Source organism: Streptomyces sp. NPDC048507, assembly GCF_043199995.1.
Taxonomy (GTDB): domain Bacteria; phylum Actinomycetota; class Actinomycetes; order Streptomycetales; family Streptomycetaceae; genus Streptomyces.
In genome coordinates, this window is record NZ_JBICWZ010000029.1 from 1 (window position 1) to 49,992 (window position 49,992).

At 72.3% G+C, this 49,992-nt stretch carries 56 protein-coding genes; 21 read left to right on the forward strand and 35 right to left on the reverse strand.

Translation table 11 applies throughout. From position 1 onward, the window contains the following. Positions 1 to 161: 161 nt before the first annotated feature. From ACGFXC_RS36095 to ACGFXC_RS36105, 3 genes are all read right to left on the reverse strand, one after another. On the reverse strand, positions 162 to 299 hold the full coding sequence (locus ACGFXC_RS36095) for a hypothetical protein (protein ID WP_393719161.1): 138 nt from the start codon (positions 297 to 299) through the stop codon (positions 162 to 164). A gap of 99 nt (positions 300 to 398) precedes the next feature. Beyond that, positions 399 to 761: a hypothetical protein gene (locus ACGFXC_RS36100; RefSeq protein WP_393719162.1), complete on the reverse strand. Its 363-nt coding sequence runs from the start codon at positions 759 to 761 to the stop codon at positions 399 to 401. Positions 762 to 1,151: 390 nt separating this feature from the next. Further along, positions 1,152 to 1,493, reverse strand: coding sequence for an STAS domain-containing protein (locus ACGFXC_RS36105; RefSeq protein ID WP_393719163.1), 342 nt, complete (start codon positions 1,491 to 1,493; stop codon positions 1,152 to 1,154). A 573-nt stretch (positions 1,494 to 2,066) separates the two neighbouring features. Here ACGFXC_RS36105 and ACGFXC_RS36110 point away from each other — a divergent pair. Next, positions 2,067 to 2,237 carry a hypothetical protein gene (locus ACGFXC_RS36110; RefSeq protein ID WP_393719164.1) on the forward strand — a complete coding sequence of 57 codons (171 nt, stop codon included), beginning with the start codon at positions 2,067 to 2,069 and terminating at the stop codon, positions 2,235 to 2,237. A gap of 122 nt (positions 2,238 to 2,359) precedes the next feature. Here the strand turns inward: ACGFXC_RS36110 and ACGFXC_RS36115 are convergent, their stop codons facing one another. Further along, on the reverse strand, positions 2,360 to 2,680 hold the full coding sequence (locus ACGFXC_RS36115; protein WP_393719165.1) for an STAS domain-containing protein: 321 nt from the start codon (positions 2,678 to 2,680) through the stop codon (positions 2,360 to 2,362). 436 nt (positions 2,681 to 3,116) lie between these two features. Here ACGFXC_RS36115 and ACGFXC_RS36120 point away from each other — a divergent pair, with 436 nt between their 5' ends. Both ACGFXC_RS36120 and ACGFXC_RS36125 read left to right on the forward strand, forming a co-directional pair. Continuing rightward, entirely contained in the window at positions 3,117 to 3,518 is a 402-nt protein-coding gene (locus ACGFXC_RS36120; protein ID WP_393719166.1) for an STAS domain-containing protein, read from the forward strand. A gap of 722 nt (positions 3,519 to 4,240) precedes the next feature. Next, the gene (locus ACGFXC_RS36125; RefSeq protein ID WP_393719167.1) at positions 4,241 to 4,756 is read left to right on the forward strand and encodes an NPCBM/NEW2 domain-containing protein; all 516 of its coding nucleotides are present in this window, start codon (positions 4,241 to 4,243) and stop codon (positions 4,754 to 4,756) included. Between the two features lie 409 nt (positions 4,757 to 5,165). On the opposite strand, the gene ACGFXC_RS36130 is transcribed toward ACGFXC_RS36125, so the two are convergent. Next, on the reverse strand, positions 5,166 to 5,960 hold the full coding sequence (locus tag ACGFXC_RS36130; RefSeq protein ID WP_393719168.1) for a dienelactone hydrolase family protein: 795 nt from the start codon (positions 5,958 to 5,960) through the stop codon (positions 5,166 to 5,168). A gap of 262 nt (positions 5,961 to 6,222) precedes the next feature. Here ACGFXC_RS36130 and ACGFXC_RS36135 point away from each other — a divergent pair, with 262 nt between their 5' ends. Both ACGFXC_RS36135 and ACGFXC_RS36140 read left to right on the forward strand, forming a co-directional pair. Continuing rightward, on the forward strand, positions 6,223 to 6,438 hold the full coding sequence (locus ACGFXC_RS36135) for a hypothetical protein (RefSeq protein ID WP_393719169.1): 216 nt from the start codon (positions 6,223 to 6,225) through the stop codon (positions 6,436 to 6,438). Positions 6,439 to 8,392: 1,954 nt separating this feature from the next. Further along, a complete protein-coding gene (locus tag ACGFXC_RS36140; protein WP_393719170.1) occupies positions 8,393 to 9,661 on the forward strand; it encodes an APC family permease in 1,269 nt (422 codons plus the stop codon). 12 nt (positions 9,662 to 9,673) lie between these two features. On the opposite strand, the gene ACGFXC_RS36145 is transcribed toward ACGFXC_RS36140, so the two are convergent. From ACGFXC_RS36145 to ACGFXC_RS36180, 8 genes are all read right to left on the reverse strand, one after another. Next, positions 9,674 to 9,967 carry a PadR family transcriptional regulator gene (locus tag ACGFXC_RS36145; RefSeq protein WP_393719171.1) on the reverse strand — a complete coding sequence of 98 codons (294 nt, stop codon included), beginning with the start codon at positions 9,965 to 9,967 and terminating at the stop codon, positions 9,674 to 9,676. A gap of 114 nt (positions 9,968 to 10,081) precedes the next feature. Beyond that, positions 10,082 to 10,375 carry a Tn3 family transposase gene (locus tag ACGFXC_RS36150; protein ID WP_393719172.1) on the reverse strand — a complete coding sequence of 98 codons (294 nt, stop codon included), beginning with the start codon at positions 10,373 to 10,375 and terminating at the stop codon, positions 10,082 to 10,084. 313 nt (positions 10,376 to 10,688) lie between these two features. Further along, positions 10,689 to 11,153, reverse strand: a complete 465-nt coding sequence (locus tag ACGFXC_RS36155) for a hypothetical protein (protein WP_393719173.1) — start codon at positions 11,151 to 11,153, stop codon at positions 10,689 to 10,691. 645 nt (positions 11,154 to 11,798) lie between these two features. Further along, positions 11,799 to 12,056, reverse strand: a complete 258-nt coding sequence (locus tag ACGFXC_RS36160) for a hypothetical protein (RefSeq protein ID WP_393719174.1) — start codon at positions 12,054 to 12,056, stop codon at positions 11,799 to 11,801. 1,621 nt (positions 12,057 to 13,677) lie between these two features. Next, positions 13,678 to 14,127 carry an SRPBCC family protein gene (locus ACGFXC_RS36165; RefSeq protein WP_393719175.1) on the reverse strand — a complete coding sequence of 150 codons (450 nt, stop codon included), beginning with the start codon at positions 14,125 to 14,127 and terminating at the stop codon, positions 13,678 to 13,680. A 408-nt stretch (positions 14,128 to 14,535) separates the two neighbouring features. Then, positions 14,536 to 15,606, reverse strand: a complete 1,071-nt coding sequence (locus ACGFXC_RS36170) for an aromatic acid exporter family protein (RefSeq protein ID WP_393719176.1) — start codon at positions 15,604 to 15,606, stop codon at positions 14,536 to 14,538. Between the two features lie 322 nt (positions 15,607 to 15,928). After that, positions 15,929 to 16,819, reverse strand: coding sequence for an SDR family oxidoreductase (locus ACGFXC_RS36175; RefSeq protein ID WP_393719177.1), 891 nt, complete (start codon positions 16,817 to 16,819; stop codon positions 15,929 to 15,931). A gap of 103 nt (positions 16,820 to 16,922) precedes the next feature. Beyond that, positions 16,923 to 17,333, reverse strand: a complete 411-nt coding sequence (locus tag ACGFXC_RS36180; RefSeq protein ID WP_393719178.1) for a hypothetical protein — start codon at positions 17,331 to 17,333, stop codon at positions 16,923 to 16,925. 949 nt (positions 17,334 to 18,282) lie between these two features. Here ACGFXC_RS36180 and ACGFXC_RS36185 point away from each other — a divergent pair. Further along, a complete protein-coding gene (locus tag ACGFXC_RS36185) occupies positions 18,283 to 18,756 on the forward strand; it encodes a hemerythrin domain-containing protein (protein ID WP_393719179.1) in 474 nt (157 codons plus the stop codon). Between the two features lie 55 nt (positions 18,757 to 18,811). Here ACGFXC_RS36185 and ACGFXC_RS36190 read toward each other — a convergent pair whose 3' ends face one another. Genes ACGFXC_RS36190 through ACGFXC_RS36200 form a run of 3 tightly spaced genes read right to left on the reverse strand, consistent with a single transcriptional unit; the run spans position 18,812 to position 20,755 of the window. Beyond that, positions 18,812 to 19,837: an iron-containing redox enzyme family protein gene (locus ACGFXC_RS36190; RefSeq protein WP_393719180.1), complete on the reverse strand. Its 1,026-nt coding sequence runs from the start codon at positions 19,835 to 19,837 to the stop codon at positions 18,812 to 18,814. Continuing rightward, the gene (locus ACGFXC_RS36195; protein WP_393719181.1) at positions 19,834 to 20,187 is read right to left on the reverse strand and encodes a CDGSH iron-sulfur domain-containing protein; all 354 of its coding nucleotides are present in this window, start codon (positions 20,185 to 20,187) and stop codon (positions 19,834 to 19,836) included. The genes ACGFXC_RS36190 and ACGFXC_RS36195 overlap by 4 nt, the downstream gene beginning before the upstream one ends. Next, positions 20,072 to 20,755: a HemK2/MTQ2 family protein methyltransferase gene (locus tag ACGFXC_RS36200; RefSeq protein WP_393719182.1), complete on the reverse strand. Its 684-nt coding sequence runs from the start codon at positions 20,753 to 20,755 to the stop codon at positions 20,072 to 20,074. Before ACGFXC_RS36200 ends, ACGFXC_RS36195 begins: the two co-directional genes overlap by 116 nt. 260 nt (positions 20,756 to 21,015) lie before the next feature. On the opposite strand from ACGFXC_RS36200, the gene ACGFXC_RS36205 reads away from it, so the two are divergent. Further along, complete coding sequence (locus ACGFXC_RS36205; protein WP_393719183.1) at positions 21,016 to 22,197, forward strand: YbdK family carboxylate-amine ligase; 1,182 nt, start codon at positions 21,016 to 21,018, stop codon at positions 22,195 to 22,197. Between the two features lie 473 nt (positions 22,198 to 22,670). Here the strand turns inward: ACGFXC_RS36205 and ACGFXC_RS36210 are convergent, their stop codons facing one another. The 8 genes from ACGFXC_RS36210 to ACGFXC_RS36245 form a co-directional block, all read right to left on the reverse strand. Beyond that, a complete protein-coding gene (locus ACGFXC_RS36210; RefSeq protein WP_393719184.1) occupies positions 22,671 to 23,855 on the reverse strand; it encodes a zinc-dependent alcohol dehydrogenase in 1,185 nt (394 codons plus the stop codon). Between the two features lie 369 nt (positions 23,856 to 24,224). Continuing rightward, positions 24,225 to 24,581 (reverse strand): STAS domain-containing protein, encoded by a 357-nt coding sequence (locus tag ACGFXC_RS36215; RefSeq protein ID WP_393719185.1) that lies wholly within the window; start codon positions 24,579 to 24,581, stop codon positions 24,225 to 24,227. 155 nt (positions 24,582 to 24,736) lie between these two features. Continuing rightward, complete coding sequence (locus ACGFXC_RS36220; RefSeq protein ID WP_393719186.1) at positions 24,737 to 26,326, reverse strand: phytoene desaturase family protein; 1,590 nt, start codon at positions 26,324 to 26,326, stop codon at positions 24,737 to 24,739. Continuing rightward, positions 26,319 to 26,777 (reverse strand): SRPBCC family protein, encoded by a 459-nt coding sequence (locus ACGFXC_RS36225; protein ID WP_393719187.1) that lies wholly within the window; start codon positions 26,775 to 26,777, stop codon positions 26,319 to 26,321. The genes ACGFXC_RS36220 and ACGFXC_RS36225 overlap by 8 nt, the downstream gene beginning before the upstream one ends. A 251-nt stretch (positions 26,778 to 27,028) precedes the next feature. Then, complete coding sequence (locus ACGFXC_RS36230; RefSeq protein WP_393719188.1) at positions 27,029 to 27,271, reverse strand: DUF6479 family protein; 243 nt, start codon at positions 27,269 to 27,271, stop codon at positions 27,029 to 27,031. A gap of 135 nt (positions 27,272 to 27,406) precedes the next feature. Continuing rightward, on the reverse strand, positions 27,407 to 27,736 hold the full coding sequence (locus tag ACGFXC_RS36235; protein ID WP_393719189.1) for a plasmid stabilization protein: 330 nt from the start codon (positions 27,734 to 27,736) through the stop codon (positions 27,407 to 27,409). Between the two features lie 121 nt (positions 27,737 to 27,857). After that, positions 27,858 to 28,649, reverse strand: a complete 792-nt coding sequence (locus ACGFXC_RS36240) for an SDR family oxidoreductase (protein ID WP_393719190.1) — start codon at positions 28,647 to 28,649, stop codon at positions 27,858 to 27,860. Between the two features lie 138 nt (positions 28,650 to 28,787). Next, a complete protein-coding gene (locus ACGFXC_RS36245) occupies positions 28,788 to 29,417 on the reverse strand; it encodes a flavodoxin family protein (protein WP_393719191.1) in 630 nt (209 codons plus the stop codon). A gap of 731 nt (positions 29,418 to 30,148) precedes the next feature. Between ACGFXC_RS36245 and ACGFXC_RS36250 the strand changes: the two genes are divergently transcribed. The 6 genes from ACGFXC_RS36250 to ACGFXC_RS36275 all read left to right on the forward strand — a co-directional run bounded on the left by ACGFXC_RS36250 (position 30,149) and on the right by ACGFXC_RS36275 (position 36,265). After that, positions 30,149 to 30,394 (forward strand): hypothetical protein, encoded by a 246-nt coding sequence (locus ACGFXC_RS36250; protein WP_393719192.1) that lies wholly within the window; start codon positions 30,149 to 30,151, stop codon positions 30,392 to 30,394. 74 nt (positions 30,395 to 30,468) lie between these two features. Then, entirely contained in the window at positions 30,469 to 31,008 is a 540-nt protein-coding gene (locus ACGFXC_RS36255) for a DoxX family protein (protein WP_393719193.1), read from the forward strand. A gap of 1,631 nt (positions 31,009 to 32,639) precedes the next feature. Next, positions 32,640 to 34,226, forward strand: a complete 1,587-nt coding sequence (locus ACGFXC_RS36260; RefSeq protein WP_393719194.1) for a PP2C family protein-serine/threonine phosphatase — start codon at positions 32,640 to 32,642, stop codon at positions 34,224 to 34,226. Then, entirely contained in the window at positions 34,223 to 35,329 is a 1,107-nt protein-coding gene (locus ACGFXC_RS36265) for a B12-binding domain-containing protein (RefSeq protein ID WP_393719195.1), read from the forward strand. The genes ACGFXC_RS36260 and ACGFXC_RS36265 overlap by 4 nt, the downstream gene beginning before the upstream one ends. A gap of 14 nt (positions 35,330 to 35,343) precedes the next feature. After that, positions 35,344 to 35,754 carry an STAS domain-containing protein gene (locus ACGFXC_RS36270; protein ID WP_393719196.1) on the forward strand — a complete coding sequence of 137 codons (411 nt, stop codon included), beginning with the start codon at positions 35,344 to 35,346 and terminating at the stop codon, positions 35,752 to 35,754. Positions 35,755 to 35,806: 52 nt separating this feature from the next. After that, complete coding sequence (locus ACGFXC_RS36275) at positions 35,807 to 36,265, forward strand: MarR family winged helix-turn-helix transcriptional regulator (protein WP_393719197.1); 459 nt, start codon at positions 35,807 to 35,809, stop codon at positions 36,263 to 36,265. 325 nt (positions 36,266 to 36,590) lie between these two features. Here ACGFXC_RS36275 and ACGFXC_RS36280 read toward each other — a convergent pair whose 3' ends face one another. Beyond that, positions 36,591 to 37,241 carry a MerR family transcriptional regulator gene (locus ACGFXC_RS36280; protein ID WP_393719215.1) on the reverse strand — a complete coding sequence of 217 codons (651 nt, stop codon included), beginning with the start codon at positions 37,239 to 37,241 and terminating at the stop codon, positions 36,591 to 36,593. Between the two features lie 272 nt (positions 37,242 to 37,513). Here ACGFXC_RS36280 and ACGFXC_RS36285 point away from each other — a divergent pair, with 272 nt between their 5' ends. Beyond that, a complete protein-coding gene (locus ACGFXC_RS36285; protein WP_393719198.1) occupies positions 37,514 to 38,044 on the forward strand; it encodes a GNAT family N-acetyltransferase in 531 nt (176 codons plus the stop codon). A gap of 298 nt (positions 38,045 to 38,342) precedes the next feature. Here the strand turns inward: ACGFXC_RS36285 and ACGFXC_RS36290 are convergent, their stop codons facing one another. Beyond that, positions 38,343 to 38,795: a hypothetical protein gene (locus ACGFXC_RS36290; RefSeq protein WP_393719199.1), complete on the reverse strand. Its 453-nt coding sequence runs from the start codon at positions 38,793 to 38,795 to the stop codon at positions 38,343 to 38,345. A 321-nt stretch (positions 38,796 to 39,116) separates the two neighbouring features. Between ACGFXC_RS36290 and ACGFXC_RS36295 the strand changes: the two genes are divergently transcribed. Then, positions 39,117 to 39,278, forward strand: a complete 162-nt coding sequence (locus tag ACGFXC_RS36295) for a hydrophobic protein (protein WP_393719200.1) — start codon at positions 39,117 to 39,119, stop codon at positions 39,276 to 39,278. Between the two features lie 182 nt (positions 39,279 to 39,460). On the opposite strand, the gene ACGFXC_RS36300 is transcribed toward ACGFXC_RS36295, so the two are convergent. From ACGFXC_RS36300 to ACGFXC_RS36310, 3 genes are read right to left on the reverse strand one after another with little or no spacing between them, the layout of a single operon-like run. Beyond that, complete coding sequence (locus ACGFXC_RS36300) at positions 39,461 to 39,790, reverse strand: hypothetical protein (RefSeq protein ID WP_393719201.1); 330 nt, start codon at positions 39,788 to 39,790, stop codon at positions 39,461 to 39,463. Further along, positions 39,787 to 40,404: an Asp23/Gls24 family envelope stress response protein gene (locus ACGFXC_RS36305; protein WP_393719202.1), complete on the reverse strand. Its 618-nt coding sequence runs from the start codon at positions 40,402 to 40,404 to the stop codon at positions 39,787 to 39,789. The genes ACGFXC_RS36300 and ACGFXC_RS36305 overlap by 4 nt, the downstream gene beginning before the upstream one ends. Further along, a complete protein-coding gene (locus ACGFXC_RS36310; RefSeq protein WP_393719203.1) occupies positions 40,401 to 40,979 on the reverse strand; it encodes an RNA polymerase sigma factor in 579 nt (192 codons plus the stop codon). Before ACGFXC_RS36310 ends, ACGFXC_RS36305 begins: the two co-directional genes overlap by 4 nt. A gap of 267 nt (positions 40,980 to 41,246) precedes the next feature. Here ACGFXC_RS36310 and ACGFXC_RS36315 point away from each other — a divergent pair, with 267 nt between their 5' ends. The 6 genes from ACGFXC_RS36315 to ACGFXC_RS36340 all read left to right on the forward strand — a co-directional run bounded on the left by ACGFXC_RS36315 (position 41,247) and on the right by ACGFXC_RS36340 (position 45,205). Next, positions 41,247 to 41,753: an Asp23/Gls24 family envelope stress response protein gene (locus tag ACGFXC_RS36315; RefSeq protein ID WP_393719204.1), complete on the forward strand. Its 507-nt coding sequence runs from the start codon at positions 41,247 to 41,249 to the stop codon at positions 41,751 to 41,753. A gap of 75 nt (positions 41,754 to 41,828) precedes the next feature. Further along, a complete protein-coding gene (locus tag ACGFXC_RS36320) occupies positions 41,829 to 42,023 on the forward strand; it encodes a hypothetical protein (protein ID WP_393719205.1) in 195 nt (64 codons plus the stop codon). Beyond that, positions 42,020 to 43,015 (forward strand): DUF6286 domain-containing protein, encoded by a 996-nt coding sequence (locus ACGFXC_RS36325; protein ID WP_393719206.1) that lies wholly within the window; start codon positions 42,020 to 42,022, stop codon positions 43,013 to 43,015. Before ACGFXC_RS36320 ends, ACGFXC_RS36325 begins: the two co-directional genes overlap by 4 nt. Then, on the forward strand, positions 43,012 to 43,599 hold the full coding sequence (locus ACGFXC_RS36330; protein ID WP_393719207.1) for a hypothetical protein: 588 nt from the start codon (positions 43,012 to 43,014) through the stop codon (positions 43,597 to 43,599). Before ACGFXC_RS36325 ends, ACGFXC_RS36330 begins: the two co-directional genes overlap by 4 nt. Continuing rightward, positions 43,589 to 44,521, forward strand: a complete 933-nt coding sequence (locus tag ACGFXC_RS36335; RefSeq protein WP_393719208.1) for a YihY/virulence factor BrkB family protein — start codon at positions 43,589 to 43,591, stop codon at positions 44,519 to 44,521. Before ACGFXC_RS36330 ends, ACGFXC_RS36335 begins: the two co-directional genes overlap by 11 nt. Positions 44,522 to 44,938: 417 nt before the next feature. Next, positions 44,939 to 45,205 (forward strand): GlsB/YeaQ/YmgE family stress response membrane protein, encoded by a 267-nt coding sequence (locus tag ACGFXC_RS36340; protein WP_393719209.1) that lies wholly within the window; start codon positions 44,939 to 44,941, stop codon positions 45,203 to 45,205. Between the two features lie 490 nt (positions 45,206 to 45,695). Here the strand turns inward: ACGFXC_RS36340 and ACGFXC_RS36345 are convergent, their stop codons facing one another. The 6 genes from ACGFXC_RS36345 to ACGFXC_RS36370 all read right to left on the reverse strand — a co-directional run bounded on the left by ACGFXC_RS36345 (position 45,696) and on the right by ACGFXC_RS36370 (position 49,626). Beyond that, the gene (locus ACGFXC_RS36345; protein ID WP_393719210.1) at positions 45,696 to 46,922 is read right to left on the reverse strand and encodes a cytochrome P450; all 1,227 of its coding nucleotides are present in this window, start codon (positions 46,920 to 46,922) and stop codon (positions 45,696 to 45,698) included. Positions 46,923 to 47,257: 335 nt separating this feature from the next. After that, positions 47,258 to 47,587 (reverse strand): hypothetical protein, encoded by a 330-nt coding sequence (locus ACGFXC_RS36350; RefSeq protein WP_393719211.1) that lies wholly within the window; start codon positions 47,585 to 47,587, stop codon positions 47,258 to 47,260. Between the two features lie 275 nt (positions 47,588 to 47,862). Beyond that, positions 47,863 to 48,366, reverse strand: coding sequence for a nucleoside deaminase (locus ACGFXC_RS36355; RefSeq protein ID WP_393719212.1), 504 nt, complete (start codon positions 48,364 to 48,366; stop codon positions 47,863 to 47,865). Next, positions 48,363 to 48,653 carry a hypothetical protein gene (locus ACGFXC_RS36360; RefSeq protein WP_393719213.1) on the reverse strand — a complete coding sequence of 97 codons (291 nt, stop codon included), beginning with the start codon at positions 48,651 to 48,653 and terminating at the stop codon, positions 48,363 to 48,365. The genes ACGFXC_RS36355 and ACGFXC_RS36360 overlap by 4 nt, the downstream gene beginning before the upstream one ends. Further along, positions 48,632 to 49,201 carry a cytosine permease gene (locus ACGFXC_RS36365; RefSeq protein ID WP_393719216.1) on the reverse strand — a complete coding sequence of 190 codons (570 nt, stop codon included), beginning with the start codon at positions 49,199 to 49,201 and terminating at the stop codon, positions 48,632 to 48,634. Before ACGFXC_RS36365 ends, ACGFXC_RS36360 begins: the two co-directional genes overlap by 22 nt. Then, entirely contained in the window at positions 49,117 to 49,626 is a 510-nt protein-coding gene (locus ACGFXC_RS36370; protein ID WP_393719214.1) for a cytosine permease, read from the reverse strand. The genes ACGFXC_RS36365 and ACGFXC_RS36370 overlap by 85 nt, the downstream gene beginning before the upstream one ends. Between the last annotated feature and the right edge of the window lie 366 nt (positions 49,627 to 49,992).

Below are 49,992 nucleotides of genomic sequence, written 5' to 3' on the forward strand. Positions count from 1 at the left end.
CTTCGCTGACGCTGTAGTAGTGCACGCCCACCACCCTACTGCCGCGCCGTCCTGACCAGGCCTGCGCCGATCCGCAGGTAGGGGGGACGGCCCGAGGGGTCGGCCTGCCCGCCGCGACAAAGACTCCCACCGGCCTGCGCACCGAAGCCGCCCGCCCCCCTCTAGGACCCGGTGCGCGAGCGGTAGACCCGCACCGTGCGCCCCCCTGCGGCAACCCGGCCGTCGTGCAGGATCATCGTGCGGGTGCCGCCGTGGCGGTAGCGCAGATCCGCGATGGCGACCAGGCGCCCGCCGCTCACCACCTGGTCCCCGACCCGCAGTTCTGTGGGCGGAACGTCGAGCGGAACCCGCCCCGGCGGGGTGACCACCCCGCCGCCGTCCGCGTCACGGTCGGCCGGCTACGGACGGGCCGGAGCGCAGTCGACTGCCCGGGCGATCCACTGGAACCCGGCGTCATCCGCCAGGCGCACGACCAGCGGGGAGGGGTTGAGACCGACGACGTCGCCGCGCGCCCGGCGGCCGGTGTCGAACAGGGTCTGCCCGATACCGAAGCGGGAGCCCGTCACCGGTGCCGGGGACCGGTCCTGCGCGAGCGCGCCGCGGCGGGTCTGGAGCAGTACCCGCCCGCCCGCGGTGGTGGGGGTGAAGAGCAGGGCACGGTGCCCGTCGAACTTCTGCTCGTAGGCCACCCCGGCGGCGAGGACGTGGGCGGGCGGGATGCTCTCGGCGGCCTGCGCGAGCATCGGCTCCACCAGCACCACGTCGCCCCGCCTCTGCTGCCGGCTTTCGCTGTTGGCAGGGCCCGGCCGGGTTGGTGGCTTTCCGGGCACCGGCCGGGCCGTCTGCGTGGAAGTACCGGCACCTCGCCGTATCGGCATCCCGCACGCACCGTCCCACGCCCCCGGCCAGCCGGCCCCGCACCGGCACCGCCCGGGTGACACCCTTCACCCCACCAGCCCCCCGCGCCTCCCGCCCGGGCGTCAACCCTCAGCCGGGCCGAGCGTGACCAACCGGGAGCCGCCGCGTTGACCCCCCTGCCGCGCCGGGCGTCCATCCGCAGTCGCGCGGCGCTCCCGAGGGTGGACGCCCTGCCCGGACCGACACCCTCGGGAACAGCCCCCACCCCGCGGGGTGACCGGCACCCGAAGCCGTCACCCCGCCGGGGCGTCCCGGACCTCGAACAGGCCTTGCGCGCCGGTCATCTCCAAGAGCCGCGCCAGCTGGCCGGGCAGCGGGCCCCGCAACACCACCCGGCGCGAGCTGTTCACGTGGAGGAGCTGGCTCAGGAACGACGAATCCGCGAACTCCACCCCGGACACATCGATCACCACCAGCGAGCCGGACAGGCACTCCGCGCTCGCGGCCGCCTCCGGCAGCAGGCCCGCCGAGTCCATGTCGAACTCCCCCACGCACACGATCACGCACACGCCGTCCTCACCGGACACCACCGTCACCCGCGGCTCCATCGCCAGCACCCCGCCCTTCCTGCCCACGGACCCCACTGGTCCATACCTCTGGCCTCATCCTGCGCCATCCATACCCCTCCCACACACGGCTGGGTGCTCTACGGCGATTCCCCAGGCCCTGTACCAGGGCAGGAGAGCACCGGGCCGACCAGCCGGGAAGGCGGGGGCAGCGTGTGGGGCATCGCCCCAGCAGTCTCAGGGACCCCGCCCGCGCCGAGCTCCCCCGGGCGCCACGCTCCGCCGGCAGGCTGGTGCTGAAGCCGTCGCAGACTTCCTCCGCCCAAGGGGAGCAGCCCTGCGGGCCGCCCAGGCCGGAACGGCGCCAAGCTGGAGACCGGGGGCGTTGCAGGAGCGGGAGCCGCGGCCCCGCAGGGGCGCAGCAGGCCGGGCCCGGCAGGCGGCGGGCAGGCGCTGGGCGGGATCAGCCCGGGCGGGGGGAGAGACCGACGGCGTGCGGGCGCCGGCACGGTGCAGGCGCTCATCACTCGAATGGCGCAGCGTGGGACGGGGTGGGCGGGCGGCGGTCACCCGTTCGGGTCAGGCTGGGGGCGACGCCTCTGCCCGCGCATCCCGTGGTGTGCCGCTGCATCCGGAGGTTTGATGGTCGTGATCGTGCTGCTCCTGGTCGCGGCGCTGCCGCTGATGCCCTTCGGACTCGACCGGTGGGAACACTTCTTGTTCCCCCACGACGCCCCCCCTCCCCGCAACAGCGTGGCCGCCCCCTCCTCACCAGTACAGCCCCTGCACCCGGGCAGCGATGGCAGTCCCTGACCGCGAGTTCCAGCTCCCCCGCGCGGGCGGCGGCCTCGGACCTGCACGGCGGAGAGGGTTCAGACTCGGGCGGGCACCGGCGCCCCACCCCGCCAGCTGGCTCCGGCATGAGCCTGCGGCCGTCAGGCGCGGCGTGGGTCTTCGCGGACGTCGAAGAGGGCCAGTGCCCCGGTCATCTCCAGCACCTTGCGGAACTGAGCCGGAATCGGGCCCGCCAAGATCACCGGACGCTGCCTGCGTACCCTGAGCAGCTCGTTGAGGAACGAGGAGTCCCCGAAGGTCACCAGGCCCAGGTCCACGATGAGGACCTTCGCGTCCGCTGCGTCGCCCGCGCAGGCGCGTGCCAGGGTGCCCCCGGTGTCGATGTCGAACTCGCCCGAGCACACCACCACCGCCGTACCGTCCGGCTCCACACGCACCACCACCTGCGGCAGCTCCCCCATCACGCCTCCCACCCATCACACCGATCGGGCGGTCGCCTGATACCCCCGACCGTACGCCCCAGGCAACCCAGCCGGACAGCATCCCACCAGCCACCACCCCGGGCCCCGGAACCGGGCGAGAGCTGGCGAGACCGCCCGAGAGGGCCCGCTGCCCCGTGCGCCGTCCGCTGGCCTGCCGCAGTGCAGCACGGGCGGCAGGCCGTCGTCTCCTCTCGAAGGAGGTGCCGGAGCAAGGCTCTGCCGCGCGCGAGCACGCTCGACGAGGCGGGAGCCGGGTTCGCCTCTCCAGAACGAGCGGAGCCAACCGGTCACCGGCTCCGGCCGAATCAAGGCCCCCCGGGCCCCACCCTTCAGCGAGCCTCGCCCTGCACCGGAATGGGGCCCTCCAAGATGGGAACGTGCACCGCCGGATGACGGACGGCCTCGGGAGGATTCTGTGATCGCTGTCGACGTCCAGCCATACGGAAACTCCGCCTTGATCACGGCGAGCGGTGAACTCGACGGACACGGCGGTCACGTGCTGGACGAGGTCCTGGATGGCATCCCCCTGGATGTGCGGGACCTGCTCGTGGACCTGCGCGCCGTCCGCTTCATGAACGCCCAAGGACTCCTCGCCCTTCTTGAGGTCCACCGTCGCGCGGAGATCCTGGGCCTGCGCATGCTGGTCACCGGCTGGCAAACCCAGCCCCAGCGGTACCTCGCCGAGCTCGCCGGGATCCCTGGCTCCCCTGCCGCAGAGCGCTACGCGGCCCCCGGCTTCCGCCGACTGCTCCACGACAGGGCACAAGCCGCCTGTGGAGGCCACGATTTCGCGGACAGCTGGCAGCCCCTCGCCTAGACCCGGCGGGTTGGCCCCTGCGGGTCGGCAGCACGTGCTCGTCCGCCAGCTGCGCAGCCAGCCCGAGCTGCAGCTCCGGCCCGGGGACGGCTCCAGCCTGAACACGGGCTCCTGCGTAGGGGTGCCAGCCGAAGTACGGACTTCAGCGCGAGCACCGCCTCCAGGCACGGGCGCCGCGTGCTTTCGTACACAGGATCGAGGTCGGCTTGGAGAGAGGCTCGGCTGACTCCGGGTCGGCGGCCTGGCGGTGTACCTGGCTCAGGAGGTCGCGGTGGCGGTAGAGGAAGGTGCGGTCGACGTGGGAGGTCAGGTGCTGGCTCGTCGACGACGCGTGGGACAGCAAGCGGGAGAGCACGGGGTGATCGCCTGAAAGCACCAGTGGGCACCTGGTGGCAGATGGTCCGATGCCGTTGAATACCGCTGCACACCGCGTGAACATGCCAGACGTAGGCGAATGACGGCGATACAGCCGAGATGCGGGGGAAGCAGTGAGTGCAGCCGTACCACCTGAGCCGGTAGGACCTCCTCCGCCCGTGGGGCCGCCACCGGGACACGGTCCCCTTCCTGCTCCAGCGGGGCGGGAAGGCATCCCTGTCTCTCCCACGCCGCCAAGGAGGTTAGGGGAGCTGGCAGCCCTGGTGTCGGCGATCACCGCCGTGTTCGGTCTCATACTCGGGTTTCTCGGCCTTCCCACTTTCGTGGACTCACCGACGGCCAGAACCGTGACCCAGACGGTCACGGCGACAGCCACCGTCACCGTCACCGCCTCCCCGGACCGCGCCGGGCCCGCTCCGTCCCTGGGGCCCACCGGCAGTGGAGCGTCGTCACCTCCCGCATCCGGTACCGGACCGTTCTCGCTCGTTCGTGATCTGCTTCCCGTCGAGGTGGACGGCGACTACGCAAAAGGGGGGCAGAAGGTCGACACCCGCTCTTACCCCACTGCGCTGAGCGGACTGTGCGGCAAGCACACCTGGCAGCTGGACCGCCAGTACACGACACTGACCACTCGTGTCGGCGTCAGCGACGACACCCCTTCGGGGCACACGATCACCCTGTACATCGACGTGGAGGGCGCCCGCAAGAAGGAGCTGACCATGAGCCCCGGGGACTCGGTGGAAACCGTGACCCTGGACGTGAGCGGCGCCTACCGCATCAGCCTGGGAATCGACGGCTGCACCTACGGGGATCAACTGGGCCGCGGAGTGTGGATCGATCCCGTCCTCGCCAAGGCACGGTAAAGGCCGAAGCGTGGTCGGCCCCTGCCAATCCGCGCACACCACGCCAACACGCCCGTCAGCAACCGACCGCCGCCCGCCCCACTCACCCACCGAACAAGGCGGAGGCGTTCGTTCTCGCACCCGAGCAATGGCAGCGTCGCGCCTCCGCCCGGCTCCTGCCGCGGCCTGCAGTATCGCAGGCCACCGGTTCCAGGAGCTGGGCGAAGCTGGCTGGAGGCTTCGCCATGCTCCAGCCCGGCGCGGCCCAGGCCGACCACCGCTTCCAGCTCGACGCCTCGTCACCGAGCAGCAGGAGACGCAACGACGCTGCAGGCCAGCGCCGAGGCCGCCGCAGACTTCCTTGGCCTGCGGGACGCAGCGCTGCGGGCGGCCCTGAGCTCGGATCCGCGCCGAGGCCCGGCGGTCGGAGTCAGCGCAGCTCGGCGGCGAACAGCTCTTCCACGCGCTGCCACGAGTCCTCGGCCGCCTCCTGGCTGTACGTGGCGGGGCCGGGGAAGAAGAATGCGTGCTGGGCGTCCGGATACACGTACACCTCGTGCCGCACACCGGTGGAGACCAGCGCCTCCTCGATTCGCTTGCGCTGGTCCGCGTCGATGACGTGGTCGAGTTCCGCGAAGAACATCCGTACCCGGGTACCGTGACCGGCAATGCGTGTGGTCGACTCCAGCAACGCCTCCGGACGGCTCAGCGCGGTGCCCGCCTCGGTGACCCAGCCCGGGAAGAAGACCGCCGCGGCGTCGAGGCCGAGACGGGTGGCCGCGAAGTACGCAATGTGTCCGCCCAGACTGAAACCCAGCATCCCGGTCTTGTCCGAACCGCCGGCATAGGTACGGGCGTAGGAGAGGGCCGCGCGCAGGTCAGCTTCAACCTCACCGCGCGTCAGCCCCTCGATCAGGGCGAAGCCGTGCTGCCGGTTGGCCTCGGTCTGAGCCATACCGGTGGACGTCTCGGGGCCGGCCCGGTGATAGAGGTTCGGAGCGATCGCCACGTATCCGAGCTCGGCTACCCGCCGGACGACGGCACGCACGTCGTCGGTCACGCCCCAGAGTTCGGCACCGACCAGGACGACCGGATAGTCTCCCGCCGCTGCCGGGCGGGCCAGGTAGACGCCCATGGAAGAACCGCCTCCCCCGCCTCCCGTGCTGCCGTCCCCCTCGACGTAAGCGTCGATGTCGACCTGCTCTGTGGTAATGACGTGCGCCATGTCCCAACTCCCCGTAGTTTGATCACCGTTACCGTCACGGCATCCAGGGCATAACCTTGCCATGGGCCGCGCGGAAGGGACGGGCGCGTCTCGCACTCCGGGCAGCCAAGGGCGCCGATGCAGCGGGCAGCGCCGCGAGACCTGCCGCGGTGCGGGGGGCGTTCGCGGGGTTGCAGCGTGCTGCCGCCGAGTGAAGAGCAGGACCGGGTGCCCGTCGACCGCACCGGCCCCCACCACCGCGACGTGATGGGGGCGGTCCGCCGTGCCGATCACCCTCATCACCAACGACGGCATCGTGACGCGCGAGGTGTGTGATCTGCGGGCCGAGGCCCTCAGACGGCCAGGGCTCCAGCCCCGGCGCGAGTACGAGCGCCAGCCCGGACGCAAGCTCCAGCTCGGCACGGACTCCAACCCGCACCCACGCGCGGACTCCGGCCCGGACGCGGGGCCCCAGCCCGGGCACGGGCCAGGAAGGTAAGGCCCGGCCGGCCCGGCGGCACCAGAGGCACAGCAGTAGCGGGTTCGGGGACTTGGGCCGTCACCCCGCTCCCCCGACCGCCGCCAGCTGGGGCGCGGGCACGGACCTGACCGCGCGCTGACTCCTCGTCACCGCGGGCGCAGCCGCAACCCGCACGACTCCCGCCCGCACGACTCCCGCCCGCACCGCCCGGGCCAACAGCCAGGCCGAGCGGGCCCAGCAGGACTGGGGAATGCACCCCGCACGGGCAACAGGCAGCGGACGGCGGGTGGCGGCCCTAGCCCGGCCGGAGGAACGCCAAGCAACTGCGGGCGCGGACCGGACTCGGTGCCGGGCTGGGCCGGGGCCCCTTCCGGAACACACCCAGCCCGCCGTGCGAACCCCCGCCCCGAGCACCCACACCAGCCCGGGCCCGAGTACGAGCTCCAGACCGGGCATCAACCCGCCGGGTTCCCGTGCCCGGGCTCGGGCTGGACTCCAGCCCGAGCCCGAGCATCAACCCGCTTACGAGCTCCAGCTCACGAGCACCAGCCCAGGCGCGGGCCCGGACGGTACGGCCCGGCCGGCCCGGCGGCACTAGAGGTCCAGCAGGAGCGGGCCCGGGGCACTGGCCCCCCGGCCGCCGCCAGCCCGGGCCCGACCACGCGCTGACCGCTCGTCACCGCGGCGCGGCCGCCTGCCTGGCTACCGGCGGCCCGGCCGTATTACGGCACCAGGTCCCGCCCGCTCGGCTCCCCGCAGCCGGCGCCCCGCGCCCTTGGCCAGCAGCGCCTGCCGCCGGTGCGCGGGGACCGCGGCTTCCGCCCGCGCCAGCTGCCGGGGCACGACGGCGGCCAAGATGGTGGAGCGGGAGCGGGGGCCGCCGCCGGACAGACACGGGTGCGGGAGGCGGGCGCGGCCGGGCGGAGGGCGGGCGCGTCAGGGCGTGCAGGGCGTGCAGGGCGTGCAGGGCGTGCAGGGCGTGCAGGGCGTGCAGGGCGTGCAGGGCGTGCAGGGCGTGCAGGGCGTGCAGGGCCGTGTTAGCACGCGGGCGGAAACGTCCGGCTGCCGGTCGCGGCCTGCCCTCCCACGCACACGGCGAGCGCCAAGGCCACGACGTCCTCGGCCATGCGCCGCCGCCTCAGGGGACTCCTCAGCGGCGGCGGCTGCCTGCCGGCGAAGGGCGGCGACCTCCTGGAGGTAATCCGCGCCGATCTCCCGCAGCTTCTCCTCCGTCTCCCACACCTTCCCTTGCACCCTCATACACATCCCCCGAACCCCAGGCCAAAGGTGAACACCCACCTTGGCGCCCCCCATCATCCCTCCCAGCCACGACCACAACCCAACCGGCCTGAAACCGCCACCGACCTTCCGGAACACACCCAGCCCGCTATGCGAGCCCCCACCCCCGAACACCGACCCCAGCCCGGGCACGAGTACGAGCTCCAGCCCGGACGCGAACACTCCCCCGGCCGCGGGCTCCAGCCCGGGCGCGAGTACGGGGTGTGACCGAGATACGAGCCAAAGGGGCAACGGGATGATCTTGAAGCCCTGAGCGCTAGGACGCACCTGCGGTGGCGGGCGGCGGGGTCGCGCTCTGCGACGTGCCGGGCGACCGAGTCGACGCCGGGGCGGGCGTACCGCTCCAGGGAGCGGACGGAAGCGTGGCGGGAGCGGGCCAGCAGCCTCGGCGTGGAGGTGCCGCCCTCGGCGTCGTGTGTCAGGGCGCTGTGCCGGAGCCGGTGGAGCGTCCAGCCGTCCAGGTCCTCGATGTCGTCGGGTGAGGCGAGGGGGTTGGCCAGGAGCCGGGTGTTCTCTTCGAAGATCTCGATGATCACGGTAGGGGCTCCGCCGCAGTAAATCCGGCATTTACCGCGACAGCGGCAGCGTGGTCGGCTGCCCGACACCCTGTTCCTATATCGTGCGCCGATATCGGGGGCCGTTAGCGGTTGTGGCCGTGGTTGAGGAGCGAGCGGTGGGTACGTCGGCGGCATCTGCCGAAGCGGGGGAACTGAAGCGGCACCTGGGCGTCTTCGACGCGGTGGTGATCGGACTCGGATCGATGATCGGCGCGGGCATCTTCGCCGCGCTCGCGCCGGCGGCCGGTGCGGCGGGGTCGGGGCTGATGCTGGGCCTGGCGCTGGCCGCGGTGGTGGCGTACTGCAACGCCACCTCCTCCGCCCGGCTGGCCGCGCGCTACCCGCAGTCCGGTGGCACCTATGTCTACGGGCGTGAGCGGCTCGGGGACTTCTGGGGCTACCTGGCCGGCTGGGGCTTCGTGGTCGGCAAGACCGCCTCCTGCGCGGCGATGGCCCTGACTGTCGGCTCGTACGTGTGGCCGGGCCAGGCGCACGCCGTGGCGGTCGCCGCGGTGGTGGCACTGACCGCGGTGAACTGCGTCGGTGTGCAGAAGTCCGCCTGGCTGACCCGTGGGATCGTCGCGGTCGTCCTGGCGGTGCTCGCGGCGGTGGTCACCGCCTGCCTGACCGGCGGCACGGCGCAGGCCGCGCGGCTGGACGTCGGGACGGACGCTACCTTCGGCGGCGTGCTCCAGGCGGCCGGGCTGCTGTTCTTCGCGTTTGCCGGGTACGCGCGCATCGCCACCCTGGGCGAGGAGGTCCGCGACCCGAAGCGGACCATCCCACGCGCCATTCCCCTCGCGCTGGGCATCACGCTAGTCGTCTACGCAGCCGTCGCCGTCGCCGTGCTCGTGGTGCTCGGGCCCGAGCGGCTCGCCCACAGTGCCGCCCCGCTGGCCGAGGCTGTACGCGCCGCCGGGGTTCCGAGCTTGGCGCCGGTGGTGCGGGTCGGGGCGGCCGTCGCCGCGACCGGGTCACTGCTGGCGCTGATCCTCGGGGTCTCGCGCACCACCTTGGCGATGGCCCGCGACCGGCACCTGCCCCACGCGCTGGCCGCCGTCCACCCCCGCTTCAAGGTGCCGCACCGCGCCGAACTCACGGTCGGCGCGGTCGTCGCGGTGCTGGCCGCCACCACGGACGTGCGCGGCGCGATCGGCTTCTCCTCCTTCGGGGTGCTGGCCTACTACGCCATCGCCAACGCCTCCGCCCGGACGCTTACCCCCGCCGAGGGCCGCCCCGCACAGATCGTGCCGGTCGTCGGCACCGCGGGCTGCCTGGTCCTGGCCTTCGCCCTGCCCGCGGCCTCTGTACTGGCCGGCGCCGCGGTGATCGCGGCCGGTGGCGCCGCCTACGGGCTGCGCAAAGCCCTCGCCTCCCGCGCCTGACGGGCCGTCCGGCTACGGGCGGGGCCGGTCGTCGGCGGGCAGGACCTCGCGGGCAAGCTCCGCCAGCGCCGCCTTCCCGGCCTCGGTGGCCCGGTATACGCGGCGGGTACGGCCGTCGACCACCCATTGCTCGGAGACGAGCAGTCCGTCCGACTCCAGCCGGTGCAGCGTCGGATACAGCGTGCCGGGACTGATCTGGTAGCCGTGGCCGGCCAGTTCCTGGGCCATCCACGCACCGTGGATCTCCTCCTCGGCCGCGTGGCGCAGGATGTGCAGCCGCACCGCGCCCCGCTGGAACTCCCTCACCGGCGTCCACCGCCTCCCTGACCGCCACCCAAGATGACGAATCCGATATCGGACCTCGATACTACGGGCGCCCGGTGACGGACCGCCCGCCACGGCCCGCGAGCAGGCGGCCGGTCAGGCGGCCTGGCCGGGGCCCGCGGCGGCCAGGTCCTGCTCGCGCAGCGGGGTGAAGTCGACGTCGAGCTTGGGGTCGTACGCGTCGGGCTGGATGCCGAATTCGTGCGTGGAGTACTCGCCGAACCGGTTGATGTGCTCGGTCAGGTACGGCGGGATGTGCGCCAGGTCCTCCGGGTCGATCTCCCATCCCTCCTCCAGCAGCTGGTGGACAATCTCGGCGATGTCCAGGGCGTTGTGGAAGATCACCGCGTTCGTGAGCAGGGCGTTGAGTGAGGGTTCCCGGCCCTGCATGATGTGCGGCACCGGGCTGGCCGGCGGTAATGCCTATCTCGTCAACGGCCTCGTGCGGCAGGGCCGCGGCCACAAAGCCGCCCGCTTCCTGATCTGCGAGCCCTGTTACGAACAGGGCAGACCGGAACGGGACACGGGCCGGAGCAGGCCCGCGCACCTGCGACGGAACCAGATCGCCCAGTGGTGGGGCCTCGCCGGCCGCGGCGCCGCGCTCCCGCCCCAGGCGTGTGGCGCCGGTGCGACGACCCCGCCACCTGGCCGGACGTCCGCTTTGCCCGCTGCGTCAGCAGGGACAGGTGCGTCGCCCGGTAGGTCAGGCCGCCCGCTGCGGTTCGAGGGTGCGGCTTCGGGTGATTGCGCGAATGGCGGTGCTCTGGGAGTAGGCGAGCAGGCCGACTGTGCTGGCCGCCATCACCAGGGCGAAGAGCAGGTGACCGACGGTGGAGGTGACGGCCAGGCCCAGGGCATTGAAGGCGAAGTGGCTGCCGACCCGAAGCACGATCAGCCCGAGGGCGATCTTGCGGGTGTCCTTGCCGTGCCACAGGGCCTTGGCGAGCTTGATGCGGCGGCGCATCAGCGTCAGGGAGATGCCGATGTTCACGGCCAGGAGGACCAGCAGCACGGGCCAGGCGCCGGGGAACGCCTTGAGGATGTCGAAGGCAGCCGCCAACACCCCCTCGAACGCGAAGAACCAGACCGGCAGCCGGTAATCGCCCGGAGCCAGCTCGGTGGCGTCGACGGTTTCACTGATGGTGCTCTTGGTGCCGAACAGCTTCATGTTTCCCCCGAGATCGTACGGTCGGACTCCACTGTGTCCCGGGGAGCCCGCTGCCCGGCAGGGGCTGCGATCACCGATGCGACATGACAGTTGTCATGCACACCCGTGTGCCCGCATCTCCAAAACCCGCGCGACCCCCTGCTCCCTCACCTCCGCCACGCCCCACATGCCGCCGCGATCGCAGGGAGGACACCAGGACGGCAGGCAACCCTGCCCCATCTCGTTTGGAGGACACCCGCAGTAAAAGACGAACGCGACGAAGCCAGCAACGCGGAGCAACCGGCCCCCGAACCGCAGACCACGCCCCTGGCAGACCAAGGAGCACCGGCCGACGAGGCCGGCATGCGACCCGGAGAGCCATCCCGGACAGGCGCCCACGGATACCCGCCCGCCGACCCAGCCCGGGTACAACACGCAAACGAGAAACCACCGCCCGACAGGGTCAACCATCCAACAGCCGACCACGCGTGACAGGGCCCGGCCAACCGGCCACAGACCAGGGCCGGGCCCCACGCGAGGAACACGTCTTCCTCACCGCTTCCCCCAGCACCCTCCCATACCGATTCGGTGGCCGCCGCACCGGATAACGCATGTGGGTGACCCCGGGGACAGCGCCGTGGACGCCGGAATGCCAGGGGCTCGTGGTCAGCGATGACGCGGCTTCCCGTCTGGGGCAGTACTGGCGTCGGCCTCGGGTGCGGTGCGGTCCGCGTCCACGCCGAGTCTGTGGGGGTGGACGCAGGCCGGAGCGCGGTCGGCGGTGTAGCGGTATCCGTCCGCCGGGTCGAAGGGACACTCACGCGAAGGCCGGTCGTAGACGACGAACGCGGCCCGCGGGAGCCGTCGGGCCGGGCAGGTCACGCACACCGGATGGTCGGGATCCGTCACGAACGGCGTCTGCATGACGGGACGGTAGCTGTACCGGCCGCAAGCGGGGAGACACATGGCGAAGCCCACCCGGTGGGGTGCCGACAAAGGCCAGGCGCGAGCCGACACCGACTCCAGCCCCAGCCCGCCTACGAGCAGCCCGGGCCCGGACATCCACCCGAGCCAGTGCGGATTCCAGCCCGGGCACGGCCGGAGCGGGGCCACCGGGACGGCCGGCGCGGGCGCCTGGGCCCTCACCCGCTCCCCCAACCGCCGCCAGCCCGGCACGGGCCCACGCCCGACCGCGCACTGGCCTCTCCTCACCGAGGCGCGGCCGCCCGCCCGTCTACGGCGGCCCGGCCATATTGCGGCACCGGCTCCCGGCGTGAGCCGGACTTGGTGTCGGCTCGTCGGAACGCGTTCCGGAACGCACCCAGGCCGCCCGTGCGAGCCCCCGCCCCCGAGCGCCGACGCCAGCCCGGGCCCGAGTACGAGCTCCAACCCGGGCACAACCCGCCGGGTTCCCGCGCCCGCGCTCGGGCCCGCGCCTGGGCTGGGGCCCGGGCATCAACCCGCTTACGAGCTCCAGCTCAACCACGAGCACCAGCCCGGGCGGGCCTCCCCAGCCCAGGCGCGGGCCCGGACCGTACGGCCCGACCCCGGTCCGGCGACACCAGAGGCACAGCAGGAACGGGCCCGGGGCACTGGACCCTCAGCCCGCTCCCCCGACCGCCGCCAGCTGGGGCGCGGGCGCGGACCCGACCGCGCGCTGACGCGCTCGTCACCGCGGCGCAGCCGCCTGCCCGGCTGCGGCGGCCCCGCTCCCGCCTGCCCCGCTCCCGCCCGGCTCCCGCCCGCATCGGCAACGCGATCCGGATCGTCGAGAACGAGAGTATTGCCTCGTGTACGACCGGCCTCTGGGCGAGCACGGAGTCAGGTGGGCGGACCTGGCAGATTGGTGGGCGAGTCGTCGGTCCGAGGCACCCACGACGCCTGATCACTCGCGTCGGGAGCTGCACGGCCGGCTGCGCCGATCGCTCTGCGGTAACGGTGCCGAGGAGCTGGTCTTCGACACCTACGTCAAGCTCGGATTCGACGTCCCCGCGCTGATCCCTCAGGTCTACCTGCGCTACGACCCGTACACCGTGGCGGAGCGGCACGGGCAGACTGCACTCGCACGCCAGTGGATGGATTTCCTACTGCTCATGAACCACTGGGCCCGCGCCGTGATCGAAGTCGACGGCATCCAGCACTACTCCCGCCACAAACCGCAAAAGCGGCGGCCGCCTGCCTCGCACCGAACCCGGGGTCCCAGCAGGCTCCCGCCCCGGCCCGCCAGATGCCCGGGCAGACGCCGGTTGGGCCCGCCTGGGCGGCGACCGAGCACGGATGGGACCTCCCCCGCCCGCCCGGCCGGGCCCGGCGGAACTCGGTGACGGGGCCCCGCCCACTCAGCCTGCGGTTCGCCGGCGGTGGCCGCCCGCGCCGGCGATCAGGGCAGCGCCCAGACCGAGCCAGGGCCGGCTACCTCCCCGGCAGGGTGTCACGGCCCCGGCGCCGTACGGCGAGGAGTGTCATCGGTTCGCCGCGCGCGGCGTCAAGAAGACCGTCCGGGCCCGAGCCGGCCGCCACCGCCTTCAGGCCGGTGGGGGCGGGGTCAGACGTCGCCGCGCCAGGCGCCGGTCTCGCGTCCGCGCTCCTCGATGTACTCCTTGAAACGCTTCAGGTCGCCTGTGATCTGCCGCTTGACGAAGCCGAGCTTGTCCCCGACGTTCTCCGCGAAGCCCTCGGGGTCGTAGTCGAGCTGGAGCATCACCTTCGACTTGTTGTCCGCCAGGTGGTGGAAGGTCACCACGCCTGCCTGCTTGACCTCGCCGCCGACGGTCGTCCAGGCGACGCGCTCGTCGGGAATCTGCTCGGTGATCTCCGCATCGAACTCCCGGTCCACCCCGCCGAACTTCGTCACCCAATGCGTGAGCGTGTCGCCGCGCTGCTCGATCCGCTCCACACCGTCCATGAAGTGGGGGAACGACTCGAACTGCGTCCACTGGTTGTAGGCGGTACGCACGGGGACGTCGACCTCGATGGACTCTTCGACCTTCGACACGGGCATGTCCTTCCTCTTCGCCGGCCGGGCGGCGGCCCGGCCGTACCGGGGAGACCTTCCCCTGACGGCGCCCCTGCCCTCACAGCCCGCATCCATGACCCCCGAACAGACGCACGAGGCAAACGCGCCCATCCCAGAAGGCCGGCAGCTGACAGCCGAAGAGGCGGGTCTGTACCCGCCCCCTCTCCGCGCCGGGCCGGGGCACGGAAGGCACCTGGATTCGTCCTGGTCGGCTCGTCAGAGCCGCCGTCGTGCACGTCGGTTCGTGCGCGGCCACCCGGGGCGTGAAGATGCCGTTGAGCTCTAGGGGCCGGCCGGGTGCGGGATCAGGCCGGGCTCGGGCACAGTTGGTCCGCCAGCCTGCGGCCTGCATGGCAGCCCGTCCTCGGCCCCAAGAAGGCAAGCGCGTCAGCTGGTGGGGCGCAGTTCTTCGAGGAGACGTCCGGCGTCGGTGAGCAGGGTGCCCTGGAGTGCGGCCACGTCCGAGTGGCTGCCGTCGGCTCTCCACGCGTGCGCGCGGATGCGGTCGAGTTCGGTGCGGGCCTGGTCGAGGATGTGGTTCAGCTGTTGCGGGTCGGTGCGGTCCAGTTGGCCGATGTGGTGCAACGCGGTCGCCGCTGTGCGCAGGAGTGCCGCGTATGCGGCGCGGAACGGGTCTGTCAGGGCGGAGAGTTCTCCGCTGGCGATGGCGTGGTCGAGGCTGCGGCCGGCGGAGCGGAGGTGGTCCTGGCAGCGTTGGGCGGTGTCGAGCGTCGCGCGGGCCCGGACGAGGGCGTTGGCGGAGTCTTCGATGCTGGGGCGGGGGTTGAGGCGGCTGTTCTCGATCTCGGTGTCGATCGCGTGCCGGATGCGGTCGGCTTCGGATGACAGGTGCCGCCACTCGCTGCGCAGGCGGTGTACCCGGTCGGCGTCGGGTTCGCCGGCTTCGAGCGCGTCGGCGAGTTCGCCCATGCGGCCCTCGATGCCGGTGAAGAGCTCCGTAACGGCCTCCTGGCGGTGCAGGGTGTGCCGGGCGGGGGCGAGGGCGAGGTGAGCGGCGATCCCGCAGGCGGCTCCCAGGGCGACGGATGCGGTGAGGTGGCCGATGTAGTCGATCTGCCCGAGCCCGGAGGAGTAGGCGAAGAAGCCGACGATGGCGACCTGGGTTCCGTGCGCCCCCAGCGGGCGGAACCGGCCCGCGGCCAGCGCCAGGAGGGTCAGCAGGCCGAAGACCCAGCCGTGGATGCCGGCCACGGCGGCCAGGGACGCCGCCAGCGCGGCCCCGACCGTCATCGCGGTCAGGTACTGCGCGCAGTCCCGCAGGGACCGGTAGACCGTCGCCTGGAGCGCCAGAAGGGCGGTGAAGGGGGCGAACGTGGACACGGTGTGAGGAAGCAGGTGGCGTGCGAGTACCCAGGCGACGGTCGCCGCCAGCACGCTCTTGACGCCGAGGACCAAATCGTCCCGCTCGCTGCCCGGGGAGCGCAGCCCGCGTCCCACAAACCGAAGGCCCTCCCCTCCCCTTGTCCTGATCGCCTGCCATACACGGCCCCCAACGGGCATATGCCACCTCCAGGCAGACACCTGCCCCCGCATGAAGGAGCCACGCGTACGAGTGCAGGCTGGGCTGTCTCGATGGCGGCGTATCCGGCAGCGGTGCTCACGCGCCCGTCGGGCGGGTCTGGTCCGGGACTTCGACTGCTCTGCCCCTTCGCTGCCGTCGAGGGGCAGCGTCCGCGAGATGCTTCCGTGCTCAGGATGGCCGCGACCAACTTTCTGGTGGCGGGTGCCTGGGTGGGGCGTGTCGGCCGGCGAGCGTGCCTCAGTGCGTGTCGCGGGCGTCTTGATCCGCGAGGCCCCCGGCGCCGAGCATGCCCGTGGCCTCGAACGGTGCCGTCCGGGCGATCCGCGGCAGCTCGGTGCGGGCGATGCGCGTCACGATCGGAGGGAGGAGTGCCCGTACCGGCTGGACGGCCCGTAGCCAGGCGGGCACGTAGACGGACGCCTGGCGGCGTTCGACGGCGGTGACCAGGCGCGCGGCCGCGTATGCGGCCGGGTAGACCTTGCGGGCGGGGCGGGGCATGTGGGCGCGCAATTCGCGCAGGACCGCGTGCTGGTCACTGTCGCGGGTCATGTCGGTGTCGATCCAGTTCAGGTAGGCGATGGCGACTGCGACTCCCTCGTGGGCGAGTTCGGCGCGCAGGGCATGGGCGAAGGACTCGGCGCCCGCTTTGGAGGCGCAGTAGGCGCTCATCAGCGGGGAGGTGCCCATCGCGGCCAGTGAGGTGACCTGGAGGTACGTGCCGCCGGTGGCGAGTAGGGCGGGAAGGAAGGCGCGGGCGGTCGTCGCGCTGCCGATGAGGTTGACCTCGATGACGCGTCGCCAGGTGGCGGGGTCGGATTGGGCGAAGGGGCCGCCCTCGGCGATGCCGGCGTTGGCCACGACGACGGATGCGGGCCCGAGCCGGGCGGCGACGTGCGTGGCCGCGGCCGCCATCGCGGCGTCGTCGGTGACGTCCGTACGGCACCAGGCGGCCTCGTGGCGCAGTGAGGCGGCGACCTCGGCGAGCTCCTGCGGTTCAAGTCCGAGCAGGGCCACGCGCGCGCCTCGTCGGTCGAGCTCTCGGGCCGTGGCGGCGCCGAGCCCTCGGGCGGCGCCCGTCACGACGGCGACGCGGCCGCTCAGCGGCGTACGGTCTGTCGCGCGTGACATAGGTCCTCCCGCTGGATCACCGCGCCCGTAGGACGCTCGGCGCGCGGACCGGCACACGTTGCGGCTACCCCTGAAATCCCCGAGAACACCACGAGGCACGTCCTCATTGGGCCCGCGAGGTGAGGTGGTGGTACTCCAGTTCCGACGGGGTGGTCGCGACGACGGTCATCTGTTCGGCGTCCACCGCTTCGGCCAGGGCGGTCTGAGCGTGCCTGTATGCGGATTTCACCCCGTCGTCGGTCGCGGCCGGGATCCAGCAGATGGACACGATCCGGTGGTGTCGTGTTCCGTCCGGGGTGGCGAACGGAAGATCGTAGAGGGCCAGACGCGGCTTGTCGGCGGGCAGCGCCCGCAGAAGCTCTTCATAGGTGAGATTCCCTTTCTCTCCAACGGCAAGGACATCGCTGTCTGTGCCTTCGGTGACGAGGTAGACCACTGCGTTGACCTCCCGTTTCCCCCTCAGGTCTCGGAACGCAGCGATGCAGCTTTCATCGACGGCAACATCGTGGTTCATGGCTCTCCTGTGGTCCGGCACACGGCTCTGGGGAACCCAACGACCGGCTCCCCTCAGGTGGCACGGCTACGCTGCGACGCACCCCGCTCCGCTTCCGCCGATACGTGTGCACGTCTCCGGCGGCTGGACGACGGCAGCCGTAGGGAGGCGCTGCCCGCCACCGAGCACCGCGTGGACCCCCAGCGATCCCGGCCCCGCCTGATCGCACCGGGCGTCTACGGCCCGGGCTCCGGACAACACCCGGTTCCAGGCCGGGGCCCTCCCACGCCGGGGCGGTCCCGGCCGTTGCGCGCGTCTCGAGGTCGGCACGAGGACCGGCGCCCTCGCGCTATGCCCGGGGGCCCGCGAGGCTGGCCTCCCCGCGGTGGATGTCGCATGGCCTGCCGGGCTGGCAGCACCTCTGAAAAGCAGCCTGGCTTCACCGCATCCCGTGGCGGGTCCTGTACGGCGGGTCCGCCGTGCGTACCGAGGGCCTGCGCTTCGACCTGTCCTGGCGAGCTCTCCCGACGTCCCCCTGTCCCGATGCCCGGTCCCCGCCCAAGGCGCTCGGTGCCTCCGGGACGCGGGCAGGAGGGCTCGCCGTTGTCGGGACGAGAGCTGTGAGCCGCCCCCACCGTAGGTGAGCACGGATCTGCGCGCTCCCGCCGCGGTCGTGCTCGCGACCCGAGCTGATGCTTCCGGGCCTGCGGCCTGGCCTTGCTCTGCGAGGCGTACCGACTTTTCGCGCGGTGGCGTCGATCCCGCGCGGGTTCGGCGTGCGGACGAGGGCCGGGAGCGGGAATCGGAGGCCCCCGCGGAGGGCGCGGGGCAGCAGTCACATAGCCCAGTGTTCCTGTTCTTTCGGTGGCATTTGCCGTCGACTTGCCGTCCGGGACCTGGCCGCGGGGGTAGCGACCCCAGCGGGGCGGCATGAGCTGCCTTCCTTTCAGACCGAGGCAAGGAAGTGGCTGTGGACGGAATCGTGCTGCTCAAGGAAGACCACAAGACGGTCGAGAAGCTGTTCAAGCAATTCGAGAAGGCCGGCGACACCGCGCATTCCGAGAAGCGGAAGATCGCCGACCAGGTGATCGACGAGCTCACCACCCACACCTGGATCGAGGAGAAGATCTTCTACCCGGCCGCGCGCGAGGCCGCCCCCGACACCAAGGACCACGTCCTCGAAAGCGTCGAGGAGCACCACGTCGTGCTGTGGATGCTCTCCGAGCTCAAGGACCTCGACCCGGCGGACGAGCGTTTCGATGCCAAGATGACCGTCCTCATCGAGAACGTGCGCCACCACGTCGAGGAGGAGGAGAAGGAGTGGTTCCCCGACGTCCGCAAGGCCATGGGACGCAACCGCCTCAACGAACTCGGCGAGGAGATGGCAGCTGCCAAGGCGACGGCACCGACCGATCCGCTGGCCGTCCCGAGCGCCGAGCAGTAGCAGGCGTGGCCTGGCCTGGAGCCGTCCGCCCGCGAGCCGACCGGTGCTGGCCGGCTCACACGTCGGGAAGCGGCGTCCGCAGGGCGCTGCGGCCAGCTGTCCAGGCCTTCGCGATGTGTGCGGCGAGCCGGTCCTCGAGGAGGACCGTGGCCGCGCAGCCGAAGGCGATGTCGGCCTCCAGGTCGGGCTCGTCGGCCAGGAGGCCGGCCACGACCTCGTGGCGTACGAGCTGCTCGTGGACGGCGTCGGCTTCCACGTGCTCGGCGTAGAAGTGCTCGGCGGCCGCTCCGGCTCCGCAGCGCCGCATGGCCTTGGCGAGGCGTCGGGATCCTGGGGACGAGGTGATCTCGACGCAGGCGAAATGGCCCACGAGGCAGCCGCGCAGGGATCGGTGGAGGCCGAAGAGGGACATGAGGTTGACGGTGGCCAGGAGCTCGGCGGGGGCCTGGTCGAGGTAGCGGCCGTAGGCGGGGTCGAGGCCGAGGTCCTCCATGAGGCGGGCGAAGAGCTCGGCGTGGATCCGTTCGGGCCGTCCGGCACCGAACTCGTCGTATTCGATGGCGACCATCGCCGCCTTGGCCCGCCCGGTCAGACGCGGCACGACCCATAGGTGGGGGTCGGCTTCCTTGAGGTGATAGAGGGAGCGCAGCGCGGCGTATTCGCGCAGCTGCCACAGCTCTCCGTCCTTCTCCAGGTGATGGCTGAGGCTGCCGGCGAGGTCGACGGGTTCGGCGAGGAGCGGTGCGAAGGCCATGTCGACGGATCGGGGGGTCTCGGCGAGGTCGGTGCGCAGGGCGTCGAGGAAGCGGGTCTCCAGCTGCTGGCGCAGGCGCAGCAGGTCGGGGTCCCATTCGCGGTCGTCGCTGACGCCGTCGAAGCCGCGGTAGTGGAGCTCGTACAGGAGGTGGAGGGCGAGGTGGAGGTCTTCGCCCCACGGGTCGGCCGTCGCTGCTGCCGGCAGCGGGTGAGACGGGGCCGTGCCGGTGCGCAGAGCTGTGACCAGGGCGTCGGAGAGGTCACCTCGTCCTTCGGGCAGCTGCGGGCTCCTGGCAGCCGTGGCGGTCTGGCGGGAGGGTGTCACGACGGGTTCCTGTCTTCGTGGGGTCGTGCAGCGCGTTCGCGGGGGCGGTGGCTGGTGTCGCACCACGGGTAGGTCCGGCTGCGCCTGCAGGTGCAGATCGCCGCCATGAAGCGGTCGCAGGACGCGGTCGTTCCGTCGTCGAGGACGATCTCGACCGGCCCCTCCACCAGGATCGGCCCCTGCGGGTCAATGAGGGCTCTGCGGGCTCGTACCGGTGCCGGGCGGGCGGGGCCTTCAGAGGGCGTGGGCACGGATGACCACCAGTTCTTCCAGTTCCTCGGGGCCGGAGGCGAAACCCTGTCGCTGGAGCCAGGTCTGCCGGGAGCGCAGGACGGGCCCCCAGGGGACATCGGCCCGGGCACAGACCCGCGCGTGGAGGCCGCCGGCCGCCAGGTGGTCGAGGCTCTTCTGCACGCCGCACATGCCCGAATGGACCATGAGGAGCGCACCGCCGGGGTTCAGGAGAGCGGGGGCCTGTTGGCAGATCCGGTCGATGACCGCGCGTCCGTCGGGGCCGGCGTCCCAGGCGCGTTCCGGTCCGCTCGTGGGCAGGTCGCCGGGGGCCGGGACGTAGGGCGGGTTGGAAATGATCAGGTCGTAGTGGTGTCCGGCGGTCGCTGTTTCGAAGTCGCCGTGGACGACGTGCAGCGGCAGTCTCCTGCGGCCGGCGTTCAGTCGCGCGGTGGCCACCGCCCGCCAGGACACGTCCACAGCCGTCACTCGTGCGCCCCTGCTCGCGGCCTGCAGGGCCAGGGCTCCGGTACCCGTCCCGATCTCCAGGACACGTGCTCTGGGCTCTACCTCTTCCCGCTGCAGGGCTGCGGCGAGGAGGCGGGTGTCGCCCTGAGGCTGGTAGACGCCGGGCAGGGCGATCAATCCGGTGGGCAGGGAGCCGGCGAGCGGGGCAGAAACCGCCACGGGTACCTCCGGGAGGGGGTGGGGCCCGCTCGGCGGGCCGGCAGCCGTCGGCCGCCTCGTGCACCTGCCCCCTTCGGGCGACTTCATCCACAACCGGCACGGGGCTGGAGCGGAGCTCCTCCAGGGCCCATGCGCCACGCACAGCCCTGTGGGCCACCGATGCCACTTCTCTTTCCGTGCCCGCTCGCGGACGGTGTGTGTGCATCGTCGATCGTCGGTGCCTCGGCGTGTTCGTGAGCGTGTCGCGGCATGCTGACGGCATGGCCTTCTCAGCATCTTCCGCACCGCACTCCCCGGACGTGGCAACCCTCGGCGTGGAGGAGGAGTTCTTCCTCGTCGACCCGCACACCCGTCTGGTGGTCCCCGCCGGCCCGGCGGTCGCCGCGCGGGCAGCCGGGGAGGCGGGTGACCTGGTGACGAAGGAGTTCGCGTTGTGTCAAGTCGAGGGCAGGACTCCGCCCTGCCGGTCGGGTACGGAGCTGCGTGGACACCTGGCACAGGTGCGGTCTGCCCTGGTGGGGGCGGCCCACGCGGAAGGCGTGCGTCTGTACGCCTCGGGGACGCCGGTGTTGCAGGCCCCGGGGCCGGTGGAAGTGGCAGATCATCCGCGCTATCAGGCCGCGGGCAGCCAGTACCGGAGCATGATGGACGACTTCGCGGTCAGCGCCCTGCACGTCCATGTCCATCTGCCGGACCGCGAGCTGGCGGTATGGACGGTCAACCGTCTGCGCCCGTGGCTGCCGCTGCTGATCGCGATGAGCGCCAACTCACCCTTCCACCGGGGCATCGACACCGGCTACGCCAGCTTCCGCACGGTGCTGCGCAGCCGGTTTCCCTGCCTGGGCCCGCCGCCGTACGCCCGCACGCTCGGCGAGCACGAGCGGCTCGCCGCCGCCATCTCCGACAGCGAGGCAATGCTCGATCCGACGACCGCCTACTGGGACCTGCGCCCCCACCCGCGGCTGCCCACCCTGGAGGTCCGGGCCATGGACGTCCTGCCAGACATCGAGGACACCGTCGCTGTCGCCCTCCTCCTGCGCGCCCTGGTCACCACCCTCACCGCCCAGAGCTCCGCACACGGTCCTGGGCTCGCGTGGGAAGCCGAGGTCCTGCGGGCTGCGTGCTGGCGTGCGGCCCGCGACGGCTGGGCGGGGACCTGTTTCGACCCCGCCACCGGCCGCTACCGCCCCGTCGAGGAGCTGGCCGCCGACATGGTCTCCTTGCTGCGGCCGGCCCTAGAAGAGACGGGAGATACGGAGGAGGTCACCGGATTGTTCGGTCGGCTCGGGGAGCGCGGGGATGCCGCCGCCCGGCAGCGGGCGTGGGCAACGCAGCCCGGCGGGCCGGAAGCCGTCGTAGACCGCCTCGTCCTGGCCACCGCCCGCGGCAGCGGCAGCGGCAGCGGCAGCGGCAGCGGCAGCGGCAGCGGCAGTAGAGCCTGAGCGCGGTCGCATCCGCAGCAGCGGGTGCGACCGCCGCATGCGAACGGGCGCCAGGGACTGCTCAGCGGCAACTCGGAATCCCTGCAGAACCTGTCGGGGGGCACTCCCGCTCTGGTCGACCGCGTCTCGTTCCGCCGAGGCGCAGGCCGGCTGCACCTGGGGCTGGGGTGCGGCGGTTCATGCTGCCGTCTTGGGGCGGCCAAGTTCTGCGTGACCGAAGAGCAGGGCCCATCTCTCGGGGAACCGGGAGGTTAGTCGGGCAACGAAATCGCGGCCGACAAGTCGGGACCCAACGCTCAGGACCGCGCCGGCCTCCCACCGGGCCGTCGCGGGGGTGGTGGCGCCCCGGGCGGGCGGGTCCTTGAAGAACTCCCATCCCGACACGGGCCGGGGGTCGGGAGCGCAGCCGGGCGTTGTGCACGCGCACCCCGAGATCTGCGCGCGGACGCCGCCGGGCCGGGAGACGGGGACGGTCAGGGGTTGAAGAGGACCTTGACCGTCCCGTCGTTCTTCTTCTGGAAGTCGGCGTAGGCGGTGGGGGCCTGGTCGAGGGGCAGGTGGTGGGTGGCGAAGCCGTCGACGCCGAGGGGGTCGCCGTCGGTGAGGAGCGGCAGGATGTCATTCACCCAGCGTCGGACGTTGGCCTGTCCCATGCGGAGCTGGATCTGCTTGTCGAACATGGTGAGCAGGGGCATGGGGTCGGCGGCGCCGCCGTAGACGCCGGACAGGGAGATGGTGCCGCCGCGGCGTACGAGGTCGATCGCCAGGTGCAGGGCTCCGAGCCGGTCGATGCCGGCCTTCTTCATGAAGGGGGCGGCGAGCGCGTCCGGCAGTGCCCCGATCAGGGTCTGCGCGGTCTTCACGATGGCGTGCCCGTGGGCCTCCATGCCGACGGCATCGATCACCGCGTCGGGGCCGCGGCCGCCGGTCGCGTCCCGGACGGCGTCGGCGAGCTGGTCGCCGTAGTGGCTGAGGTCGTAGACCTGGGAGCCGTGGCCCGCGGCGCGGGCCAGGCGTTCGGGGACCAGGTCGATGCCGATCACCTTGCCCGCGCCGCGGTGGGCGGCGATGCGGGTGCACATGTCCCCGATCGGCCCCAGGCCGAGCACGGCCACGCTGCCCCCGGGCGGGATGCCGGCGTATTCGACGGCCTGCCACGCGGTGGGCAGGACATCGGAGAGGTACACGAACCGGTCGTCCGGCGGGCCCTCGGGCACGGGGATGGGAAGCGTGTCGGCGAAGGGGACGCGCAGGTAGTCGGCCTGTCCGCCGGGGACCTGCCCGTACAGCTTGGTGTAGCCGAACAAGCTGGCGCCGCTGCCGTGCTCGCGGACCTGGGTGGTCTCGCACTGGGAGTGCAGGCCCCGCTCGCACATGAAGCAGGTGCCGCACGAGATGTTGAACGGCACCACCACCCGGTCGCCGACCTTCAGCTTCTTCACGCCCTGGCCGACCTCGGCCACCGTGCCCATCGGTTCGTGGCCCAGGATGTCCCCCGCGTCCAGGAACGGGCCCAGCACCTCGTACAGGTGCAGGTCGGAGCCGCACAACCCGGTGGACGTGATCTTGATGATCGCATCGGTCGGTTCCAGGATCTGCGGGTCGGGGACCGTCTCCACGCTCACCTTGCGGCGGCCCTGCCACGTCACGGCCTTCATCGCAGCTCCTCCGATACGCATACCGGCTTCGGACCCCGCGCATACCCGGGATGCGGCCGAAGAAGCCGAGCAGGAGCGTGGACTGTCAGTGCTGGCCTCTGTTCAGGAGGGCAAGGGGCGTGCCGTGACTCTCCTGGCCGCTGAGACGGTCGGCATCTCGGCCGGTGCGCACCTCACGCGCCCGGGCCGGCCGTATGTGGGCCCGGGCCCAGGCGCGCGCCACGCGGAGCCGCCGACAACCTGTGGTTGCACCGGATTGCCGCTGTGGCGGCGGCGCCGCGCGGACCGGACAGCCCCTCGCACAGGCGGGGACGATGCTGGTGGTCTCGCCGCCTTTGGTGATGACGCCGTGGGGGCGGTGCAGGACCCTCAGGCCGCGGCAGCGAGGGGCGCTTGGAGGTCGGACAGTGCCCGCTCGCGGGAGCCGTGGATGGCCGGCGCCTCGGTCACGGCGTGGGCTTCCAGCGTGCGGCGGACCTCAAGGTCGGCTGCCACCACGGCCATCGGCCGGCCGGCCTGTCGGCACATGTGGTGGGCTCGTACGACCGTGCTCAGTGCGGCGGGGCTGATGGGGGCATGGGTCAGTTCCAGCACAACGGGCGCGGTCCGGTGCGCGGCCAGATGGCCGTCGATGGCCGCTGCGGCGGCTGCTCGACCGACGATGTCCAGATCGGCTCGCAGCCGGATGATCACTACACCGCTGTCGGTCACCTCGATGGGCAGCACGGGCGCTCCTCTTCTCCACGGCCGGTCTTCTCCTGTCCCGCTGCTGCCCCCGCGTTGCGGCGACATGCGGCCGTCGCTGCGCCCGACTCTCGGCAGGGGTCAGGATCCCGTCGAGGATCCGCCTCCACAGGAACAGCCGTGGCGGGGCGGGCCCGTCAGACGCGTTGGGCGCGGTGCAGAAGTGTTCGCAGGCCGTGGGCGCGCAGGGCCGCGCGGGCCGCGTTCGCACCGGGCGCACCGTGCACGCCTCCGCCGGGGTGTGCGGCGGCGGAGGCCAGGTAGAGGCCTCTCACAGGGGTTTCGGGGCGGCCGGTGCCGGGGGTAGGCCGGAAGACCGCCTGCTGGTGCAGGGCGGTGGTCCCGTTGTTGATGGCGCCGTTGTGCAGGTTCTCGTTCAGGGTCTGCAGGGTGGTGGGCGCCAGGATCCGGCGGGCGCGGATGAGCGCACGGAAGCCCGGCGCGTACCGTTCCACCTGGGCTTCGATGCGGTCGGCCATGGCCTGCTGCTCCCGTTCGTCCCAGCGCCCGGTGATCTTGTCCGTTCCGGCGTCAGCACGGATGTGCTGCGGGAGGTGGGTGTAGGCCCAGGCCGATTCGGTGCCCGCGGGCGAGCGGCTGGGGTCTGCCGTGGTCATCTGCCCGAACAGGACGAACGGCTCGTCCGGGACGTGCCCCACCGCGAGCTGTGCCGCGAAGCGGGTCAGGCCGTCGACGCCGTCGGCCATATGGACGGTGCCCGCCTCTGCGGCCGGGGCTGCGGTCCAGGGCACCTTGCCGGTCAGCGCCCAGTCGACCTTGAACGTGGCGAAGTCCCACTGGAAGCGTTCCAGGTCCCGCACCAGACGGGCGGGCAGGTGCTCCTCGCCCACGAGCTCCCGGTACAGGGCCGGCGCCGACGTGTCGGCGAGTACGGCCCGGCGCGCGCCGATGGTCTCTCCACCGGCCGTTCTCACCGCGACGGCGGCGCCGGCGCGGACGACGACGGACGTGACGCGTTCCCGGCAGCGCAGGACTCCGCCGCGCTCGCGCAGGCGCCGCACCAGGGCGTCGGTGAGGGCGCTGGAGCCACCGACCGGGACGGGGAAGCCGTGGCTCTGGCCGAGCATGGACATCAGCCAGCCGAAGCCGCCGCTCCCGGCGGCCTCGGGCGGAAGGTCGGCGTGCAGGGCGTTGCCGGCCAGGAGCAGTCGGCCGCCTTCTCCGGCGAACTCCTCCTCGCCGAGGCGGCGTACGGGCAGGGCCAGCTTGCGGGCGAGGCGCAGCCCGCCTGCGGTGCGTAGGCTCCTGGCCAGGCGGAGCCCGGACTTCAGGGGTGGGAACGGCGTGAACAGGGCCTTCACCACGTCCGGACCGGTCCGCGTCCAGATGTCGCACATGGCCTGCCAGGCATATCCGTCGCCCTGCGCGAACCCGGCCAGCCCGGCCGCCGTCTGCTCGGCCCGGCGCTCCAGGACGGCGCACCGCCCATCCCTGAGGGGATGCGCGAGGACGCGCGGGGCGTGGCTCCAGCGCAGCCCCTGGGCGGCGAGATCGAGTCCGGCGAGGACCGGGGAAGCTGCGGCCAGCGGGTAGAACGCGCTGAAGACGTCCGAGACGTAGTCGGGGTGCACCCCGCGGTCGCTGCGTACGGCGCCGCCGGGCTCGGGCTGGGCTTCCAGAACCTCCACGCTCCAGCCGGCGTCGACCAGCAGGTTCGCGGCGACCAGGCCGTTGGGGCCGGAACCGATGATCACGGCGTCAGGCACGGGGCGCCCCGGTGCGCGGGCGGTCGTGTTCGACGGCCCGGGCCAGGCGGGCGAGCATGCCGCGGTGGCGCACCTGCAGCAGCGCCTCGCTGAGGGGGTTGTGGAGGGCGCCGCCGATGCCGCGCAGGGGGTGCTCGTCGCAGACCACGAGGGTGTCGTCGCCCCAGGGCCGCAGCTGGAGGAAGATCCGGGCGGTGCCCAGGCCCTTGGCCAGGGCTTCCAGCTCCAGTTCCCGGCCCGGCTCGTTGTGGCGGACGGTGGTCACGCTCCGGGCGGTCCAGGGGCCCAGCCGCACCGTGTAGCGCAGCCGGGATCCGGTGGCGGGCCAGTGCGCATCGAGGGGTGTGGACTCCGAGGGGCCCACTACCCATTCGCCGTACCGGGTCGGGTCGGCCAGCACGGCCCATACCGCGTGCGGGGCGCGCCGGATGAGCTGGTGACGGACGGCCATGGGGTCTCTCCTCCTGGGGGCGGGTGGGCGGGCGGCGGGTGGGTTCCACGCCGCGGGTATCTCCGGGTGGGGTTGGGGGCCGCTCGGCGGGTCGGCAGCCGACGGGCCGCGTCGTGCCCCTGCCCCCTTTCGGGCGGCTTCACCCAGGGCGTTCCGTCATGCGGCAGCGGCATGGCACCGCTCCGGACCACGCGTGGTCTGCCGATACCTTGCGCGCTCCCGGTCAGGAGTCGAGGCGGGCGGATCACCTTTCACTGCTGCGGGTAGCGGTGTTCCTTCTCGTCCTGGGCGTGCTCCTGCGGTGTCTGCCAGGAGTCCTCACGGCTCCGGGCGACCGGATTCTGCTCGGCGGGCCGGACCGGAGCCGCGGCACGGCGCCTGCGCCGGCTGCCGTACCAGAAGGCACCGAGCAGGAGCAGGACCAGCACCACCCCGGCGGTGATCAGGAAGAGCGACGCCTGACCCTCAACTGCGAGATTCTGTTGCACGATCATGCACAACGCCTACCCGCGTTACGGCGGGCCACCACGCGCTCCACTCGTTCGGCGATCTGTGTCGCCACCGCCGGGGATGCCTTCGGCGCCCCGGCGCGGCCGGGGGGCCGGGGCGCCGGGGCGCCCGACGGCGTCCTAGCGGCCGAGGGCGTTCTTGAGCTGCTGCTTGGTCATGGTCGATCGGCCGTCGATGTCGCGCTTCTTCGCCTCGGCATACAGCTCGTCCTTCGTCGGGTCCGAGGAGCGGCCGCCCGCGTGGGACTTCTCCCCACCGCGCTGCGCGGCGGACTTGCCCTGGGTGGAGCTGCGGCCGGCGGTCTTGCTCTCCCCGGACTGGGCGCGTTCCTTGTTGACCGTCCGGGCGGCCATCTCCTTCGCGCGACTTTCGGACATGCCGCGCTTCTCACCGGACTCCTTCACGTGCTCGTACTGGCGTTCCCGCTTGGGGCTGGATCCTCGGGGCATGGCCGGGCCTTTCGTCGAATGCGGTCTACCGGTCATGCTGCGTGCGGCCGGGCCGGCCCGCACCTTCAGGAGAGGCCGGCCGGCTTCCCGACCCGTGCACGGGGACAGCGCGCGCGAGGTGTTACGGCAGGGGTGTGCCGCCGGTGGCGTTGACGACTTCGCCGGTGATGTAGCTGGCTGCCGGGGAGGCGAGGAAGACGTAGGCGGGCGCCATCTCCGCGGGCTGGGCGGGCCGCCCGAGCGGCGACTGCTTCCCGAATTCCGTGGGGTCGGGCATGGTCGCGGGGATCAGCGGGGTCCATACGGGGCCGGGCGCGACGGCGTTGGCGCGGATGCCGCGTTCGGCGAGCATCTGGGCCAGGCTGTGTGTGAAGGAGATGATCGCGGATTTGGTCATGGCGTAGTCGAGCAGGTGGGGGCTCGGCTGGTAGCCCTGCACGGACGCGGTGTTGATGACGGACCCGCCGGCGGGGATGTGGGCCAGCGCGGCGCGGGTGATCCAGAACATCCCGTACAGGTTGGTCTTCATCACCCGGTCGAACTGTTCGGTGGTGATCGCCTGGATCCCGTCCGGCTGGGACATCTGGTAGGCGGCGTTGTTGACCAGGAGGTCCAGGCCGCCGAGTTCGTCGACGGCCTGCTCGACGAGGGCCGCGCACTGGTCCTCGTGGCGGATGTCGCAGGCGACGGGGACACCGGTACGGCCGGCCTTGCGGATGAGCCGTGCGCTCTCCTGGGCCTCGTCGGCCTCTTCGGGCAGGTGGGTGAAGACGATGTCGGCCCCCTCCCGCGCGAAGGCCAGGCAGACGGCCCTGCCGATCCCGGAGTCGCCGCCCGTGACCAGTGCCTTGCGGCCCTCCAGCAGCCCGTGGCCCTCGTAGCTGTCCTCACCGTGGTCGGGGCGTGGATCCATGGCCTCCGTCGAGCCGGGATGGTCTTGGGGCTGCTCGGGGAACGGGGGGCGCGGGTGGCGTGTCACGGGGTCGGTCAGGGGGGCGGTCTTCTTCGGATGGGTCACGTGGTTCTCCGTCTCGCGCGGGGTCGGGGGCCGTCAGGAGGAAGACGGGTAGTTCGCTGCTTTGAGGCGGCGGGCGAGGTGGGCGGTGTTGGCGGCGAGGGTCCTGGTGGTGACGGCGGTCTTCTCGGGGGTCTTGTCGAGGTCCTGGTAGTCGGTGCCCTGCATGGCTTCGCCGACCCAGTAGGTGACGGCGTTCGGGGCGAGGGAGAAGCCGACGTCGTTCAGGCCCTGGAAGACGTCGGCGCTGACTTTGTGGGCGCCGTCCTCGTTGCCGACGACGCAGAGGGCCGCGACCTTGCCGTAGGTGAGCATGCGGCCCTCCTCGTCGGTTTCGCCGATTTCGGCGTCGAGACGCTCCAGGACGCGCTGGCAGATGCTGGAGGGGTGGCCCAGCCAGATCGGCGTGGCCAGCAGGAGGATGTCGCACGCCAGGATCGTGTCCCGGATGGCGGGCCAGGCGTCCCCGTCACCCATGTCGGTCTCGACCCCGGGCCTGACGTCATGGTCGGCGACCCGGATGACCTTCCCGGTAACGCCGTGGTCGGCAAGGGCCGCCATCGTCTGCTCGGCCAGCAGCTGCGAGCTGGAGGCCTTCGGGGAGGGGGAAAGGGTGCAGACCAGCGCAACGGCCCGCAGAGGAGTGGTGTCGGTCGTCGAGTTCATGCGTCCCGACTACCCGGACCGGGAAACTCCATCCCGCCAATCTCCCGGTATATACCGATACGAGTTGAAGGGATGGCCCGCAGCTCGTGCTGGACGCTGCCGCCATCGGAGCTGGCTCCCGCTCACGGCGGGGCAGCGGCCGCCTGCCCGCCAGGTGAACCGGCGCATCCGCTCTCCCGATCCGCTGCTTCACCGCAGAGGGCGTCGCTCTCCCGATCCGCTGCTTCACCGCAGAGGGCGTCGCTCTCCCGATCCGCTGCTTCACCGCAGAGGGCGTCGCTCGCACGGGCGGGCGGAGCGGCCGCATTGACCCCCTGCCACGCGGGGTGCACAGCCGCACCACGCGGCACCCCGAGGGTGGACGCGCCGCCCGGACCGACACCTTCGGTCTCCCACCCCTCGTGGCGGTGCGCTGCGCCGGCCGCTGCTCGGGCAGGGACATCGGCATCTTCCTGATCATGCGCTGGGGCTTCGGTCACCGTATGCAGCAGAAGGCGGCCCTGTCCCCGAATTCCCGGGCAGGAGCGGGACCAGGTCGCATACGGCAGCATGTAGCCGGTGCTCCCGCCGGGCGCGGGCGACGGGGCGTTGTAGCGGGGCATCACGGCCCTGGTGCAGTATGCCGAGCCACATCACCGGTTCGCCGAGCTCGGGACCAAGGCGACCGACTGCTCGAAGGCCGACACCACGTCGAGGCCGCCCGCGTACATGGTCCATCGGAGCACGAACTCATGCTGCCGCGTACGAACGGCGGTGCGTTCCGGGAGGGTGTGACGGTCCTGGCGCAGTGCGTCGAGCGGGAGGGCCGGCTGCCAAGGCGCGGCCACGTCCAGGTCGTGCCCCGCGGTCGGGCACCGCGCCGGGAGCCGGACCGGGAGCCAGAGGGCGCGCGCCGCGACGGGCTCCACCCCGAAGCACAGGCGCAGCCCGCGCCCGTCACCTCCCCCGGGGTCAGCACGGCCCCGGCCGTCGGCTGACGTGCGGGCCAGGGCGGGGGGGGTGGGGCGGGGTCGGTTCGGATAGACCGGCTGCAGCTGGGCAGCAGCGTGGCATGGCCGTCCTTCGAAAGCTCGCCCGTCCGCTGCTCGCCGCCCCGTTCATCGCCGGGGGACTGCGCACCCTGCGCAGTCCCGAGACCATCGCGGAAGTCGCCCAACCCCTCGCCCGGGAAGTCGGCAAGCGCGTCCCGGCGCTCGGCGGGGATCCGGTGCGGTTCGTACGCGTCACCAGCGCCGTCCAGACGGCCGCCGGCCTGCTGTTCGCGACGGGCCGCGCCCCGCGCCTGGCCGCGCTCACGCTCGCCGCCTCGGTGGTACCGACGTCCCTCGCCACGCACGCCTTCTGGAAGGAGGAGGACCCGCGGGAGCGGGCCCGCCGGCGCGCCCACTTCCTGACCGACCTCTCCACGCTGGGCGGGCTCCTGATAGCCGCCGCGGACACCCACGGCAAGCCCTCCCTCGCCTACCGGTCCCGGCACGCGCTCGACCACCGGCACCCGGTCAAGGCCGTGCGGCGACCCGCCGAGGCCGCCGCGGCGAGCACCGTCAACCGCGCCAAGGCGGTCATGGCCTCGCTGCCCGGCTCCCGCTGAGCCGGCGGCGCCGGCCGACCGTATGCACGCATCGCGTCCTGGCCAGACTCATTCCCGCCAACCCCAGCTCCCGGAGTGCCTTAGATGATCACCCACCGCAGCCGCCCCCTAGCCGCGGATGGAGTTCACCTCGACGCCGTCACCGTGTGCCTCCAGGGCGAGATCGACATCCTCAACGGCGGCGCACCCCAGCACACCCAGAGCCCGGCGCCGCGCTCGGCCGGCCGTAGGTCATCGACTCGCTTGTCACAGGTGGGCGATGCGCGGGTGTGAGGCCCGGTGCGCGCGAGCCGGTCGGGCAGACGACCGCCCAACAGAACGAGGCGGGCTGCGTGGTGGCGTTGTCCCGCACAGGGGGCGAGGATTTCCAGCAGCTGTTCGTCGGTGCCGTTGCGGTTGCCGATCAGTGCGTAGCCGATCTGGACCGGCGGACGGAGGTCGCCGAGGGTGAGGGCGTCGGGGGCGCCGAGGGTGCGCTGGAGGGTTCTGCGGCGGTGCAGGGACCGATCCCGGGAATGAGCTGGAGACGGGCCATTGCTGTCGGCAGAGTCCCGTCCATTATCTCCCGAGCGCGGTCCACGACGAGGGGCCACCGGATCCGTTCACGAGCCATACCGGTACATGTACCCCTGCGGCGCCGCCGGCCCCCTACCCGTCAGCCAGCGCAGGTGCGGCACGGACCTGATCCGCGCCAAGGAGCCGGCCTGGTCAGCGGACCCTGGCGAGGGCTGCCTCGGCGGCGTTGTCGGCGACTCCGACGGGCATCCGTTCCCCGGACTCGACGTCGAGCTCCAGGAGGACGCGGGAGGCGTCGGGTGCGCGGCGCGGCCCCGGGCGGCCGGGGCGAGGGGTTCGGCACGGCGGCGGCCGGTGATCTGCCGGTCGGACGCACGCCGCCGGTCGCGGCGGGGCGCCCACTGCTCCAGCGGTTCCCCACGCTCGCCCACGGCCGTCCTCCTCCATCGCCACCGCGCCCCCGGCAGAAGGTTGCCCGGTTCGTCCAGCCATGGTGTCTCACCGTGGGGTGTGACGGTGAGGCCGAAGGAGTCGGGGCCGGGACGGCCCTGCTCCCCCCACCAGGAGCAGGAGGCCTCCACGGCGTCCCACAGGCGCCGCGGCCCCTGCTGGTAGACGATGCCCGGCCCGTCTTCCTGCGGCCGGCGCACCGCCGCCCACGACCGGTCGTTGCGCGAGCAGAACCAGGCGGCCCGGGGGCCGCCGCAGCCGGAGCACACCGCGAAACGCCCCGCGCTCAGGGCGGGTGCAGCCTGCTGCCGGTGGGCGGGGGCCTTAGCCTCCGTCCCAGGCCAGCTGTCCCGGGGGCCGCCACGGCCGGGCCGGTAGCGGAACCGGAGCAGGCCACCGCCAAAGAGGCTGTCCGCCTTCGGAGGGCGGGCCACAGCATGGTGGTGTGTGGGCTCGGTGCGGGCGAGGTGAACAAGGCGTGGTGGCCATGGGCGAGGTTGCCAAGACGAGGGGGCGTGGAGGATGGTTGCGCTGAGGCAACTATTTTCTAGACGTATTTGAGGTGAGGGGTTCGCACCGCGGGCCTTCAACGCTTGGCGAATTTCACCCAGTCCATTTCGCCTCCCGCCGCGGAGATCACGGCGTGGGGAGAAGCCCCCTATCCCGTGATCCTCGCCGATCACGGTGCGGTCGTCGTGTCGTCGAACGCGGCAGCCCGTCAGGTGTTCCCGCAGCTGCGCTCCGGGGCGGCGATGGCCGACGTGCTGCCGGGCTGGCTGGCCGACGCCCACAGCCGCCTCGCGCCCGCAGGCTGCCGGCCCGACCGTGAAGACGCCTCGGACGCAACCGCGCACGGGGCGGTCGGCGATCGTTCCTTCGAGGCGCATCCGACCGTGCGCGGGAACGGAAGTGTGGTGTGGTGGCTGGTCGAGGACACCGATCACCGCCTGGCCCTCGAAGCGCTGCGCATGGAGCGCGAGCGGACCGCGTTCCTGACGCGGGCCTCCAACCTGCTGCTGTCCTCGCTGAACCCAGAGCGCTGCATGGACGTCACGGCGCAGATGGCGGCCGACGACCTCGCCGATGCCGCCCTGGTGATCGCGCCGGCCCGCGGCGGGCTCCTGCCGGTCATCTCCTGCCTGCGCGGCGGCAAGCCCTCCGCGTCCTCCGTCGCCGCATCCGCGGAAGACGTCCCGGGGCTGGCGGAAGCCCTGCAGGGATTCCCGCCGGTGCCCTCCCGGTGGATAGACCCCGCCACCGCTCCGGCCTGGCTCATCCCGGACGGATTCGGCCCGGTGGGATCGATCGTCGTGACCCCGCTTCCCGGTCACGGTGTCCCGGTCGGCGCACTCGTCCTGCTGCGCACGGCAGGCGGTACGTTCACGGAGGCGGAGGAGGTCTTCGCCCGGCTGTTCGCCGCACGTGCGGGAGCCGCGATGTCGGCGGCCCGCCTGTATGCGGATCAGGCGTCCATCACCGAGACGCTGATGCGAGAACTGCTGCCTCCCACGCTGCGGCAGATCTCCGGGGTCGACTACGCGGGCGGCTACCGCCCCTCCAAGAGCCACGAGCGGATCGGCGGGGACTTCTACGACGTCCACCCCGCCGCGGTGGAGGGCGACGCCTCCCTGGTGGTGCTGGGCGATGTCTGCGGCAAGGGTCTGGACGCCGCGGTGATGACGGGCAAGATCCGCACCACCCTGCACGCGCTGCTGCCGATGGCCGACGACCACCAGCGGATGCTGAGCCTGCTCAACACCGCTCTCCTCAACAGCGACAACGCCCGCTTCGCCACTCTCGTCCTCGCCTCGGCGGCTCGGGCCGGCAACAGCGTGCGGCTGCGGCTCACCAGCGCCGGCCACTGCGCGCCGCTGATCCTGCGCGCGGACGGCCTCATCGAGGAAGCGGCCACCCGCGGCACCCTGGTCGGTGCGCTGCCCGACATCTTCACCGAGACTGCCGAGGTGACGTTGGCGGCCGGTGAAACGTGCCTCCTGTACACGGACGGGATCACCGAGGCCCGCGGTGGACCACTGGGCGACGGCGAGTTCGGCGAGGAGCGGCTGCGGCGGGTCCTGGCGGAGTGCGCGGGGATGCCGGCGGAGGCGATCGTGGAGCGGGTGCAGATGCTCGCCGCCCAGTGGGTGGGTACGGGCAAGCACGACGACATGGCGGTCGTCGTCGTCTCCGCCCCCCGGACCAACCACCTGTCCGCGGTAGACGGCCACACCCGGGGCAGGTACACCGCATGAAGACAAGTACCGGCGCGGGCGCTGCCCGCGCCCCCCGGCTGGAACAGCTGACGGAAGAGCTGTGGCTGGCCGTCGCCGTCGGCGACGAGTGCACGGCGACCGCCGTGGTCACCGGCGCGCTCGATGACGGAGTCGACGCCGAGAGCGTTCTGCTCGACGTGATCGCTCCCGTCCAAGGACGGGTCGGTGAGGAATGGGCCGCGAACCGGATCACCGTCGGCCAGGAGCACGCCGCGACCGCCATCAACGAACGGGCCGTCGCCGCCCTCGCGCGGCACCCCGCGGCCCGCACGGCTGCCGCGGTCCAGCGGCGGGGCCGGATCACCGTGGCGTGCGTCGACGGGGAGTGGCACGCCCTGCCCGCCCGCCTGCTGGCCGAGACCCTGCGGCTGCGGGGGTGGCACGTCGACTACCTCGGCGCGCAGGTCCCCGTATCCCACCTCATCACGCACCTGCACCTCACCGGTTCGGACGTGGTCGCGCTCTCCAGCTCGATCCCCACCCGGCTCCCCACCGCCCACGCCACGATCAGCGCCTGTCAGGCCGCAGGAGTGCCCGTCATCGTCGGGGGCGCCGCCTTCGGACCCGGGGGCGACTACGCCCGGCTGCTCGGCGCGGACGCCTGGGCCCCCGACGCACGGACCGCCGCCGATGACCTGGCCCGGCGTCCGCTGCCCAGACCCCAGCCCGAGCACCAGCCCATCGACGACCTGCCCCACCTCGCGGACCAGGAGTACACGATGGTGGCCCGCACCAGCGGGCAGCTCGTCAAAACGGTGTTCACCGGCCTGGAGGACGCCTACCCCGCGATGCGCGCGTACAGCACGCAGCAGCGCGAGCGCACCGCCGAAGACCTGGCCCACATCGTGGATTTCCTCACCGTCGCCCTGTACACCGGCGACGCGGAGCTCTTCGCCCGGTTCCTGGTGTGGACGGCCGGCATCCTGCGCGTCCGCGGCGTGCCCGCCCGGTCCCTGCTGCCCGCGCTGTCGATCCTGGGCCGCGAACTCAAAGACTTTCCGCGCGCCACCGGCATCCTGCGTACCGGCGCCGCCTCCCTGACCCCCGCCCCGTCCACCTCCGCCTCCGGGACCCCCGAGTGACCCTCTTTTCCTCCATGCCCCTCGAACTGACGCGCCGCAGCACCGCCCACGGTGTCCGCATCGAGCTGCGCGGCGACCTCGTCCACCTGCACACCGAAGGGCTGGTGACCACCGTGAGCGAACTCCTGACGCAACAGGGCAGACCCGCCGAGCTGGTCCTGGACTGCAGCGGCGTCACAGCCGTCGACTCCAGCGGGCTGTCGTCCCTCCTGATGATCCGCCGGATGACCAACGCCGCCCGCGTACCCCTGCACCTGACCCAGCGGCCTCTGCGGCTGGAACGGATGCTGGAGGTCACCGGTACGCGGGCCTACCTCACCGCACCGGAGGAAGCCCGCACCGCGTCCCGGCAGTCGGACAGGACGTCGGCCGCCTCCGAGGAGTCCATACCGGCCCGCAAGAGCCCTCCGGACAGCAGCAGCTGACCGTGGAAGGCCCCTGCGCCGGCCGGGCAAGCCACTCGCGCGAAGGCACACCATGCCCGACCCGGCAGCCACCCCGTCCCAACCGGAACACGACGCCGCCCGCGCCCTCAGAAGCCTCGTCGAGACCCTCGACATCCTGTGGGCGCACCCCCCTGTCCACACCGCAGGAACGACGGCCTCCACAGCACAGCTGCGCATCATGACCCTGATCGACGGCCGGCCCGGGATCCGCATGCGCATCCTCGCCCACACCCTCGATACGACGGCCCCGTCCCTCACCCGCATGTGCGACCGCCTCGAAAACCTCGGCTTCCTCGAACGCCGCACCAGCCCCCACGACGCCCGCGAACGCACCCTGCGCCTCTCCCCCGCCGGTTCCACCCACCTGGCCCACGTCCGCAACCAGCGCGAAGCCACCCTCACCCACGCCCTCACCGCCATGCCCCCCGACAGCCGGCGCGCACTGTCCACCGGCCTCGCCGCTCTGCACCACAGCATCACCCGTCTCTGAACTCCCGCAGACGCTCGCGCACCACCCGCGGAGCAGGCCAGCGGCCAGGGCAGCCGGCAGCCGGCCGGGGCGCCGGACGCGGGGGTCTCTCGCACGCCGACCGAGGGTCGGCCCGGTCCGGCCGCATCCCGCCACCTGGGGTCTGCTGCGGGCAGGATGTTCCGCGGCCCACTGCTGCGCCAGGAAGTCGTACGCGCCGACCGGCAATGTCTCACTCATGACTTCGATCCGCTCGGTGCGGGGGCCGCGACGTTTTCGACGACTGTTTTGACCCAGGCCAGCCCTTCCGCGTCGGCGTACTGACCGAACGTGAGGTCACGCGTCCTCACACCGCCGTCCCCGTGAACCAGGAGTGAACCGGGGCGAGCGCGGATGACGGCGGCCATCCGTTGACGGTCGCCAGGAGCTGCCGATAGCGCTCCACGAGCGGATCGGCGCTCGTCCGCAGGCGGGCGAGGAGCCAACGGCGCAGATCGCCCTCCGCGGCATCCTCGAACGCCCGGGCGTAGAGAGCGGCCAGCAGGTCCGCCGAGGACGTGTCCGTCGCCTGAAGCAGGTCGGCCGAAACGGCCTCGTCGATCCGTTCGCGCATGGCCAGGTCGAAAGACTCCTGCAGCGCGATGGCGTCCCTCCGGGAGAGCTCTTCCTCCTGGTTTCGGGCCGTCCGCCGAAGCGCGCCACAAGAGTCCGCGCTCTGGCAGAGCCCGACGAGTTCCACCCAGGCATCCACCTGTTCAGCGGCGTGCGCCTGCATGACCTCCGGGAGGGGGGCGTCCCGATCCAGTACCCTGCGTATCGTCGCCAGGTCGAGTCCCAGTTCGCGCAGTGTGCGGACCAGCTCGAGGCGGGCAAGCGCGTCGGGATCGTAGGGACGGCAGCCCGCCGGACTCCGACCGGCCGGCGGGACGATGCCCCGGTCCGAATAGAACCGGATCGTCTTGACCGGCACTCCTGCACGGCGGGACAACTCCCCGATGGAATACTGCGTGTCGCTGTCCGTGTCCCCAGCCCGGCGTCTCCCCCTACGGGAGGCTCAACCGGGGCCGGGCACATCGGGGTTCGGGCCGTGCCTGTGGCCCTCGACGGCTGCTGGTACCTCGGCGCACGTCGGCCCGCACGGCTCGGTCCGCCGTTGATGGTGGTCGTGGCTCCGTCTCGGGGCAGCTGACCTGGGGTGGGCGACCACGGGCGGTGCGCGGTCTGGATATTCGATGGTCGCCGCTTGCTCATCGTCGTCATACTGCCGCGATGGACCCAGTCACGCTCGAGACCGACCGCCTGGTGCTGCGGGCCTTCACACCCGCCGACGCGGACGCGGTGTACGAAGCCTGCCAGGACGAGGACATCCAGCTCTACACCCCGGTGCCGGTGCCGTACCGGCGGGCGGACGCGGGGAAGCTCGTCGGCGAGACCCTTCCCGCGCAGTGGGCCGAGGACAGGGACTACACCCTCGGCGCGTTCCGCAAGGACACCGGCGCCCTGGTCGGCTCGTACTGCCTGACCTTCATCAGCCGCGGTGTCTGGGAGCTCGGCTACTGGGCGGTCAAGGAACAGCGCAGACGCGGGTACTCGGTGGAGGCCGCTCGGGCCCTGTGCGACTGGGGCTGGGACACCCTCGACGTCCACCGCATCGAATGGTGGGCCATGGCGGGGAACACCGCCTCGCGCGCCCTCGCCGAAAACCTCGGCTTCACCGTCGAAGGGACACTGCGCAAGCGCGGCATCGCCAACGACGGCACACCGCACGACTGGTGGGTGGGTGGACTGCTGAGGCCCTGACGGCCGGTCCGGTGCCGGCCGGTCGCCACGACGTCCGGGAAGCGGTCCCGCACGAGCGCGCCGCAGCGGGTCCGGAGCACGATCCGGCGGCACGGCGGCCCGGGCCAGGAGGGACGGCACGGGCGGGAGGTGGCCATCCCGGCACTGCCCGCGTGGGTACCCGTCGCGCATCGGCATCCCGCACGCACCGTCCCACGCACCCCGCCGGGGCGTCCCGGCCCCCGAAGCTTCGCCGCGGGGGCCGTCCACGGGAAGAGGGGATCCCAGGCACTCGGGGGCATCGCTGTGCCGTCAGCGGTCAGCCGAACAGGTTGCCGCCCACGGCCGGATGGCTGAGCTCGGACATGTCGTCGGGGCGGGCGAGACGGTCGTGGATGAGCCGCCCCCCACAGGGGCCGACGACGCGGCTCCTCGTCCGCTCCATCCCGTCGTCGGCGTAGCCCTTGATCCATCGGGCGTAAGCCCACTTGCCGGTATTGGCGCTGTCGGCGACGAAGTCCCGGAAGACGGCCCCGTTGCCGGCGGCGAAGTCCTCACGCCCGGTCGGTACCTCGCAGTAGAGGCGGACGACCGGCTTCGCCCACTCGTGGGCGGGCCAGTCGACCCGCACCGAGGCGATCTTCGCCAGACCCGTCGCCTTCAGCGAATAGGTGAGGCCGTCCATCGGGAGCACACAGCTGTCACCCGTATGACCGACGCCGCTGAACAACGTGACCTCGGGCTTCACCGGCTGCCGGACTGAGTCAGACATTTCATTCTCCAGGGTCAGGAAAACTCACCCTTACCCGCTCAGGCGCATTGAGTAACGAAACGTCCCTTTAGGGACATATCGATTCGCATGACACGTCGCTCTGCCCGGGTACCGGCCCGGCGGCCGGCACAGCAGATCGCCGAGAGGACCGTACGGGCGGTTCCGGAGCCGCCCCGCGTCGTACGGACCACGGCACCCGATCAGGCCGTCGCCCCGCAGCCCGGCCCTCGCGGCTGCCCCACCTCATGGTCGGGAAACACATGCGATCCGCATGCATGACCGTCATCGCGCCGGGCATCGGATGCCTCGGAGGTCACAACTATGGTTCCCCTGCTTCTCGTTCTTCTGCTCGCACTGATCCTTTTCGGCGCCGGATTCGCCGTGAAGATCCTCTGGTGGGTCGCGATCGCCGTTCTGGTGCTCTGGCTCATCGGATTCGTCGCCCGCCCCAAGACCGGCAGCGGGCGCTGGTACCGCTGGTAGCAGCACCTCAAGCGCACCATCGCGACACGGAAATGGCGGTGGCCCACTCCCCCAACCGAACGAGGGGACAGGCCACCGCCATTTCGGCACGTCCGGACCATGCCTGACGCACCGAAATCGCCGTGGCGGTACGGCATCGGCGGCCGCGGGAGCGTGGGCCGCGTGTTCGTCGGCTCGCGGTGTCAGGTGAGGCCGGTGATGGTCACGGTGACCGAGGTGTCCGCGGCGGCAGCGGTGCCGAGCTCGCGCAGGGCCTCGTACACGGCGGCCCGGGTGTTGCGGGCGACGTCAAGAGCACGGCTTTCGGCGAACGTGACGATCCGGACGTCGACGTCACAGCGGCCGGTGTCGCCGTCGTACCTGATCCTCAGCCCGGACGCGGGCCGGGGTGCGTCTCGACGGTCGGGGAAGGCCGACCGGAGCCGGTCGGTGAGGCCGGGGGTGAGGAAGGCGACGCCGGGAACGCCCCGTACGGCCAGCGCGAGCGCTTCGTCCAGTGGAGGCGGGTTCATCGTCCTGCTCCCTTCGTCGCGTCGTGCGGGTCGGTGAGGCCGGTGATGCGGACGTCGATGCCGGTGACGTTCAGTCCGAGACGCGCATCGGCCGCTTCCTGGGCCGCACGTCGCACATCGTCGGCCAGCGCCAACAGGTTCGGCGCGTCGGCGGGGGCCACGATGTGCAGGCTGACGGAGAGCGTGCGGGAGGCGGGGTCCGGCGTGATGCGGCAGGAGCCGGCCCGTACTCCCGGTACCCGTTCGGCGGCGGCGCGCAGGACGCGGGCCGCTGTGGACTCGTTGATCCATATGGCCTCGTCCGGTTCGCCGAGCGGGAGGGGGCGTCCCGGCCGGAGTTCGGCGCGGACGATGTTCATCACCCGGTCGGTCAAGGACGTGGTGTCGTATTCGGCCGGGTCCTGTTCCTGCGCCTGGCCCATCCGGTGGACGGCCGCGCTCAGCTGCCGGAGTTCCTCGACGGCGGCGGCGCAGTGGGGGCATGTGCTCGGGTGGTCGTCGGTGTACCCGTCCTCCCAGGCCGTCCAGGCGTCGGACAGGTGTCGTCCGCAGGGCAGGGTGGGGTCGTCGTCCGGGTCGGGCGGTGTGGGCAGCGGGTGGGTGGGTGTGGTCATCGCCAGGCCCCCAAGGCATCGGTGAGTTGGCGTCGGGCACGAAACACGCGGGCGCGGACGGCCTGCTCGGTGATGCCGACCGTTTCCGCGATGAAGGGGTAGGACCGACCGTCCAATTCTCTCAGTACCCAGCAAATGCGCTGTTCGGCCGAGAGGTCACCCAGAGCTCGCTGAAGGTCGGTGGCGGCGGCCCTGCCCTCGGTGATGCGGTCGGGGGCGGCGCTGTGTTCCGGTGCGGCCACCTCGGCGGCCGCGTCGAGCGGTACCTGGGTTCTGCGGGCGCGCAGGATGTTGAGGCACCGGTTGGTGACGATGCGGTACACCCAGGTTCCGAACGCGGACCGGCCCCGGAATTCGGGGAGCTTGCGCCAGGCGCTGACCAGAGCGTCCTGGACCGCGTCCTCCGCCTCGATACGGTCGCCCAGGAGCCTTGTCGCCAATCGGAGCAGGGCCGGGGCGTGCCGGCGGACCAACGTGGCGAAGGCCTCTTCGTCGCCCTCTCCCGCACGTACCGCCAGAAGTGTGTCGTCGAGGTTCGCTTCCTCGTCCGGCGCTCTGGTCTGTGGGCCCGTCATGGGGCGGCTCCCTTCGTGATGGTGTTCAGCCGTCCGGACGGTGCACCGTGCCCGGGTGTGGAAGGTCCAGGTCACGGCAGCTTTCACCGCGGTGTGCGGATGCCCCGCCGGGACCCTCTCATGCGGGCGCGCAGTTCGAATGTGTCCGGATAGCGGAGAAAATTTCTTGGCGGGACGCGTCACAAGCGCATCCGGTCGGGGTCTATCCGAGTGAAGGCAACCGCAGGGGCGCCGCAGGGGCGGCGTCCGGACAAGGGAGACACGGACATGACCTCGCAGCAGACGATTCCCGCGTCGAAGCAGGCGCTCGTTCAGCAGAAGGACCGGACGGGGGCGGGGGCGACCGAGATCTTCCTCGGCAAGACCGGCTCGGACGAGCCGGCCGGGACGCGCGGCAAGACGTCCATCGCGGATGTGGTCGTGGTGAAGGTGGCGGGCATCGCCGCTCGGGAGATCCACGGCGTGTACGACATGGGCGGCGGTCTGTCGCGGACGCTCGGTGCGGTCCGTGACCGGGTTCCCGGTGGGCGGCCGAACGTGGGGCGGGGTGTGAAGGTCGAGGTGGGCGAGCGGCAGACCGCCATCGACCTGGACCTGGTCGTCGAGTACGGCGTCAGCGTCACCGAGGTCGCCTCGGACGTCCGGGAGAACGTGATCTCGGCGGTCGAACGGATCACGGGTCTGGAGGTCGTCGAGGTCAACATCGCCGTCAACGACGTGCACCTGCCCGAGGACGACGACCAGGCCGTCGGCGCGGACTCCCGCGTCGAATAGCCGTCCCGGGCAACGAGGACACGGGCAGGCGCTGCCGGCCCTTGCGGCGGCGGCAGGTAGGAAGAAGGACGAGTGATGAGTCGGGCTTTCATCGGAATGGTCGCGGGGATCGCCCTGGCGTTCGCCGGATACTTCGGAGGGTTCGGCGCGTTCCTGCTGGTCGCAGCCCTCGGCGCGATCGGATACGCGGTCGGCGCCTGGTGGGACGGCGATGGGCGGTCGCAGGATCTGCGGGAGATGCGGCAGATGTTCGATCGGAGTCGGCGATGACGGAGCGTGCCGAGCGCGGCTCGACCACCGTCGCGGACAAGGTCGTCCGCAAGATCGCCGAGCAGGCCGCCGTCGAGGCTCTCCGGGCCGGCGGGTCGGCACGGGCCGGCGGGACGGCACGGGCCGGCGGGTCGGCACGGCCCAGCGGGACGGCGACCGTTCAGGGCCGGCGGGCCGAAGTCGCCCTGCGGGTGGCTCTGCCGTACCCCACCCCGCTGGCGCAGGGGGCGCGCCGGGTGCAAGAACACGTCAGGGACCGTACTCGCCGGCTGACGGGCCTGGAGGTCGCCCGGCCCCGGCTGGCCGTCACCCGGCTCACGGCTCGGGACCCCGCCGCCGGGCCCGCGGCCCCTTCGGCCGCCGCGGGGTTGCCGGCGGACAGCCCCGCGGGGCGCACCCCGCGCCGCTGGTGGTCGCCGCGGCGCGTCCCCATGGCCCTCCTGGTTCTGCTGGCCGGCTCGGCGTGCGCGGCGGTGACAGCCGATGTCATCCGAGTCCACGCCCTCGGCGTGCCGGCGGCTGCTTGGCGAACGGATACCGTCGAGTGGCTGGCCGGCCACCGGCCGGGTGACCTCGCCGTCACCGGTGCCGCGCTCGGCGCGGCCGCCGCGGGACTGTGGTTGCTGGTGCTGGCCCTCACCCCAGGACGCCGCGGACGCCTCAGCGTCACCGCGCGCGCACCACGCCAGAGCGTCGCCGTCGACCGGTCCGCCGTGGCTTCGCTGGTCCGCGATGCGGCCGGTGACGTGGAGGGCATCGAAACGGTGCGAGTCCGCGCCGGTCGGCGACGCCTGTCCGTCCGCGCCCGGCTGGCATTCGGTGATCGAGAAGACGCGGCTGAGCAGGTCACGGCCGCGGCCCAGGGGGTCCTGTCGAGCTGCCTGTTGCGCCGGGCGCCGCGGCTGAGGGTCACGGTCTCGCCGCAGCCGACGTGGCAGCCGCCCGGCGCCGCCGGTCACACCCCTGCCGAGGAGAAGGGACCCATCGGATGATCGCGCCCCGTACGACCGGCAACCGCACGACGCTCGCCATCGCCGGCCTGGTCCTGCTGGTCGGCGGAGCCTGGCCGGTCGGCTCGTGGAGCCCGATCGCCGACCGGCTCCCGGCGGGATGGCCCCGGCCGCCCGCCGGAGGGAGGCTGCTCGATCGCACGGCTCTGGCAGACCTGCGGTCGCACGTCTGGTGGACCCCCGCCGTCATCACGGCCGGCGTGCTCGTCACCGTACTGCTCGCCCGGTGGCTGCTCGCCCAGCTGCACGTCGGCCGGCCGTCCCGGCTCCGGCTGGCCGTCGCCCACACCTCGCTGCGCACGCAGGCCCTGGAAGAGGCGCTGACCGAGCGGGCGGAAGGGATCGACGGCATCGGTCGCTGCCGCGCCCGCGTCCATCCCCGACGGCGGAGCGAGCGCCTGCTCGTGCGTGTGCGCGTCTGGCTGGAACCCGGTGCCGCACCCGACACCGTCATCGGGCAGCTCACGGCCCTCACCGCGGAAGCCGAAGCCGCGGCCGCCCCGTACCGGATCGAGACCCGCCTGCGCCTCAGCCACATCACACACGGGGCGCCCCATGTCCACTGACGTGAGGCCCGCAGGCAACGCCGGCGCGCGCGTCGCGGACCGGACCGCCGGCGCCTGGTGGCCCGCGCTGCGCCGGACCCCCATCGCGCTGTGGAACGACGACATCACCGACTACGCGGCCGCTCTGACCTACTACGCCATCCTGGCGATCCTCCCCTCCCTGCTCGTCACCGTGCTGGCCTTCGGCCTCATCAGCCCCGACACGGCGCACCAGTTCATCGCCCACGTCACGCACTACGCCCCCGGACAGTCCGGGACCGAACTCCACGAGCTGCTCGCCAGCGCCCTCGACCGGCACTCCGCTGCCTGGACCCTCCTCGCCGGCGGCACCGCCAGCGCCGTATGGTCCTCCTGCAGCTACCTGGCCGTCTTCCGCCGAGCGCTGCACCGCATGCACCGCACCCCCGACCAGCGCTCGCCCTGGCGCGCGGCCCACCGCATCGTCGCCACCGCCCTCGCCCTGCTCCTGCTCCTCGGCGTGAGCGCCCTCGTCCTGATCCTGAGCGGGCCCATCGCGCAGAGCGTCGGCAGGCTGCTCCACCTCGACGACAGCGTGCCCTTCGTCTGGAGCGTTCTGCGATGGCCCCTGCTGCTGACCCTGGTCGCCGGCCTCGTCGTGGTCGTCTTCCACACCGGACCGACCGCCGCCCGGCGCCGCCGCTACAGCCTTCCCGGCGGCGTCCTCGCCGCCGCGCTGTGGCTGGCCGTCTCCGCCGGCTTCGCCCTCTACCTTTCCCTCCTGGGCACCTACAGCCGCCTCTACGGCTCCCTCGCCGGCATCGTGGTCTTCCTCATCTGGCTCTGGCTGTCCAACCTGTCCCTCCTCACCGGCGCCCAGTTCACCGCCACGCTCCGTCTGTACGAGATCTCCGCCGCCCACGCGCCCGCGCCCGAGGCGGGGCCGACCGTCGGCCGTCCCTAGTCCCGGCGGACCGGGCCCCTCAGGAGCACGCGCGACGTGCGGCGGGGGCGCGCCGGGCCAAGACCCCGGCCGTGGCCGGCCGCCGGCGACAGCGGTTTCCCGGCCCCGGATCCGGAACGGTGGCACGGGTTCGGCCGGAGCGGCCCGACGGTGTGCCGTGCTGCGGACCGTGGTCACGGCTGCCGCTCTTGCTCTGCCCCTGCCCGCCACCAGCGTTCACACCGCCGAGGAGGCGGCCGTCGCCCGGATCGGAGCCAGGTGCGGCGGGTGGGGGAAAGGGGACCTTGGTCCCGCTTGGACCGGTCTCGAATGGATATCCCTATGCCGTCGTTCGTTCGCACGGAAACCAGCCGTGCTGCTCCGGCCGGGCCTTCGCCGGCCCTGCCGGAGTACCACCTCTAGCAAGGGAAGTACATCGTGGGCATCATCGCCTGGATCCTCATCGGCCTCATCGCGGGCGCCATCGCCAAGGCACTCACGCCCGGCAGGGACCCGGGTGGGTGCCTCGTCACGATCCTCATCGGCATCGTCGGTGGGCTGCTCGGAGGCTGGCTCGGCAAGGTGATCTTCGGCGTGCACTCCCTCAACGGCTTCTTCCACCTTTCGACGTGGATCGCCGCGATCGTCGGCTCGGTGATCGTGCTCCTGCTCTACCGCCTCCTCACCGGAAGGCGCTCGCGCTGACCAAGGTCCCCGATCGCTGTCAGCGATCCTCGGTGACCGACCGCACCACCTCCCCGCGCGACCCGCTCCGCCTCCGTGACCGGCCCGTCCATCCGGCCCCTTTCATTCCGGGCGGTCTCGCATACCGTGCCGGACGGGCGACCGGGACCGACGGGATACGGGCGGGATACGGGCGGGATACGGGCGCGGTGACGCGCGGACGTTCCGGGAGGCGGGGCGGGCACGCCGGCTTCTGCCGGGCCGGGCGTGGCGTCCCGCCCCGGCGGACGCCGAGGCGGCGGCCGCCGCTGTCCTGCGCCGCCTCACCGCCCCGCTGCCGACCCGGCGGAGTGCGGCGGTGCGGATGGCCGTCCTGGACCGGGACCGCCGGCTCCAGCGCGTTGACCGGCGTCCGATCACGCTGGGTGACCCGCGGTCACGGACTCGCCTTCTCCGGAATCCGGCTCATGCTGCCGGACGTCCGGGGGCGCGGGCGGTCCATCGTCGCGGCTCAGGACGTGGGCGGGGTGAAGTCCACGAGGAGGGACTTCGGGCCGCGGGTGAAGACGCCCTGCTCGGCCGGGTCGTAGCCCGCGGCGGGCCGCAGGTCGGGCATGGCGTCGAGGAGCTGGTTGGCGGCGATCTCGACCTCTGCCCTGGCCAGCAGGGCCCCGACGCAGAAGTGCCGTCCGAGGGCGAACGCCAGGTGGTCCGCAGCCGCCGAGAAGGCCGTGGTCGCCGTCAGATCCTCCCGGAAGACGTCGAAGCGGTCCGGGTCCTCGTAACGTTCGGGGTCGCGGTTGGCCGCTCCGATCAGGCAGGTGACGGTGGCACCGGCCGGGACGGTGCCACCGCTCAAGGTGACGTCGACGGCGGCCTGACGCATGATCATGTGAACGGGCGGGCTGTGACGCAGTGTCTCCGCGAAGGCCCGGTCGATCAGCCCGCGGTCCTGCCGGACGGCCGCGAGCTGCCGCGGATCGGCCAGGAGGTTCGAGAAGAGCCCGGCGACGGCCTTGTCCGTGGTTTCGGCGCCCGCCGTCAGCAGCAGGCTGCAGAACGCCTTGATGTCCTCGTCGCTCATGCGCACGCCGTCGACCTCGGCGGTGCAGAGCGCGGACAGCAGGTCGTCGCCGAGGCGCTCGCGGCGGTCCCTGATGACCGGCAGCATGTACGCGGCGAACTCGGCCTGCGCCCGTGCCCCGGCCGCCGCGCACTCCGGATCCCCGGCCAGGTTGCCGGTGAACGCCACGAAGGCCCGGTACCAGCCGCTGATGCGCTCCTGGCCGGAGCGGTCGAGCCCGAACATGTCGGCGATGACGGTGATGGGGAAGTGGGAGGCGAAGCCGCTCACCAGGTCCACCGAGCCGCTGTGGCGGAAGACGTCGATCAGTTCGCGGGCGTTGCGCTCAATGAGCGGAACGACCTTCTCCCGCAGCTCGTTGCCGCGGAAGGCCGGGGCCACCAGGGCGCGCCGGGTGGCGTGCTCGCGGCCGCTCATCTGGAGGAGGGTCTTGCCGTGCACGGGCTCGGTCTGCCAGGCGTAGTTGTCCGTCGTGAAGAGCGAGTCCCTGTCCTTGAAGGCCCGCGCGACGTCCTCGTAGCGGGAGATGAGGTAGCTCCGCGTCGGCTCGTGCCAGACGAGGGGCGCGTGCTCACGCAGCGCCCGGTAGGTGGGGTACGGGTCGTCGGCGAACTCCTGCGACAGGATGTCGGGGACGTCGGGAGCGGCGGTCATGGAATTCCCCCGTCAGCTTGGCTTTCGACACGCCGACACCGTCGGCGCCCTGGCAGCCGGCCTCTTTCTGCAAGGGAACACCACACCGCCCGCCGTGAACAGGGTCTCGGCCCCCGCGCCGAAGTCCCGGGGGACGCGCCCGGAACGGCTGTCCCTGGGGCCCCTCCCCCACCGCGGTCCGTGAGCGCCGACCGCGACCGGTGGCGCCGGGAACAGGCCCGGCAGGCCCTGGATGGCGCGGCGGTACGGGAGGACTTGCGCGGCACCGGTGGTGCCGCGGGCGTGCCGGGGAACGGAGAGTTCCCGGGCACGTCCGCGGCTCCCGCGCGTGACGCCTACGACGAGAAGAGGACCGAGCGGAGCTTGACGCGCTCGCCGAGCGTCTTGCCGGGGAGCATGACGATGTAGTCATCACCGTCGCAGTCGAAGGACGGGAAGATCGTCGCCGTGGCGTTCGTCAGGTTCTGGGGCGCCCTGGCCGCGAGCAGTTCGGTGGCTTCCCCCAGGTTGATGCACACACCGCTCGACGGGTCCACGATGGTGTGCGGAACGACCAGAGTGGTGCGGTACTTGAACTCCCCGTCGGCGGCCTGGGCCACGTTGGGCACGGCGACGAGCAGCGCGAGGGCGCCGAGCGCGGGCACGGCGGCGTTGCGGAAGCGCATCAGGATCTCCTGGGCGTCGATGGTCTCCCGCCCTGAGCATCCGGGCGACGTGGGACCTGTTCCCCCTTCAGTCGAGGTCAGGCACGAATTCAGCTGTACGGGGCAACTCGGCGCCCGGCAACCGGTGCGGGCGAAGGCGCCGGAGGTGCTCCTCGCCGCGAAAGGCACCTCGGTCCGGGCCCGGGAGGCACTCCCGGGCCCGGGTAAGGCCGGTTGGGTGGGGGCCTTCCCGGGGGGCCATGACTCCCCCCCCGGGGGGCTGTCGGTGGGATCGGTCAGTTCCAGAATCCGGTGTGGACTTCGCGGGCTTCCGGCAGGTTCACCGGGCCGGTCACGGGGAGGTCGCGCTGGCCGGCGACGAACACGGTCCGGCAGGGAAGGGACATGGTGGGGTTCTCCTCGTTCGCGCCCGTCATGTCGAGCAGTTCGTCCTCGCCGAGGGCGTAGACGACGCGGCCGATGCTGCCCCAGTAGATGGCGCCGGCGCACATCGCGCAGGGTTCGGTGCTGGTGTAGAGGGTGCAGGTGGTCAGGAAGTCCGCGTCGTACCGGGCGGTGGAGAGGCGGACCAGGTTGGTCGCGGCGTGGCCGGTGGCGTCCCTGTTGGTGGTGACGGTGTTCTCGGCCTCGATCAGGACGCCGCCGTCGGGGCCGACGAGGAGGGCGCCGAAGGGGTGGTTGCCCGCGGCGCGGGAGCGGCGGGCGACGGCGACGGCCGCGTGCAGGTGCGCGATGTCGGTGTCGGTGGCTGCGTGGGTCCGGTCGGTGGTGCTGGTCATGCGGGGATCTCCTCTGTGGTGTGGGGTGCGACGGGTCCGGTGGACGTGTCTCGCGCGCCGGGGCGGCGGGTGAGGGCGTAGTGGATGAGGCCTGCGGTCAGGAAGGCGACGGCGGCGGCGCCCGCGCCGAGCGCGGGGTGGGCGGCGGCGACGGGGCCGACGAAGAGGCCGGGCTGGCTCATGAAGGGGATGGCGGCGGCGAGGCCGAGGAGCCAGGAGGCGAAGCCGGGGCCGAAGCGGGCGGCCGGGTCGGCGGGGCGCCGGCTCAGGAAGCGCTCGACGAGCATGACCGCGAGCCAGGGGCGATCCAGTTGCCCAGCAGGATCAGGAAGTTCTCGAACGACTTCCAGTAGTCGCCCTGTCCGGCGAGCCAGCCGAACGTTCCGCCGAGGGCGCCGACGACGAGGACGGCCTGCCGGCGCCGCATCCTGACGCGCGCGACCAGCCGGGCCAGCGCGCCGGAGTAGCAGTCCAGGCAGCTGGAGGTGATGGCCGAGATGCCCAGGGCCAGCATGGTGACGGTGGCGAAGAGTCCGGGCAGGACCTGGCCGACGAGGTCGGTGGGGGTTCCGATGAAGGCGATGGTGCCGATGGCGGGGCCGAGTCCGGCGATCCAGACGGAGCGGAGCCAGGTGCCGGTGAAGGCGTACGCGAAGAGCTTGCGGGGCGGGGTGTCGGCCGGCATGTAGCGGGCGTAGTCGGCGGCGTACGAGGAGAAGCTCAGCGCGCGGGCCGCCTGGACGGCGATGGTCAGGGCGAAGGCTCCCGCGAAGCCGACGCGCCCGCCTTGCCGGGGTCGAAGGCAGAGCCGAGGTCGCTCTTGGTCAGGGTGCAGACGGAGACGACGATGAAGAGCAGCGGCAAGATGACCGCCATCGTCTTTTGGACGAGGTGGATGAATCCGTAGCCGACGAGCGCGATGGCGACCTGGCTGATGGTGATGATCGCGAGGGCCGGCCCGAACCCGGTCCCCAGCAGGGTCTGTACGGCGAACGCGCCGAGGACGGAGTTCACGGCGAACCAGGCGCAGGCCTTGAAGAAGACCAGGACGGCCGGGATCGCCGCGCCGATCCGGCCGAGCGGGCCCTTCGTCTGGACGAGCAGGCCGACACCGGAGCGCGGCCCGAAGGTCGACATGGCGCCGATCGCGGCGGCGCCGACGGCGCTGCCCAGCACGATCGCCAGGAGCGCCTGCGTCCAGCCGAGGCCGCGCCCCCGTACCGGCCGCCCACTGGGCGCTGGCCCGGCGCTGCCCGACATCTCGCGCCCGCACCCCCGCAGATGCGCGCACCCGTGGCCGCGGGACCAGGACCACTTCCGGGACCGGACCGTCGGACGCTGGTCGAGTGGGCTCGCCGCCAGCAGCAGGTGCCGGGGCCGGGCGTCCGGTCCGACCGCGTCCCGGGTCGCGGCGCGAGCCTCCCGGGCCGGGGTGGGCCAGCAACAGCGGCGTATCCGGGAGGATGGGTCGCGCGCCCGTGGGCTCCGCACTCGGCGAATCCAACCACCGCGCAAGTTCGTTTCCCCGTCAGTGGGTTCGGGCCCGCTGCGGTGGTCGGCCGGGGCATGGTCGGAGCGGGGGCGGGTCCGGTCGGACCGCGCCCGGGGGCCGGGTTGGTGGGAGGG

What these genes read in the sequence shown, in the direction of transcription:
- ACGFXC_RS36270 (WP_393719196.1), top strand. Translation starts at nt 35,344, where the DNA reads ATGCCCCTCGAACTGACGCGCCGCAGCACCGCCCACGGTGTCCGCATC.
- ACGFXC_RS36315 (WP_393719204.1), top strand. Translation starts at nt 41,247, where the DNA reads ATGACCTCGCAGCAGACGATTCCCGCGTCGAAGCAGGCGCTCGTTCAG.
- ACGFXC_RS36245 (WP_393719191.1), bottom strand. Translation starts at nt 29,417, where the DNA reads ATGAACTCGACGACCGACACCACTCCTCTGCGGGCCGTTGCGCTGGTC.
- ACGFXC_RS36225 (WP_393719187.1), bottom strand. Translation starts at nt 26,777, where the DNA reads ATGGCCGTCCGTCACCAGCTCATCCGGCGCGCCCCGCACGCGGTATGG.
- ACGFXC_RS36230 (WP_393719188.1), bottom strand. Translation starts at nt 27,271, where the DNA reads ATGATCGTGCAACAGAATCTCGCAGTTGAGGGTCAGGCGTCGCTCTTC.
- ACGFXC_RS36345 (WP_393719210.1), bottom strand. Translation starts at nt 46,922, where the DNA reads ATGACCGCCGCTCCCGACGTCCCCGACATCCTGTCGCAGGAGTTCGCC.
- ACGFXC_RS36180 (WP_393719178.1), bottom strand. Translation starts at nt 17,333, where the DNA reads ATGAACCACGATGTTGCCGTCGATGAAAGCTGCATCGCTGCGTTCCGA.
- ACGFXC_RS36205 (WP_393719183.1), top strand. Translation starts at nt 21,016, where the DNA reads ATGGCCTTCTCAGCATCTTCCGCACCGCACTCCCCGGACGTGGCAACC.
- ACGFXC_RS36300 (WP_393719201.1), bottom strand. Translation starts at nt 39,790, where the DNA reads ATGAACCCGCCTCCACTGGACGAAGCGCTCGCGCTGGCCGTACGGGGC.
- ACGFXC_RS36295 (WP_393719200.1), top strand. Translation starts at nt 39,117, where the DNA reads ATGGTTCCCCTGCTTCTCGTTCTTCTGCTCGCACTGATCCTTTTCGGC.
- ACGFXC_RS36360 (WP_393719213.1), bottom strand. Translation starts at nt 48,653, where the DNA reads ATGCTCGTCGAGCGCTTCCTGAGCCGGCGCCCCGCCGACCCGGCCGCC.
- ACGFXC_RS36355 (WP_393719212.1), bottom strand. Translation starts at nt 48,366, where the DNA reads ATGACCAGCACCACCGACCGGACCCACGCAGCCACCGACACCGACATC.
- ACGFXC_RS36335 (WP_393719208.1), top strand. Translation starts at nt 43,589, where the DNA reads ATGTCCACTGACGTGAGGCCCGCAGGCAACGCCGGCGCGCGCGTCGCG.
- ACGFXC_RS36195 (WP_393719181.1), bottom strand. Translation starts at nt 20,187, where the DNA reads ATGTCCCCTGGGGGCCCGTCCTGCGCTCCCGGCAGACCTGGCTCCAGC.
- ACGFXC_RS36305 (WP_393719202.1), bottom strand. Translation starts at nt 40,404, where the DNA reads ATGACCACACCCACCCACCCGCTGCCCACACCGCCCGACCCGGACGAC.
- ACGFXC_RS36160 (WP_393719174.1), bottom strand. Translation starts at nt 12,056, where the DNA reads ATGCAGACGCCGTTCGTGACGGATCCCGACCATCCGGTGTGCGTGACC.
- ACGFXC_RS36330 (WP_393719207.1), top strand. Translation starts at nt 43,012, where the DNA reads ATGATCGCGCCCCGTACGACCGGCAACCGCACGACGCTCGCCATCGCC.
- ACGFXC_RS36235 (WP_393719189.1), bottom strand. Translation starts at nt 27,736, where the DNA reads ATGCCCCGAGGATCCAGCCCCAAGCGGGAACGCCAGTACGAGCACGTG.
- ACGFXC_RS36370 (WP_393719214.1), bottom strand. Translation starts at nt 49,626, where the DNA reads ATGTCGGGCAGCGCCGGGCCAGCGCCCAGTGGGCGGCCGGTACGGGGG.
- ACGFXC_RS36250 (WP_393719192.1), top strand. Translation starts at nt 30,149, where the DNA reads ATGCTGCCGCGTACGAACGGCGGTGCGTTCCGGGAGGGTGTGACGGTC.
- ACGFXC_RS36150 (WP_393719172.1), bottom strand. Translation starts at nt 10,375, where the DNA reads ATGCAGGGCCGGGAACCCTCACTCAACGCCCTGCTCACGAACGCGGTG.
- ACGFXC_RS36255 (WP_393719193.1), top strand. Translation starts at nt 30,469, where the DNA reads ATGGCCGTCCTTCGAAAGCTCGCCCGTCCGCTGCTCGCCGCCCCGTTC.
- ACGFXC_RS36130 (WP_393719168.1), bottom strand. Translation starts at nt 5,960, where the DNA reads ATGGCGCACGTCATTACCACAGAGCAGGTCGACATCGACGCTTACGTC.
- ACGFXC_RS36320 (WP_393719205.1), top strand. Translation starts at nt 41,829, where the DNA reads ATGAGTCGGGCTTTCATCGGAATGGTCGCGGGGATCGCCCTGGCGTTC.
- ACGFXC_RS36350 (WP_393719211.1), bottom strand. Translation starts at nt 47,587, where the DNA reads ATGCGCTTCCGCAACGCCGCCGTGCCCGCGCTCGGCGCCCTCGCGCTG.
- ACGFXC_RS36290 (WP_393719199.1), bottom strand. Translation starts at nt 38,795, where the DNA reads ATGTCTGACTCAGTCCGGCAGCCGGTGAAGCCCGAGGTCACGTTGTTC.
- ACGFXC_RS36285 (WP_393719198.1), top strand. Translation starts at nt 37,514, where the DNA reads ATGGACCCAGTCACGCTCGAGACCGACCGCCTGGTGCTGCGGGCCTTC.
- ACGFXC_RS36325 (WP_393719206.1), top strand. Translation starts at nt 42,020, where the DNA reads ATGACGGAGCGTGCCGAGCGCGGCTCGACCACCGTCGCGGACAAGGTC.
- ACGFXC_RS36175 (WP_393719177.1), bottom strand. Translation starts at nt 16,819, where the DNA reads ATGTCACGCGCGACAGACCGTACGCCGCTGAGCGGCCGCGTCGCCGTC.
- ACGFXC_RS36265 (WP_393719195.1), top strand. Translation starts at nt 34,223, where the DNA reads ATGAAGACAAGTACCGGCGCGGGCGCTGCCCGCGCCCCCCGGCTGGAA.
- ACGFXC_RS36210 (WP_393719184.1), bottom strand. Translation starts at nt 23,855, where the DNA reads ATGAAGGCCGTGACGTGGCAGGGCCGCCGCAAGGTGAGCGTGGAGACG.
- ACGFXC_RS36310 (WP_393719203.1), bottom strand. Translation starts at nt 40,979, where the DNA reads ATGACGGGCCCACAGACCAGAGCGCCGGACGAGGAAGCGAACCTCGAC.
- ACGFXC_RS36275 (WP_393719197.1), top strand. Translation starts at nt 35,807, where the DNA reads ATGCCCGACCCGGCAGCCACCCCGTCCCAACCGGAACACGACGCCGCC.
- ACGFXC_RS36155 (WP_393719173.1), bottom strand. Translation starts at nt 11,153, where the DNA reads ATGAAGCTGTTCGGCACCAAGAGCACCATCAGTGAAACCGTCGACGCC.
- ACGFXC_RS36240 (WP_393719190.1), bottom strand. Translation starts at nt 28,649, where the DNA reads ATGGATCCACGCCCCGACCACGGTGAGGACAGCTACGAGGGCCACGGG.
- ACGFXC_RS36110 (WP_393719164.1), top strand. Translation starts at nt 2,067, where the DNA reads ATGGTCGTGATCGTGCTGCTCCTGGTCGCGGCGCTGCCGCTGATGCCC.
- ACGFXC_RS36115 (WP_393719165.1), bottom strand. Translation starts at nt 2,680, where the DNA reads ATGGGGGAGCTGCCGCAGGTGGTGGTGCGTGTGGAGCCGGACGGTACG.